This is a genomic window from Ruegeria sp. BHSB064, from assembly GCF_059613205.1.
On the sequence record NZ_JBXWSB010000025.1, the window covers coordinates 1 to 49,515 of the forward strand.

The following is a 49,515-nucleotide window of genomic DNA, read 5'->3' on the forward strand; positions in this document are numbered from 1 at the left end:
CGGCGAGGATGGTTTGCTACCAGCACCGCCGCACGACGCCACAGGGCATACGTGGCACCACGATGATGAAACGCTCTTCACCTTGACCAAATTTGGCCTGGCCGGACTGATGGAGAATGCGCCCGCAACTGGTATGCCGGTCTATGAAGGAGTGCTCAGCGATGAAGAAATCATTGCAGTGCTGTCCTTTATTAAATCAACCTGGCCTGATGACATTCGTGAGTATCACGACGAACTGAATGCCCAATCCGAATAGAGGAAAACTCAGATGATCAAACAAACTCTTCTTGGTTTGGCCGTAGCGATGGCTCCAATGCTTGCGGCTGCGCATTCAAAGTCCGAGGCAACGACACCGGCTGACGGCGCGACTGTCACGGACGTGCCGGAGCTTTCCATGCGGTTCGATGATCCGATGCGCATCATCTCGGTCACGCTGACCTCACCCGATGGCGACGTTAAAATTGAGCGCGAGATAGGTATGGACCCCGCTATGGAGTTCCGCGCTATGCCTTTGGAGGAGCTTGCACCCGGAAGCTATCGTTTCGACTGGCGCGGTATGGCTTCCGACGGTCACCCGATGCAGGGCAGCTTCTCTTTCACGGTAACTGAGTGACCGGACTGGCCCCCATTGACGGTGTTGTCGTCTTGGCCATTCTGGCGAAAGCACTTGGCTACGGTACGGCGCTGCTGGCGATGGGTAACGTCCTGTTCGCCGTCCTCTTTGCCACGCGCGCCGAAGTGTCTGTTTGGCGCCTTGCCAGGCACCTCGCGGTCGGTGCCGCGCTACTCGGTCTCGCCGTTCTGGTTTTGCGTTTCGGCATTAGGGCGGCGCGGATATCCGGGATGGGCTTTGAGGGCGCGACGGACCCAATGATGCTTGGCTTTGTCTGGGACAGTCCACTTGGCACCGCCGCGATTTGGCGAGGAGTGGGTGAACTCGCGATATTGGCAATTTTGCTCCCACGCGTCGGGCAGTGGATCGCTTTGGCGGGCAGCCTTGCCGTTGCGGTTTCCTTTGCTCAGGTGGGACACTCCCTCGGAGAGCCAAGGGGGCTTCTCGCAGTCTTACTGGTTCTGCATCTGCTGGCTGCCGCGTTTTGGGTTGGCGCTCTCCTGCCTTTGCGCAAAGCGGCGCTCACTCCAACCGGGGCCGATCTACTGCACCACTTTGGCAATGTCGCTGCTTACGGAGTTGCCGTCCTGATTGTTGCAGGCGCAGCGCTCGCGTGGCTGCTTTCGGGCTCCGTGACCGCTTTGTTCGGAACGGCCTATGGATTGGTGCTTCTGGTCAAGGTCGTGATCGTTTCTACCCTTCTTGGTCTCGCGGCGCTGAACAAGCTGAGATTTGTTCCGGCTCTCAGGGCTGAGACGCGTGGTGCGACACTTGCTCTACGACGTTCGATTTCAATTGAGATGTTGGCTGTTGTCCTGATCCTGTTTGCAACGGCAACGCTAACCAGTGTGACGACACCTCCCATCAATCTCTGACGGCTTATAGTCCGAAGCCGGAACTGCAAAGCCTTGTTACGAATGTCCGCTTTGGGCTGCCTCCAGTCATAGACACAGAAGTCAGCGAAGGTCGACAATGAGTCCGAAACCACAGGATGCTGCATGCTTCTCGAAAGACAGTGAAGCGCAGAATGCTGACTTTGCAAATTTACGAGAACGGCTCAAATGAAATTGCCTTTAACCAAGCAGCAACAAGTTGGGGGTGTCGTCTGGCAAACTTACCGTTCGCAGTATCCCAACAGAATCTCTGAGCGGAACCCGAAATTGCTTTAAGGTTGCGTAAACAACGTTGGTTCCTCACTTTGAGAAAACGTAATCCATAGCAAGATTGAAAGAGAATTAAATGAAACGCCTGTTTCCATCTCTTCCCGAGAACGCAACGCTTGGAAGTGTTTATCAAGCCTTTCCAGACAAGCTTTCTCCGCTTTGTGCGTACGAAAGCTTGGTGATGAGGGGCGAGAGCGATCTCTCGGTTGCTGAACGTGAATTGATCGCAGCCTATGTCTCGGGCTTGAATGCTTGTGCGTATTGCCATGGAGCGCACATCGTGTTTGCCAAAGCCTATGGCATTGAAGTCGAGACAATTGAGGCGCTGATGGAAGACCGCGATACGGCACCCGTCGAGGACCACCTCAAACCCTTACTTGCATACGTCGAAAAGCTCACCGTCTCGCCATCCCGAATGACGGAAGCCGACGCAAATGCGGTCTACGCGGCAGGCTGGTCAGAGAGCGCGCTGTTCGATGCTATCCAGGTCTGCGGTGTCTTTAATCTCGTGAACCGCTTCATAGAAGGAACAGGTGTTCAAAGCCCTGGCACCGATCCAAGAGAAGCGGACGAAGCCACTTTAAACCGATACCGCAGTGACAGCTTCTATACCGATTTCGGACGAGAGAACGGCCTCGACATCCCTTGAATTGATGTTGTTCTAACGTTCGAACCGCTACGAAAAACTGGCCCAATTAAGCGGCAGAAGCGTCCTTACCTCCCGAGGTCAACCAATTGGTGGGTACCAGTCGGCACCCTCGGTTATCTTGGAAGATCCATGTTCAAACCTCGATGATCCCCCCTGCTTTTCGCAGTTAACCCATTGTCTGATAAGGTTTGGAGACTTGTGGGCTTTGTAAGGGGGGGGAGAGTTGCTTAAGTTTGGCGCTGAAACAACGAGATTACTAGAAACCGCGTATCAGGGAGCCGAATTGACACGGCGAAGACAGGCTTCATTTGATGCGCTGTGCCCGGCTCCCGGTGAGACTATTTTGGACATCGGCTGTGGCAACGGTCTGTTAACAGCGGAGTTGGCCCGCGCAGTTGGCTCGGATGGCTATGTCATCGGGATCGACCCAAGCGAGGATATGACAGCGGCCGCAAGAGAACGATGCAGCGACTACGCAAACGTGGAGTTTCGTGCTGGTGCTGCAAATAGCTTGCCCATTGAGGATGAGAGTGCTGACAAGGCCGTCTCGGTACAGGTCTTTGAGTACATCGAAGACGTAGAAGGTGCGTTGGCTGATACGCTGCGGTGCGTCAAACCCGGCGGGCGCCTCGTCATCAGCGATCTACACTTTGGCAGCTTGATTTGGTTCAGTGACCAACCTGACAGAATGCAAAAGATGCTGACTTCCTGGAACCAGCACTTTGTGAGTGGTTCCGTTCCGGAAAGACTGCCCGCACTGATAAAGGATCGGGGCGACCATGTGGAAGATGTCTTGTCGTTCACAATGACAGATCACCAGCTAAAGCCTGATGGCCTCGCAATCATGATGATGCACCTCATGAAGCAATACGCTGTTGCAAATGACCATGTTGATCCCACCGTAGCGCAATCGTGGTTTGACGAACAGCATAGCCTTGCAAAAGTTGGACGCTTCTTCTTTTCGATGACCCAATTTGTTGTCGTGGTGCGCAAAAAGGGGTGATTGAGCTAAGTAAATCGGCCTGGGTTCTTTCGCGGGCTTCATGAAAGTCTCGTATTGGTACTTACTCAATTGCGACAACACAGGTGCGTGGCTGTCAATTCCAGCTTGCAGCTGTATTTGGCGTGATCTAATCGCCCTGTTCGGCCGATTGTCACCAAGTGTTTTCAGAACCTTTCTGGATACAGACTCATCATGTTCTGAACGTCCAGCTCACTCGAAAACGCATCGGGATTACTCCAGATCACGTCATTAATATAGTCGCGTTCCGCGTGAAGATCGTTGGCTGTAGGCTGCGGCTTACGGGTTTCGGGGCAGGCTCTTTTGGTCCAACCGAACAGTCCACCAAATACGGTCCAGATGCTGGGTGACATTGTATGGGAAGCCATCTCATGGTCCTTTCCGAGTTGCCTGCGCTGTCGCAACAACAGTAACTGTTCACCTGTTTTTCTGGTATCCGGCACAAAATTGTGCTGTTCTACAAAAATGAAGAACGGGTTCCGAAATTGGTCGGATATTCGTGTGTTCCTCTCTGTCTTCAGAGAAGGATCGACACTTGCGGCCTCTAGAAAGTTAAAGGTCTCCCAACCAACGGTCGCCCGACGCATTGATGTTCTCGAAAGAGAAATAGGCTTGACGCTTTTTGAGCGCGGTACGCACGGGTTCAAACCGACCCCAGAAGCCCTTCGCCTTGTTCCCCTCGCCGAAGCCATCGAGGCTTCAGTCCTTGAATTCGCCGATTGCGCGAAGGAATTGACGTCGACACAACCCATCCGTATCACCGCTTATTCGGCAAACTTCTCCGCACGCATGATTGAAATCGTAAACGAGTTTTCCGCCGACAATCAGGATGTCGCATTCGAGTTTTTGTCCAGCGTTCGGGCGCTGGACCTGATGGCGGGCGAGGCCGACATTGCTTTGCGCCTTGCAAGAACCGATCCCGATCCTGACCTGATCTGTCGTAAGATCAGCACGGCCCGGTGGTCTTTGTTCGGCAGCAGAAATTACGCGGACAAATTTGGCTTACCGGGGTCAACGAATGATCTGGCCGGGCATCAGTTTGTTACCTTTCAGCGGGACGATGTACCGAATGTATTCCACGAATGGTTGACCAATCATGTGGAGCCGGGCCAGATCGTCATGTCTTTCACTGAACTGGAGCTAATGCATGCGGCGATCAGGTCAGGGCAAGGCCTTGGGATCAGCAATGTCAAGCTGGTGGAAACAGACATGTCTTTTATCCGATGTTTCGACGAAATCCCCGAACTTGCGGTGCCGCACCTAATGCTCATTTCGCCGGAAGCCTATCGTCGGCCAGAGGTTAGAGCCTTCGTTAAGTTCTTCGCACCTCGCTATGCGGCAATCTACAAGTAGTTATTTAGGCAAAAAGGATTGAGAACATGCGAACAAAATAGTTTGCATGTACGCCACGACCGCAGCAATAGAAGCCTTATGTAGCGAGCCCAAGGATACTCTTGAAGATGACAATGGGAGATCAAATTGATCGCCGCGCCCCAGTCGCTGCAAACCGCCTTAACTCCGACATGCCATCACGTGGTGCATGACCAGGTTAAGAACTTCAACATCGTTCTGGTTAAATGTCTGGTATCGGAATTTGACCGTTCCCCGGTCTGGCTTCGAACGTGATGGTGTAATTGCCTCAACCGTGACGCGCACGCTGATCGTGTCACCGGAATACACCGGAGCCAGCCACCGTACCTCGTCCATACCATGTCCACCCAGATTGGTGCCGGTAAGTACACCAGTGTCGCGGAACAACCTGAAAGTAAGCGCTATTGTTTGAAATCCACTGGCAATGAGACCGCCGAACATCGACTCTGCGGCAGCCACTTTGTTAACGTGGAAGGGCTGCGGGTCATGAACCAGTGCGAAGTCAATAATCGCTCCCTCGGTCAGCGTGACGCCACCGGTTTCGAAGGTTTCGCCAACCGACAAATCGTCGATGTATTTTCCGCTAGCCATGGCAAAAGTATAGTTTGATGCAGACTCAACCGTCAACGCGGAGCCAGGCTCGGCCGCCACTAATGTTGCATTGTCTTTCGACCATGGCAAAGATCGTAATGGAGAACTAAGTCAGTGGTCGTTGACCTATGCCGCGGCGACAAATAGGTGCGCTTCTTGCGGTACGTGCAATACGCCTTCTTTGTCATATCTAGACAAAGCGTCTGCAACCTCTTCCACGACCTTGTTGGTGACGTCAGCACCTGCATCCTTAAGATCGGTTTCGATTGGCAGCGCCATGATTTGCGCGCGAAGATCAATAAATCTTCGCTCAAGTACCAATGGCTCGTGACGAGCTATCTTGAAGCCTGCATCGACCAACAAGTTCGAAATGAGGTCCCCATCTCGAAACGAAAAAGGCGCTCTGGCTTTGACTGCGGCATCTGTTCCAACATGCCGTTCGAGAGCTTTTGCAAGCGCTCCATTGAAGGGCGACACTGCGCGCCAACATGTCAAAAATAGCTGACCGTCATTGCGTAAGATCCTATGAACTTCCTGCAAAGCGGCGGATTTGTCGGGGAAGAACTGAAGCCCCTGTTGTATGAAGGCATAGTCAAACGTAGCATTTTCGAAAGGTAACTCAGTTACATCTGCTGCATACCACTCGAGCACATGACGACAATCCGGCTGATTGGACTGCGCGACCTCAATCATGGTTTCGTTCAGATCTACGCCAACAACCCGGCCTTCGCCCGTCAGTTTCCTTGCAATCTCTCGCGTCAAAGCCCCGGTGCCGCATGCAATGTCGATAACACAAGTGCCGCTTCGAAGCTGAACCTTCTCCATGGTTGCTTCAGCCAATGGGCCGAACATCGCAGGCACACTATGGTTGTTGTACTTCTGCGCAGCTTCTTTGGTCAGCCGGAATTTGTCCGTCATCAAAAAATCCTCCTAGCAATGCGTCAAAAACGGACCACCCTCAGTGACCCAAAATCGTAGTCTCACGACGTTTCAACCGGCAGGCTCTCATCGGCGCTCCACTCAGCCCATGAACCATCATACAGGCGGGACTTTTCAAACCCCATTTGGCGCAACGCAAGGAGCCCACAAGAAGCAGCTATGCCACGGCCGCAATAGGCGATGACCTCATCGTCAGTTTGAATTCCTTTGTCCTGATAGTGCTTGAGGAGCTTGGAATGATCCGCCAACTTGAATGAACCACGTTCCCTTAGTTTAGCTGCACGTTCGGCAATGGGTATGTGTGCCAAATCCGGATCGATGTTCGATATCGCCGGTATGTTGACGGCACTGGGAATATGTCCCGAGCGACCTCCCCATGTGTGAACTCCGTCGCCTCGGAAGAGGTTGTTTGGTAGAAAGTCCACAATTCTGACTCCGGGCTTACCCATCGCATCCAAGACATCAGCTTTGCGGGCAATCCAATTGCTCTGCACTGTTGGTTCAAAGTCACCATGCTCAACGGTTAGATCGCCAGTTTCAGTGGTCCGACCTTCGAGTTTCCATTGCTGCAAGCCGCCGTCCAAGACCCGCACGTTGTTATGGCCATAGTGCGAAAGTGCCCACCAAAGACGCGCAGACGCCAACGGAAGCCCAGAGTCATCGTAGACCACGACATGACTGTCGTTGGAAACACCCAACTCTCGCATCTTTTCCCCAAAATCCTCTGGCCCGAGCATCATATCGGGAGTGTTCTGAGTGCTGTCTGCAAGCTCTGTCGACATGCCAACATACACTGCGCCAGGAATGTGCTCGGCCTGGAATTCGCTCCTATCATCATAGGCCACGCCCTTGCCGTTTTCCTCCCTAAACTTCCAGCGAACATCAATGATGCGTAGTTTCGGGTCAGTCAGGTTATCTGCCAACCAAGCCGTATCAATGAGCGGGCGAGTTTGGGTAGTCATACCTACGTTCTCCTCTAACCGGACGCGGGTCGAGCCGTATGCAATAATCCCCAAATTTGGTTTCGGAGTCCAATTTTGGAAAATCGATATTTGATGAAGCAACTATGGTTTGAACGGCTTTTAGATGATTTCATGAGGCTTCTGAAAGAAACGGATGCTGAAATCATGGCGCCTCGTACCGTCGATTTCCTTTGACTCGTTTATGGCTAGGCATGCTCATATAGCTAACTGACGGACAGGTTTGGTACAGATAGTGGAAGGTTTGGATGCTTGAAGATCGATACGGAAGCCCGCTAACGACCACATCACAAACTGCGCGAGACGCCTACGTTGAAGGCATCGACCGTTTTCTGGGTGCTTTTGATGATGTTGAAGAAGCCTACCGATCAGCAATGCGGGCAGATGATGGTTTTGCTATGCCGCATGTTGGGCTTGCGCGCTACCTTGTTACTGTCGGGCGTGGACAAGATGCAAAGCGTGAAATAGCCGTCGCAAAAGAACTTTCGCATGGCGTCAGCCCGCGCGAAGCCGCCCAGATCGACATTATCAGCGATCTCATTGAGGGGCGTGCACCGCAGGCCTACAGGCGCATCCGAGATCACGTCGCAGACCATCCGCGAGATATTTTGCTTGCTCAGACATGTACCAGCGTATTTGGCTTAATAGGGTTTTCAGGTCAGGCTGGACGCGAGGCAGAGCAGCTTGCGTACACAACCATGTTAAAGCCACACTATGGCGACGACTGGTGGTTTCTCTGCCAGCATGCATTTGCCCAGATGGAGGCCGGACAGATCGGCCCGGCCGCGGAAAACATTGAGCGCGCACTTGAGTTGAAGCCAGACAGCGCACACAGTGCACATGTCAGGGCCCATCTCTACTATGAGAATGGGGAGACGGACGCTGGCTACGCTTATCTTCGCGAGTTCTGGCAAGACTATCCCTTCACAGCGTATCTGCACTGCCATCTCAGCTGGCACGTCGCTCTGTGGGCGCTTGAGAGCGGCGATGTGGCAGGTATGTGGAAGCTGTTCGATGATTATGTTTCCCCCGACCGACCTCCTGCGCCGCCACTTAACGTTTTGACTGATAGTGTAGCAATTGTTCACCGCGCCTTTTTGGCTGGCGAGCAAATACCTCAGGAGCGTTGGCAACAACTCAGCGACTATGCTGTTCAGTTCTTTCCTTCACCTGGTTTGGCTTTTGCGGATGTTCACGCGGCTCTTGCGCATGCGATGGCTGGAAACAGAGAGCGTCTGGAAACAACCATTGACGGCGCAAAGGGACCCGCAGGCCCCACCGTTGCCTCAGTCGCAGGCGCATTCCGCGCGCTTGCGGATGGAAATGCGGATGAAGCGATTGAGAAATTCGTAAGTGTCATGTCTGAGCACGAACGCCTTGGCGGCAGCCGGGCGCAACGCGACATTATTGAGTTTTCATTGGCGCATGCGCTGGCAATTTCGGGACAATCGAATGAAGCTCGACGCATTCTCAACATGCATCGACCGCATACCTCTCACGACCATGCAGTTGCCACGCTAGAAGGATAGGGTGCCCGCATTTTTGACGCCCGCAATGTGCGCAAATTACACGTTTTCAACGCCAGTTAGAACAGAAGCTGTCGCACGACGTTACCAGGCCCCGAAAGTATTGGTTGGCGGAAAAGACCAACCTGACTGCCGACATCAGCTTTCTCAAAAGACCGTCTTAGGTGTGCGAGCGGTGTTTGTGGTCTTGTCGGTGGGCTAGTGTGGAGGGATTGGACGACGCGTCACTCACGCGGCCAACAAGTTGATCAGTCGCCAAGAAGAGTGCTTCGATCAAATGGAGTTCAAATAAGATGGGTCTATGCCTTGGATCGGCTTTGATGTCGCTAGTATCGAGAAACAGCCCATTGTGGTAATCTCCTACCTTTAATTAGGGGGTTATTGTGATGGAATACTATGATCTAGGTAGCTACAGCCGAAGGATCACAACCTCGTCGGACGAAGCCCAGCTTTGGTTTGATCGTGGTTTGGCTTGGACTTACGCGTACAACCACGAAGAAGCGATAGTATGCTTTCAGAATGCCGTGGCTGCGGATCCAAATTGCGCAATGGCGCACTGGGGTATCGCGTATTGCATTGGGCCGAACTACAACAAGCCCTGGGAAACATTCGAAGAAGACGAGAAGCCTGACTGTATCGCCTTGGCAAAAGCGTCAATCGAGGCTGCTGCGTCATTAAAGGACAAACTGACGCCTGTTGAACGCGCGCTCATCGAAGCCATTCCAGCGCGTTATCCATCCTCATCGGATATTGAGGATTTCAGCCCCTGGAATGATGCCTTCGCTGATGCGATGCGAAAGGTTCACTCCGAATTCGATCAGGACCTGGACGTGTCTGCGATTCTGGCCGAGTCGCTCATGAACCGCACACCTTGGCAGCTTTGGGATTTGCCGACCGGAAAGCCCGCCGAAGGGGCCGATACACTTGAAGCCATAGCAGTCCTCGAAACTGCATTTGATACACTCCCCGGAGCATGGGAACACGCAGGGCTCCTGCACATGTACATTCACCTGATGGAAATGTCGCCCCACCCCGAACGGGCACTGCGTCACGGCGATGTGCTCAGCACGCTGGTGCCCGAGGCCGGGCATTTGTTGCACATGCCGACCCATATCGACGTGTTGTGCGGAGACTACATGAACGTGGCACTGCGCAATCACAAAGCCATATTGGCAGATCGAAAGTTCATGGAACGCGAAGGCCCTGACAACTTCTATTCCGTTTACAGGTGTCACAACTACCACTTCAAAATCTACGGAGCGATGTTTTTAGGGCAACCATCGGCAGCACTGGAAGCTGCTGATGAGCTTGTCGAAACTTTACCTTCAGAGACACTTCGGCCAATGGCTGATTGGTTCGAGGCGTTCATTCCTATGAAACAACATGTATTGATCAGGTTTGGACGCTGGCAGGCTATCCTTGATCAGGAGTTACCTGAAGATGCGGAGCTCTACAGCGTCACTATCGCCATGATGCGGTATGCAAGGACGGTTGCCTTGGCCAACCTACACAGGGTTGCCGAAGCCGAGAGTGAAAAAGCCAAGTTCTATGATGCTCTGGCCAGAGTTCCTGAGACCCGAATGCTGTTCAACAACACATGCCGGGACATTCTGAAGGTCGCTGAGCAAATGATGCTGGGTGAGTTGGCCTATCACGCAGGAGAGCACGAAACGGCCTTTGACCACCTGCGAAAGTCAGTCGAGATCGACGACAACTTGCCGTACGACGAGCCCTGGGGCTGGATGCAACCCACCCGTCATGCGCTGGGTGCTCTTCTTCTTGAGCAGGGCCAGATGGAGGAAGCCGAAGCTGTTTACCGTGCAGACCTTGGCCTGGATGCAACGCTTAGCCGGGCCTGTCAGCATCCGGGCAACGTCTGGAGCCTGCATGGCTTGCACGAATGTCTCGCCCGGCGCGGTGAAACGGTCGAAGCCACCCACATTAAGCTACAACTGGACAAAGCCACTGCCCGCGCCGAGGTGCCGATCAAGGCATCGTGTTATTGCAGGCAGAAGGCTTTGGCCGCAGAGTAGTCACTGATCAACAGCAATGGCTGGGGCATTTGCGAGGTCCGCTTCTGCCGTTGACCGGGACTTGTTTAACTTCGTTGATGGCAACCGTCTGGGCGACCACAAGACCGGCAATCATCGCTTGGATGCCGTTTTGCGGTAAATCAGCCGCATGGTAGCATAGCGTAAGATTTGCAGTCGGGGGGCAACATGGTCTTAACATTCGCACAAATGGAAACTCAGGAAATATCCAAAGCAAATCCAATTTCAGCAACTGACGCGCTGGCTGTACTGATCGAAGACCCCAACGCACTTGTGGTGGACGTAAGGGATAGCGCTGAAATTGCGGCCACAGGTATCAGCCCGAGAGCAATTCCGGCTCCTGGTCGCGCCGTCGCTTGGATGGCAGACCTTGAAAGTGAATACAGATCTCAAGAGTTACAGGATCGTGCAAGGCGAATTTTCACCACCTGTGGCGGCGCTCCTAGTTACCGAGGCGCGGCAGCGGCAAATGTATTGACTGCGATGGGTTTTCAAAACGTGCAGTTTATCGATGGAGGGATGGCGGCTCTGATCGCAGCTGGCTCCTCCACAAAGCAGCCTTAAAAAACGGCGAAACCAACGGTCTTAAGCAAACAGAGCAGAGGGGTAAATAGATACGTCTCAGCTTCCAGAGTTGTGTCTCGATACGACTTGCGACTGAGATTTAAGCCAGTTGACGAACACCTTAGCCTCGGGGCGCTGAAATTCTGCCTGCGTCTGGATGTAATAGACGCCGAAGAGAGGCTCAGAGAACAATTCAATCATCCGACCAGATGACAGATCGTCCTCGAAAAAAGCTCTGGCAGAATACGTGATACCGTCACCCCGGCGAACCGCAGTCATGATCAGGTTCCCCGGCATGTGATTTATGGTCAATGGCTCGAGAGGTACGACCCCATGATAGGTGAACCAGTCGGCCGCCTCGTTTGTGCCCAGTTCCTGCAACCAGGGCAGCTTTGTCAGAGAGGCCGGGTCACGCAGATCTTGGCCTTCCACCAGTGAAGGCGCTCCGATCACGACCATGTCGGTGACAAGGACAGTATCCTCTTCTTTTTTCGGCATGCGTCTGTCGTGATACCGAATGGCGACATCGATGCCGCCTGGTCTTATCTGAACCAGTTCCGAAGTTGGGTTCAGCATCAAAGTGATATCTGGGTGTTCACGTTGAAACTCTGCCATTCTCGGCAACAGCCACTCCACCGCGAATGCTGGTGACATTGTCACTTGAACGGGACGCTGCGCTGTGTGTTCTGCCAGTCGTTCGACACCCCTTCCAATGATTTCAAAGCCGATACCCAGTTCACGCGCAAGAATGATGCCTGGCTCTGTCAATTCAATGCTGCGCCCACGTTTAGCAACAAGAGCTACACCCAAGTGCCTTTCCAACGATTTCACCTGCTGGCTGACAGCCGCTTGGGTCACGTTCAAGCGTTCAGCCGCTACAGTGTAACTCCCAGCCTTCGCAACCGCTGAGAAGGCGCGCAAAGCGTTCATTGGGGGAAGGTGCAACCAATCCATACTGTAGTTTTTCTAAAGTTTTGTTAGACTATTTGAGTCGCATGATATCGACATTCTTGACATTGTTCACAGTGAAATCTGCGCTGCTATTATAAAATATTGGAGCGGATGCTTTAGTGCTGATGTCAACCTAGCCGCATGCCAGGAGATCTTGATACGATGGAAAAACTTCAAGGTGGATGTTACTGTGGTGCTGTTCGATACCAGATTGCGACACCACCTGTCTGGTCGGGACATTGCCATTGTCGTTCATGCCAAATGGCCCTTGGCGGTGCCTTTGTAACTTGGGCTAAAGTGGCAGCGGAAGACTTCGTAGTTATCAAAGGCGAAATCCAACACATTGAGAAAACTCCGGGTATTCGCCGCGGGTTTTGTCGGGACTGTGGAACGACGTTGACCTATGCCGCCCTAAATGAAGTAGAGGGCCAAGACTGGAGCGCTGACGCTTGGTTTTCTGCTGTAACGTTGGACGACCCATCGATTGCACAACCCATGGCCCACATCTTCGTGTCACATCAGCAGCCATGGATAAAACTCGACGACGGGCTGCCGACGTTTCCTGAATTCTAGATAACTTTCCGAGCGAACAGAGGAGAAAGCGATGAACGCTGCTTATTCATATGCCTGCAAGGATTGCGAGGGCATGGAGGCCTGCCCAGGGAAAGTGATCGCAGCGACCAAAGATGAAGTATGGAAACTCATGGAGCTCCACGCGGTGGTCGCTCATGGAGAGGACCCCAGCTCGTGGGATGCCGACACTCGGGCATATCTGGAAACACTAATAAAGCCCGCTTGATCAAATAAATTAAGCTTCAAGTTCCTACGGATAATCGGCCAAAATTATCAACTTGGTTGCTTAACCGCGAAGGGCAGCATTCGTCTGCTACTGGGAAATTGCTGGGCCCATTTGTGAGTATCCGGGTTTGGACTGCGGCCTACCGCCAAGGCGCCTAGAAGCGCACGGCCATCACGAACCCAAATCGGAAACGTGTGAGATTAGTTTGCATCACAAACCATCCTGCTACAGCGAAACCTTGCTCCTATTCAGGCAAACCGGCTAGTCGCAATGACGCACAGTCTTTCTCCAGCCTTTTTCTGTCAGAGAAAAGTTGAGTATTCGCCCAGTCCGATATGGAAAACTGAGGGCGGTATTTCATCACATTCCGTGCTTCATCGCGAGCGGCCTCAAGGTTCTCCGTCTCTACATGGACGATTACGAGGTCGAGGTGACCAAAGCCTTCAACCCTTTGACCATATTCGGTGAATGCTTTCTTGGCTTCCTCGTATTGACCGTCGAGTCGAAGGGCTAAACCCAGAACGCCTGCATACCAACCTGGATAGTGAGGGTTCAGGGTAATGGCTTGTTGTGCGACTTGGATCGCTTCATTTGCCTGGCCATTGAAAGCTAGGGTGATTGACAGTCTGGCAGCCACGTCAGCGTGGTTTGGATTCAGCGCTAGTGCCTCGTTGAACTTCTCGATAGCCGAAACCAGCTTGCCATCGATTGCATCCGCAAAACCCGCAATAGCGTGAGCCTCTGGGTTGTAGCTGTCTATTTCCAGAGCCCGCTGAGCGCAGTCACGAGCCTCCGCTAGCGCGGCACGCCGGTCAGCAACAAATCCATGTCGTGCTTCGACAGTGCAAATGAATCCCAAAGTACAATACGGAGCCGAGTAACCCGGGTCGAGTGCAATTGCCTGTTGTGCAAATCGGCGAGCGTCGGCCTGAGCTTCCCTGGTAATTCTGCGCGAAGCCTCAACGGCCTTTAGTTGAGCGGTCCACGCGCCTAGGTTATTTGTGCCGGATCCTCTGAAACGAGCCATTTCTCCCGCCAACAGTTCGACTTGAAGCTCGGTTGCAATCCTAAGTGCGATTTCATCCTGAACTTCGAATACATCTTCAATGAGGCGATCATAGCGGTCTGCCCAAATATGCATGCCGGACTTTGCATCGATTAGCTGTGCTGTGATCCTCACCCGGTTACCGCTTTGACGGACACTTCCCTCAAGAACAAGATCGACACCCTGCTCCAGACCGACCTGTTTCACGTCAACGGAGCGACCTTTGTAGACGAATGTAGAGTTACGCGCGACGACTAGTAAATTCGGGAGTTTTGATAAAGTGGTGATGATCTCTTCGGTAATTCCATCTGCAAAAAACTCCTGATCCGGGTCAGAAGAAAGATTATCGAAAGGTAAGACGCCGATTAGCAGAGACTTTGTATGGCTAGCCGGAGTTACTCGCGGTGGGGCAGAACCTGGCGGCGACCATTGGAAAACTTCTATTGGTGACGGCGCGTTCTTAAACTGTCGCTCTCCAGCGCGATAAAATTGCTCAGCGAGGCGCTCGTCAAGGCTGCGATGGACGACATCTGAAATTAACACAGCCCCTTCGTTGGAAGCCTCTTGTAGACGTGCAGATAGATTGATGCCATCGCCGAAAATGTCATCTTCGTCGAATACGACATCTCCAAGATGCACACCCACTCGTAGTTTCAATGAGGACTGAGTCGACACCTGGCTTTGAAGATCAAGGGCGCATCGTACTGCATCAGATACCGAGTTAAACTCGACTATCCATCCATCACCCATCCTCTTAACGACATTACCTCGATGATCGCTAACCAAAGGATCAAATAACTCTCGACGTAGAACACGAAGTTCGCTGAGAGTCCTATTTTCATCTGCCTTAATCTGGCCTGAGTAGTTTACTACATCTGCCGAGAGTACTGCGGAAAGTCTGCGGTCTCCATTCATGTCTATTGGTAACGCAAATTACGCTGCTTGGAAAAGACAACATGATTTCCTGAACGTCGCGCATGTCCTAGTGAATGGCTTAGTGCAAAACTGAAAAGCGTGACTGTGAATGTCTGCTTCGGGCTGCGACCTGCCGAATGCACCCGTAACACACAGATAGCTCAGGAATGACCGCAGAGGGCTCGGAGCCGACCCGCGGGGATGCAGAGCCAAGGTCGTCATTTCCTCAAACTGAACGTCAGCTTGCATTCGTAGCTTACTTTGTGTTCGCACTCGCGGAGAAAGTCCGCTTCCCGCCGAGTTTTCAAAACCACTTTGCCGGGAACCGCAGTAACCCGACAAATGTGGAAAACAAGATTGAAGGGCATTCACGCAAAAAAAAGTAGACGCTGTTTCCTATAGATTCAGCTGCATAGAATTGAAAATTCAAATCTTATAGGTATCCCGTGAAAGCACTTGGCCGATAGCTGATCTATCGAAAGAATCTTCGGCGTTCTCGGTTTTTTTCCCAGGCACAGATGCTCCAGCAGGGTCGAGTTTATCCTTTGCAATCTCCTGTGCTTCTTTTGCACCTCGAATGAGGCTATCGCCAATCTTAGTCATCGTTCTCTGCAAAATTTTTTGTTCATATCTGATTACACTATTTGTCGTGCATGTCTTCTAAGCGAGATGCTGTTCTCTCATGGTTTCAAACTGTCGCGAGGGCGATTGGCCATTTTTTCTGAACTCTGTCAGGTGGCCAGGATTTACAGCACCCCTGACCACCCTGCCCTCACGCTTTTAATGCTCTATTCTTCACTGTCTTGAGAAAGCGAAGGCTCAAGCGCTTCGAGCAACATTCGCTCATGGCGAATTGGCATATCATCCACGCTCCAAGCGCGCCGACGGTCAAGCCAAACTTGTTCAAACAGCTCTTCTGTCAGAACAACAAAGGAAACTCTTCCTCCGTGCCTAAGCCAAGTCGGCCCCTTGGAAGCATGCTCGGTCAGACTAAATGCCGTATCTTGGAGCATCTCAACGTCAAAACGTCTGCCTTGGATTGGTGGTTATTTTGGTCGTTTCATTCGTTTTCCTTTCAATCCGCACAACAGCAGGCACGGAGAAATCCGTGTTGGGTGCGATTAAGTGGAAAACGATCAGGGCATGATCTCAGCTAGCATGACTTAATCCTGTCGGCAACGGCGATTGGTGGCACGAACCGGCCACACCTCAGGCTTGATTGGAAAGACCGCAACGCGGGACAATCCAGCCTCTGGTGATGAGAAATAGCATGTGCGCTTAACATCTAGTCCTCGGCCTTGGCGTCAGGATGTCCGAAAGCGCGCTTGACCTGTTTTGCGCTCTTATGTTTCCCAAGGCGGCTTCGCGCCGACCTCCGCGATCAGAAAGTCCATGAACACCCGCACTTTGGGGGATACCACGTTCGACTTGGGATAGATCAGCCACAAGACGTTGTCTTCACCAGCCTCAAAGTCTGGCAGAACCCGTTTCAACCGGCCCGATTTCAGATGATCATGCACGCTCCATAGGGCGTTCAAGGAAATCCCGGCCCCGGCCAGTGTGGCGCGGACCTGGCTTTGGCCGTCGTCGATAATCAATTGACCTTTGGTTGAAGCGGGATCGAAAACGGCTTTTTCGCCCTCCAATCCTGTCAGCGAGCGCGGTTGGCGGTTTTGGAACGCGATCAGGTGGTGATCCGTCAGGTCGGCAGGTGTTTCAGGTGTGCCGCAGGCCTCAAGATAAGCCGGCGCGGCGCAGAGAATGCGCCGATCATCGGCCAGTTTGCGGCCTTTCAGACTGGTATCGACAAGCGGCGCGTTTCTGAGCGCAAGGTCGTAGCTGCCCTCGATCAGATCGAACTGCACATCCGACAGGCGCAAGTCGAGAGTGAGGTCGGGGTGCTGTTCAAGGAATTTCGGCAGGATTGGTGCGATGTAGAGTTGTGCAAAACTGCTTGGCGCCGCGAAGCGCAGTGTACCCTTGATCGTTGTCGTCTGCTTGCCCAAGGCTGCTAGCGCTGCCTCTTCCTGTGCGATGATCTCGCGGGCGAAGGGTAGGAAATCGGCCCCTTCGACCGATAGCGCGACTTTGCGCGTTGTGCGGTGCAAAAGCTCGGAACTTAAAGCTTGCTCCAGCTTGGCCAGCTTTGCGCTGGAAACGGCTGGAGCCATACCCAATGAGCGCCCCGCCGCACTGATGTTCAACATTTCCGCCGCGCTGACAAACAGCCGGAGCGCGTCTGTATCAAGGCCCATTATATTCGATTCCAGAATTATCATTCCATGATCATGGTGTTTATCTGCAATTGGATCGAGGTTAAATGCCTTTCATCGACGCAACAGACTTCAGGCAGGAGGCGCAAATGACTCGGACAGCCACAGTCAACTACCATGTTCACAAGCCCCACCGGCAAGCCTTTGAGCTTGATGCAGGAGGTATCGCAGGTAACCTGATTTCCCCCGAACTGGCCCCAAAATCTGTTGAGCTTACAGACATCCGGGCGACGGCCACGTCAGTCACATTCGCGTCTGACGGCGTAGAGTTCACGTCGCTGACAACGCAGGTCCAGAACTTTTCGGGTGACAGCTGGAAACACGCCTATGATGCCGAGTTGACGGCGATGCTTCAGGAAAAGTTGGGCGCGCGCGAGGTTGTGGTTTTTGATCACACCGTTCGAGTGGATGACCCCGATACGACGCGAAAGCCCGCTCGCAACGTTCATAGTGACTACAGCAAGGACGGGGCCGAGCAGCGCCTTGTGGATTTGTTGGGGGCTCAGACCGCCGCTGAATGGGCGCGGGGCCGCTATGCCTTTGTCAATGTGTGGCGCCCGGTGGAGCATCCGATCAATATAGCACCCCTTGGGTTTGTTCGCCCGTCATCTGTTGATCCGTCTGATTGGCTGCTTCTGGACCTGATCTATCCGAACCGCAAAGGGCAAATCATGGGGTTGGCGGCAAACTCGAACCATGAGTGGATTTACCAGTCCAAGATGACGCCGGGCGAAGTGGCGGTTTTCAACATCTATGACAATCGGAGGCTGCCGTCGATTGCCCATAGCGCGCTCGATATGGTCGAAGATCCAAGCATCTCCACCATTCGCAAAAGCATCGAGAGCCGCACATTGGTGCGCTATTAAAAGAGCCCGTGATGTTGGAAAAAATGCAGCCTACAGAGTTTGCCCAGATCAACGCGGCCTACAACCGGGTGTTCCGTCCCGGGCGGTTGAGCATCGGCCTTGTGCTGCCGCTCGAAGCATACACAGTCGGCGCAGAGCCGAAACTGCGGGGACATCTAAAGGCGGCTCAGAGGGCAGAAGAACTTGGGTTTGCGTCACTTTGGCTGCGCGACGTCCCCTTCAATGTTCCAAGCTTTGGGGATCCCGGGCAGGTTTTTGATCCATTTGTCTATCTGGGTGCGCTGGCAACGGCGACGGACCGGATCGCGCTTGGAACGTCGAGTGTCATTCTTCCTTTACGCCACCCTGCTCATGTGGCCAAGGCGGCGGCGACCGCAGATGTACTCTCGGGCGGGCGGTTGCTGTTGGGCGTTGCGTCCGGTGATCGGCCTGAGGAGTACCCGTCGATGAACCAGAGCTATGACGATCGCGGGGCACGTTTCCGCGATAGCTTTGACTACATCCGCGCAGTCGCTTCGGCCTTTCCCACGCATGAGAACGCGCAGGGCGTATTGTCTGGAGGGATCGACCTGTTGCCAAAACCGCATGGAACGCGCCTGCCGATGCTCATTACCGGCGGTAGCCAGCAAACGCCCGATTGGGTGGCGCAGAACGGAGATGGTTGGATGACATATCCGCGCAATGCTGCGGCTCAGGGTCAAGTCATCGCGGATTACCGCAGACGTGTGACGGCGGCGGGTCAACCGGATAAGCCTGTCATGCAATCGCTCTATGTCGATGTTGTTGTCGACCCCGCTGCACCACCAACCCCAATCCATCTTGGGTTTCAGTCTGGCACCGAGTTCCTTCGCAGTTATCTGCACGAGATCGAGGCGCTCGGGGTCAATCACGTCGCACTGAACCTGAGGTTCAATCAAGCACCCATCGACACAACCCTCGAACATTTGGCGTATACCGTTCTGCCTGACTTTTCTTAAAGGAACAGACCAATGACCAAGACTATTCTCATTACAGGTTCAACCGACGGCATTGGCCTGCTGACCGCAAAGAAGCTGGCTGCCGATGGGCAAAAAGTGCTCCTCCATGGACGCAGTGCAACCAAATTGGAGAGCGCGGCTGCTTCCGTCGGAGGCGATGTCGAAACCTATGCCGCTGATCTCAGCGATCTCTCCGCGGTTCGAAAACTCGCCGAAAGCGTACGGGCCAGACATGACAAACTGGATGTGTTAATCAACAATGCAGGTGTGTTGAAAGCCCCGCAAACCGTGCTGGAAAATGGTCAGGACATCCGCTTTGTGGTGAACACGCTTGCACCATATCTTCTGACCAAACTGCTGCTGCCGGTCATTCCTGCCGACGGGCGTGTCGTGAACCTGTCATCGGCGGCTCAGGCACCGGTGAACCTCAAGGCCATGCAGGGCAATGTGCCTCTGGCGGATATGGAGGCCTACGCCCAAAGCAAGTTGGCGATCACCATCTGGACCCGCGAATGGGCCAAATCGCTTTCGAATGCACCTGTGATGGTCGCCGTAAACCCCGGATCTCTTTTGGCATCAAAGATGGTGAAAGAAGGCTTTGGCCTCGCAGGGAACGATATGAACATCGGCGCTGACATCTTGATTGACGCGGCCTTGGGCGCGCGGTTTGTAGAGGCGTCAGGTGCCTATTTCGACAATGACAGTGCGGCCTTCGCCGATCCGCATGCCGCAGCGCTCGACAAGGGGCATGCTGCGGATGTCATGACCACCATCAGAACCTTGATCAGCCAGACCGGCTGACCCAAGCGGCGCGATCGCGCCAAGCACTTCCACTTTTACCTCCTCCCGCCCCCTCGCGCGTATCGCGTCGAGGCCCAAGAAAGGACTGTCTAATGAAGTATGAGAATTTTCAAACATTTGATGTTGCTGTCGAAAACGGCGTCGCCACGATCACGTTTAACTTTGGCTCTGTGAACGTGCAAGGCCAGGAAATGCTGGCCGACCTCAACAGTCTTGCCATGCGGCTAGAGCGGGACCGCGACACCAAGGTCGTGATCTTTCAATCCGCCAATCCGGAAATCTGGGTCTGCCACTACGACACCGACCTGCTCAAGGACATGTCGACTGAGGCCGTATCTCGCGAGGACGCACAGCTTTTGGATCTGCAGGCGGTCTGCGAGCGGATTAGCACGGTGCCACAGGCCACCATCGCAAAGCTGGAAGGGTTTGCACGCGGCGGCGGTCACGAATTGGCGTTGGCGCTCGACATGCGCTTTGCGGCGCGAGGAAAGTACAAGTTCATGCAAATGGAGGTTGGCATGGGCATCCTACCCTGTGGCGGCGGCGCCTCGCGCATGGCGCGCCAGACCGGCCTTGGCAAAGCGCTTGAGATCATTCTGAGCGCACAAGACTATGACGCGGACGATGCAGAGCGTCTGGGTACCATCAACAAGGCGCTAGAGCCGGATGAGATCGGCCCGTATGTGACTGCGCTGGCCGAACGGATCGCGAAGTTCCCGGCCGAGTCGATCAATGCCTGCAAGCAGATGGTCTATGAATCCATCGACAAACCCATTGATAAGGCGCTGAAGGCCGAAGCCTACTGGCTCTATCAGGCCACCAGCAAAACCCCGGCTGTCAAACGGTTCGCCATCGCGGATGAACAAGGTTTGGAACATGACATCGAAAACCAGCGCAAATGGGGCGATCTGGTGATGCAGGTGCAGGACATCAACTAACCCCCGAGGAAAGGTTACGTCAGCGCCCGCTGGCATGATATCAGAAAAGGACTATCCCAATGAAAGCAATGGTTCTAAAGACTTATGGACCCGACGCACCGTTCGAGCTGACAGAAATGCCCGACCCGGTCGCAACACCCGGACATGTGGTGGTCAAAGTGGCCGCCGTCAGCGTCAACACCGTCGACACGATGATCCAAACCATGGGCGCGGAGCTGCCTCTATCCCCCGCATTGCCTGCCGTTTTGGGCATGGACTTTGCTGGCACAGTTGTCGCTTTGGGTGACGGTGTGACAGATTTAGAGGTGGGTGATGAGGTCTATGGCTGCGCCGGTGGATTGCTGGACCTGCCCGGCTCGCTGGCAGAGTACATCAACGCAGATGCGCGCCTGATTGCTCAAAAACCTAAAACTCTGAGCATGCGCGAAGCCGCGGCGCTGCCACTCGTCGGTATCACCGCCTACGAAGGGCTGACCCGTGCCGGTGTCGGCAAGGGGCAAACCGTACTGGTTCAGGGTGGCACCGGTGGCGTTGGTCATACCGCTGTCCAAATCGCCCGCCACCTGGGCGCAACGGTCTCCGCAACAGGTCGCGGTGCCGATCAGATGTCTCTGATCGAGGGGCTTGGCGCGCGGCCCTTGGATTTCACAACGCAAAAGGTCGAGGACTACGTGGTCGAGCACACTGGCGGTGCGGGCTTCGATGTGGTGTTTGACAGCGTCGGCGGGCCGAACATGACGAACTCGTTCGAAGCGGCCAAGCTGAATGGCCATGTCGCGTCGACGGTTGCAATGGTTGAGCTTGATTTGACGCCAGCGCATTTCAAAGGTCTGTCTCTGCATGTCGTCTTCATGCTGATCCCGATGATGCACAACGTCGGACGACAAACCCATGGCGATATCCTGAGGACGTTGGCAGACATGGTAGATGCGGGCGCGCTCAGACCCATTGTTGACGACCAGAAGTTTGGGTGGGTCGACGTCGGTGCCGCTTATGCGCACCTTACAAACGGAGCTGCGGTCGGGAAGGTCGTCATAGAACTGTGATCTGAGCCCGCGAAGAGTGGTGCGCAACGATAATCTTGCGCGCTAATTCAAAATGGGCTGCAAATGATGCAACCTACCGTTCGGCTAACTGATCCTAGTGCTAATAGCGGCACAGGTTACCTTGGGTACGTAGCAGACCTCGGAGTATGCAACACAGGTCCCTGCCCCTGGAAAGCTATCAGCGCAAACGAGGGCGGGCCAGAGCCGCCTGCGCAAAAACATGGTGGGCGCTCTGCGTTATTATATGTTTAGGCGGCATGGCAGCCACATAAACCGCGTCAATTCAGCGCCGGAAGCTGCTGGAACTTCCGAGCAATGAAATCCGTGAAGGCCCGGACCCGTGCGGGTGGTGTGCGTGAGGGCGAGCGGACGGCGTGGATGCCCCATTCGGGCACCACGATATGATCCGGCAGAACCGTCACCAGAGCGCCGGAAGCAAGGTGCTCGTCAATCTCCCACCGGCATTTGCGTGCAATGCCGACGCCGGTCAGAGCGGCCTCGGTCACGGCTTCGGCCAGATTGGTGGCGAAATTGCCGGATACTTTGACCTCTTCGATACCGCCATCCGGCCCGCGTGTAACCCAGTTGCGCAGATCCGAACGGATCAGGCAGTTGTGCTGTTTCAGTTCGGCAGGCACCTGAGGGGTGCCGAACCGTTCAAGATAGGCTGGGGCGGCAACCGCGATACGCGGACTTTCCCCGATACGTCGGGCTTTCAACGTTGATGGCGCCAGGTCTCCCAATCGGATGGCGAGATCAAAGCCATTGTCCACGATGTCAAACGGCGCATCGCTCAGATGCAAGTGCAGTGAGAGCTTCGGATAGAGACCTAGAAACTCGGCCACGAACGGGGCCAGATACTTGCGCCCGAACGAGGCTGACCCCGCCACGCGCAACGTGCCGCTGATCGCCTGCGGGTCGCTTTGCAGGTCGGACAAGGCGTCCTCAACATCCTGAAGGATGCGCTTGGCATGGATCAGAAACGCCTCTCCATCCCCGGATAGCGAGACAGACCGGGTAGTGCGGTGCAGTAACTGGGTGCCGACAGCGGCCTCAAGGTCCTGAATGCGCTGCGAGGCGGCGGTGCGCGACAGACCAAGTTCGGTGCCCGCTTTGCCGATCGCCTCCAACTGGGCAACACGCACAAACAGTTCCAGAGATTTCAAATCGAAGTCCATTATCCCGAATTAGGGAATTGTGAAGCCGTAAACAAGAGGATTATCCGCACTGACCGGAGCCCTACCTTACGCCAATCCATCCCCCACGCGGATGGGCATCTTGCACGGACAGGAGATATCATGACCATCCGAACGTTCCTCTCAACGCTGGTGCTTGGCGTTGGTTTCCTCGCCAATCCGGCCTTTTCTGAGGCCACCGTCGAGGTGGTCAAACGCGCTGATGTGGATTTCATCCACCTGAACCCAGCCCGAGGTGATGCCAGCCCGCAGGCCGGTGTGCTGTGGGGAAACATCCGTGAAGACAACGCCAGCGGAGCGCTGATCTCCTTCGCAAGTGGCTTTCGCTCGCCGCCGCATATCCACAACATCACCTATCGCGGCGTGGTGATCGAAGGCACGGTACATAATGATGATCCTGACGCCGCCGATCTATGGATGGGACCGGGTTCGTTCTGGATCCAGCCTGCGGGTGAGGTGCATGTCACCTCGGTCGGCTCGGGCGGTGGGTTTGCCTTTCTGGAAATCCTGTCCGGCCCCTATCTGGTGCAGCCCTCGGACGAAGCGTTCGACAACAACGAGCGCCCGATAAATGTCGAGGCCCGCAACCTTGTGTGGCTCGACCCTTCCGATTTGACATGGCTGCAGCATACCGGCGAAGGCGCTGCCCCCGAAGTCGCTTTCCTGTGGGGCACGCCCGAGGCCGGAGCATTGAACGGCACGTTTCTGCGTTTGCCCGCCGGATACTCTGCCGAATTGCAGACCGGGGTGGATGAGCTGAAAGCCGTGGTGATCCAGGGCGATATTGCGCATGAAGCCGGGGATTTGTCCGCACCTACTACGTTGGAGCCGGGCAGCTATTTCGGTTCGGATGGCGTGGTTGCCCACACCCTGTCCTGCGAAGGTGATGCGGGCTGCGTTCTCTATGTTCGAACAGTCGGCACCTATCAGGTCGCCGAGGCACAATGAATCAATCGGCACCGTCTGTTTGAAGCCCGAGATGGCCGACCCGCAGCATTCCGCCTTCGCGCGTGAAGAGCGCGCGAACCTGACCTTTATGGTCCGGGGCCGAGCGTCGGTGCTGGCCCTGATGGCGATCTGGGTGGCGGTGGCTCTGCCAACCGAACGGTCGGTGCTGTATCTTGGGGTCATTCTGACCTTTCTGCTGTCGGGCATCGTTCCGCTGCTGATCGCGCGCCGGGGCTATGGCAGCAGCCTGCCGTATGCGTTGTGCTTGTTTCTGGACGCAGGGCTGCTGAGTTACATCCTCATTGTACCGAACCCCTATGGTCTGGATGGCTGGTCGCCACAGATGAACCTGCGTGGACCGGGGTTTTTGTACCTTGGTATCTTCCTGGCCTATATGTCGCTCAGCTACCGGCCCGTTCTTGTCATCTGGGCCGGAGTCGCGGCCATTCTGTGTTGGAGCGTGGGGTATTTCTGGGTAATCCGCCGCCCCGACACGGTGTTGTTCCTGTCGCGTGATGTGTTGGACGCAGGGCTGGGGCTTGAGGCCGCTTTGGACCTGGTTTTGGACCCGGCAGCGGTGGGAGTGGCGCGCTGGGTGAATCAGATCGTCTTCCTGAGCGCTGTTACTCTGATCCTGACCCTTGCAGTCTGGCGGTCGCGCAATCTGGTGCGCCGACAGGTGGCCGTCGAACGGGAACGCGCGGCCCTGTCGCGTTACTTCTCTCCGAACATCGTGAATGAGCTGGCCCAAAACGCACAGGCGCTTGATCAACCCAAGCTACAACCGGTCGCCGTGTTGTTCGCAGATATGAAGGGCTTCACTGAAATCTCTGAACAGTTGGCCCCGGTTGAACTCTTGGACCTGCTGCGCGCGTTTCATGGGCGTCTGGCCCGCCAGGCGATTGCGCATGGCGGGACCATCGACAAGTATATCGGCGACGCGATCATGGTGCATTTTGGTACTCCAGACCCAAAGGCGGACGATGCGGCGCTGGCGCTGACCTGCGCAACCCGGATGATCGAAGACATCAATGACTGGAACCATGCCCGCGATGCCGCAGGGCAGGAACCGATCGGCGTCGGGATCGGTCTTCATTTCGGCGAGGTCGTCGTCGGCAATATCGGTGACGCGCAACGGCTGGAATACACGGTTCTGGGTGATACCGTGAACGTCGCCAACCGTCTGGAAGAGCTGACACGCAGGCTGAAAACAACTCTGGTCACCAGCGACGCTCTGATCCAAGCGGTCCGGGACACGGGGGTCGAGCCCGCGGATATCGCACCGGATTTGACGAGCGGAGAATTCGAACCGATCCGTGGGCGCGCGACCCCGGTCAGGGTTTGGTCTACCAGCCGTGCTGAGTAGACAAAATCGAACAAAAATCGAGCCCGTCACACAAGACGGTGGCGTTCTCAACGAGCCGTAGATGGGCGTCAAAAATCATTGAGTTCGACACCCACATGATCTCTTCGGTGCATGTCAATGATATAATCGCTCGCTACCAGCGCGTCGTCATTTTTGGGTCCAAAGAATGGTCACAGCAGCAAGCACCGCGAAGAGGTTCTTTACTACACAATTTGTAGTCTGCGTCGCACGCGTTTTGCGGTTCAGGATACCAATGACCATTCTACGTGCGACCGCGCGCAGTAACATTGAGGTTACTTGTCTGATGCCATCGAAAGTTGCAAGAATAGGCATCTAAAATAGAACTTAGAGCGGACCTTAGGAGCGTTACAACAACTTGCGTGTTGCCGTAACCTCTCGACTGTTCGGGCTCTTTGCAGTCATTCTCTGCGCGTTGAATGAAGGACTGCTTGTTAATTTTTCGGTTGGAAAATTGCGGATTCTGGAGTCTCAAAAATTCAAAACTCGAAGTAGCTGATTTTGTTGGAACCGCAGTCTCACCATTAAGGTGATCCGACACTGGTTTTTTCAGGCTTCGCCAAGGGACTCTAACTAAGGTTTGCCGATCCAGAGCCGTGATTAGGCGGAGGTTTGTTTTGGGCAATAGTCTAGAAGGTTGCGAACCAACCTAGGGAAATTCCTATATTCTTCGCCTTTGTCGTTTGCGCGATTTTGATCTCAGCATTCAATCGAATGTGCAGCGGCACCTAAGTGCAAGGTTTCGCGTAAGAAATCGAAAGGAAAATAGGCTTTATGGAAGCTTTTAATGTTTTACTAGTTATTGCCTTTGTATTGGGCTCAATCTTCGTTCTGATGAACCAAGCCAAAAAAGCCAGGGAAATCTATGGTTTTAACATGGTTTTTAATTGGACGTTCGTTTTGGTTGTCCTCAGCCTAGGAACACTATTGTTCGGAGCTGTAATGAGCGACCCGAACTATGAATCCTACGACCCCTCAAATGCTTTGGTCCTGAAGATTGCCACTGTCGCGCTGGTTGCCGGTGCTGGGTTTGTCAACGTTCGGCGGTCGACTGTCGGCTTCGGAATTTGGTTCACATTTTTGCAGTATGTCGCGGCGATAGGCATCATTGTGCCGATCTTCATCATCTTTAGTCAAATCCGCACAAAGGGCGTGTTGTCAAACATGACGCGCTAAAAGCAGCCCTGCCCTGCCTAACAAGTGTACAGTAGGGTTTTTCTGAACTTGCGAGCCGATAATTTCCGTTTTTTTGGGGACATTGCTTCAGCCAATAGCATTGAGGATCAACATAGTGAACAGCTTTATGAAAAGGAGCCGGTGCCGAATATTTGGCGCTCGGACGAAATTCGGCCTCGCGTTACTCTTATCATTCATTTTTCTAGCCGCTTGTAAGCCAAAGGAAATCTCATTGCGGTATATCGGTTCAGTGAAAGGCAGTAGCTCTTTTTTGGGAATGAGCATGGAGAACTGCGTGGTGCGATTTGCGCTGGAAAACGGCAATTCAGAAATCATTCACCACCTGGGCTTTGAGGTCACTGTAATGGACCCTTTGGCGGCACAGGAACCTAAGTACGATATTTTCAAGGATAAGTGGACAGGTGGTCCAGGTAACGCGTATTCCAGTTCGGATCATGTGCGCTACGCCGACCTGCCAAGCGGGAAAAGCACGTTGTCTGTGGAGTTCCCAAAACAAGCCTGCGAAGCCTCATTCGAGGTTCACCTAGAAGACATAAGCTGTCGGATGGGTGAGGAAAACTGCGCAGAAGCCGTTGTTTACCAGAAGTGAGGCTTTTGATTGAAGTACGCTTGGACAAGCGAGGATAACTATGAAAATCGTTAGTTTTATGGCCATTCCATCCGTAGCTTTAGTGCTTGCCGGGTGTTGGGGGGACCGCGACAAATCTGCTTTTGTTGATTTTTGCCTAAGCATGGGGGCAAGTTCCAAAGGGTTCTGCACATGTCAATACGAACTGGCCAAAACCGATCTTGATCAGGAAATTTTTGCCATAGTTATGGCCGGTGCAAAAGGAGACCAAGTCGAAGCGGAAAGGCTTCGAAAAAAGGCTGGATTCGAAGGATTTCTGGATATGGCAGCCTTATCTATGATTTTGCTGAACTTTGAAAGCAAGACAAAGAAACAATGCGGTAGTTGACGTTCTGCCAGGTTTTGAACAACTGAAGGTATTTTGCACTCTTCGCCGCCTTTTCAGCGGAGACAGGAATTAGAAGCACCTCACCATTGTCACGCCCAGAAACGAGCCAACAATCCCAGCGATTTCCCTTTGATTTAAATAACTTGACGGACCGATCATTTCGACGTCAAGATGAACAGCATTGGTGAGTGGCATTTGTTAAGTGCAAAATGAAAAGAATTACTTACATCGATAAAGAAAGAACAAGTAATCTTCTTGAGTTTTCTGAAAAGCTGTCCAATGCAGCAACTGTTGATCTCGCTTGGTCGCACTATTCCGACGCTTTGTCTCAACTCGGAGTAAAAAGTGCGGTTTATGGCTTTTTCCCAAAGACCGTTGGCCGTTCGATTGCATCCGAGGTTGTCGCGATGTCGTCTCATGTCGAAGAGTTCAACAAGCTGTACCTTGACGAAGGTTACATTGATCACGACCCATTTGATCAATATGCATTGACCGAAGATTACCGACCGATCTCGTGGCGAGATCCCCGGGCAAAAAAGTACCAGACCGAAAAATCGGATTTCTTTCTGAACTCCATGAAAGAGTTTGGAATGGCCTATGGAATTACTGTTCCTGTTCGGGATGCGTCGAACTGGAAACTGGGCGGGACAGGCGTTTGCTTTGACGCTGAAAGCGACAAAGAAGGAGACAAGATTGTTGCCCGTGCGACCCCGCTGATTGAAAGCATCGCCATGCTGTTTCATTCCCGGGTGCAAGAAGGCGATATGATGCGGCAGTTTTTTCCACTTTCTTCCCGCGAGAAGGAGTGTTTGCTGTGGGTTGCCGCTGGTTTGACCAACAAGGAAATCGCTTTCAAGCTGTCCGTTTCAGACAAAACAGTCGAACTGCACATCAAGAATGCGGCTAGGCGCTTGAATGCGCGCAACAGAGCGCATGCAGTATCGCGCGCGTTAAGCTACGGTGTCATTGAGCCGTAAGATTGAAGCTATGCACCCCGCTTCCTTTGCGCATCCCGTACAAGTGCTGCGAGACGATAGAACCCATGCGCCATTTTGGTGTATGGCGTCAGCAGGAAGAATGTCAGGACTGAACCCAGATGGATCGCGAGCAGCTGGGGCATTAGAGACGTTGAGCCAAGAGCATAGAGAGCAAGCCCGCTGAACCCGACAAAACCAAGCAGTAGGATAAACGCAACATCACCTCCCCAAGCCGATGGGTCTCCGAGATCTCGGTCAGATTTTTGCTTGAGAAGCACCATTGCGCCACACCCGAGCGTCAGAAGAAACCCGCCGGAAATCCCAAACAGTTTCGGCAACGACCAGAACCCATACGGCGCGTGCAGACCAAAACCGTAATGCATGACCGTCGCGACCGAGGTCGATGCAAAGCACAGCAGAAACCCATACATGATGGCGTGGTGAACGTGCCGTCGACCCTGACTAAACCGGTCTTCATCCTCGAAATTGCATCCCTCACCATGGCCTGCTGCCAAATCCTGCATCTTGCCCGCACGTTTGAAAGCAGCCGTCAGATCAGACATCCGGATCGGTTTGCCACCGACCTCGGCCCAATAGCGCCGGAGGCTGATGGCTATGGTGAACAGAGGTAGCAGGAACGCGGGCGCAAAGATCGCGACCATCGCGTTATGAGACAGGACGGCGTAGAACCCCTCGCCTCCGCTGGACCCGATAGCGCGGATGGCCCAAAACAGCAGGGCAAATCCAATCACAAGTGCCAAGGCGATAACTCCGCCATGCGTATGGAACCGGCGCGCCAGCGGCTGTGGCCATGCAAAGCTTTCCCAACTGTCCCGCCGCACTTCGGCCAAGGCCTTGGGCAGGTTCAGGTCGAACTCGTGAGGAGCTGTGTACTGGCACGCGTAATAGCAGCCCCTGCAATTGTGGCAAAGGTTGGCAAGTTGGGTAATGTTTCCGTCCGAGAACGCGCGTTCTGCGTGAAGTGACGGAAAGACCGAACAATACCCTTCGCAATACCGGCAGGCATTGCAGATTTCGGCCTGCCGACGGGCTTCCTGTATCAGTTCAGTTTGCATAAGCGGCGGCCTCACGTCCTGCGATGCGTCCAAAAACGGTTCCGATGGTCATCCCAAACCCTGCCAGATACCCCTGCCCCAAAATAGATCCGGCCATGGTTTCCCCTGCCGCCCAAAGATTTTTGATCTTGCCATTTGGGGTCGAGCACTGCGCTGTATCGTCGACTTTCAGCCCAAGATAGGTGAAGGTCACGCCCGTGCGCAGCGAGTAACCGTAGAAGGGCGGTTCGGTGATTGGACGGGCCCAGTTGGTCTTGGGCGGGGTCAAGCCCGAGGTCGCCACTCCGTCCAATTCAGTCGGATGAAAGCCGCTGGTATCGCCGCAGGCTGCGTTGAACTCGCCAACTGTTGCCGTCAGCTTATCTGCCGGAAGGCTCATTACCCTGGCCAGTTCTTCCAAACTGTCTGCCTTCAGCGGCGGAAAAACAGACGGCATGAATAAGTTCAGCGACTTCGCGTCAATGATAACATAGCCTACCTGGTCCGGTTGTGCCGCGACCAGACGACCCCAGATCGCATAGCGCTTGGGCCAAACGTCCTCACCTTCATCGTAAAACCGTTCGGCGTTCTTGTTCACGACGATAGAAAACGGAACACAGTCCAGTCGGGTAACGATGCCACCGTCAAACTTCGGCGCACGCCCATCAATGGCAACGGCGTGGCACTGTGTAGGATCCCCGACGCTTTCGACACCTTGATCCAGAAGATCGGCCAAAACAACGCCTCGGTTATACGGAGTCCCTCTGATCAGGAAGTTCTTTGCGGGCTCTCCCCATGCGCGGGTCAGCCAATCGGTGTCGGCCTGAAACCCGCCTGAGGCAACAATGACGGCCTTTGGAGTGATGCGATGAGACTGACCTTCATAGGTATAATCTACCCATTCGACCTTATCGGCATTCAGTTCCAAATGCGACACGGCGGCCTCATACAGCACGTCAACGCCCAGACTTGCCGCTGTCCGGTAGTACGCGTTCACCAGAGACTTACCGCCCCCCATAAAGAACGCATTGGTCCGCGCCAAAGATAAAGTTCCCGACAAAGATGGCTGAAAGCGAACCCCGTGCTCTTCCATCCAGGGCAAGCATTCCTCGGAGGTACGAATTGCGAGACGCGCCAGATGTTCGTCGGTTTTGCCGCCGGTGACTTTCAGCAGATCCGAGAGGTATTCGTCTTCGCTATACTCCTCGACCAATGGCCCCAAGGGTGCCTTGTGCATGCAGCGAAAGTTGCGGGTGTGGCGCGAGTTTCCGCCGCGATAAGGTTTTGGCGCCGTCTCAAGGATCAGAACGCGGGCGCCGGCCTCGGCGGCTGTCATTGCGGCGCAAAGGGCTGCGTTACCGCCCCCGATCACAACGATATCGTAAGCTTCCTTCTGGGTGGCCATATCCTGTCTACCTACTGATCTTCGTCGATTGAGCGGTCGCGGTTCTGCAACGCTCGGATTCGCATCCGCTGCGCAGCCTGAATATGCGCCCTCATCTCTGTCTCGGCCGCTGCGCCATCGCGGGCCTTTAAAGCGGCCATGATACGCCGGTGCTCTGCCACTGCTGCCACGGCACGGTCGCCATCCAGCAACTGTGATGGTCCGAGGATCAACAGCGCCTTTTGCAAAGAGAGCATGGATTTTGCCAAAAACCGGTTCTTGGACGCATCCAGAAGGGTTGCATGAAAGACCCTGTTGATTTGGGCCGCGTCAGGGCCAGTACCCGCTTCGGCCAGCCGATCGTTCAAGAGGTCCAGCTCGTCCAACTCGACATCTGACGCCGCACGGGCCGCCAGCCGCGCGGCGGTGCCTTCCAGCACGGCGCGCATTTCATACAGTTCCATAACTTCGGCGTAGTCCAAACTGCGAACAGTCGCGCCTTGCCGCGGAACGTGCGTGACCAGCCCGTCGGCCTCCAACTGCCGGATCGCCTCGCGCACCGGAGTACGGCTGACGCCCAACCGCTCGGACAAATCTATCTCGCGCAGGCGGTCGCCGGGCAGAAGAATGCCTTCGCGAATCTCTTCCAGCAGGCGCTGATACGTGGAATTGCCTTGAGGACCAGGCTGTAAGGCGGCGTCTTGGATTGTCATCGCGGGCTCTATTGCTTCCTTGCGTTCACTTGTATACATTTGGATACACAGCGAGTCAACGACAACGGAACCTGCATCTTGCGCATCCTGGCAAATCCACCTTCCCTCATGACCAAGCGGGCTGTAACGTTCGGCCTTGCGGTTCTGGGTACAGGTGCGTTTTGGATGCTAAGCCTGCCCCTGCCCTTCTTGTTTGGACCGATGAGTGCTTGTCTGATAGCAGCTTTGGCTCATGCCCCCATGGAAGGGTTTGGGCAGATTTCGGTGGCCGCACGAACGATACTGGGTGTTGCGGTTGGGGCCTCGATTACACCTGCCCTCTTTGCCCAACTGCCCAAAATGGCTTCTTCGATCCTGCTGGTTCCATTCTTTATCTTGCTCATCGCGTTGATCGGTGTTCCGTTTTTCCGCAAGGTTTGGGGTTTCGACGCGAAAACCGCGTTCTATGCCGCGATGCCTGGCGGTCTTCAGGACATGATCATCTTCGGCACCGAAGCTGGTGCCAACCCTCGCACCCTGTCGCTTATTCACGGAACGCGTGTCCTTATCATTGTAACCCTCGCCCCGATAATCCTGACGTTGTTCTACGACGCAGATCTGACGAACCCGATCGGACAGCCTGCACGTGACCTTCCGGTGCACGAACTGATGCTCATGGTGGTCGCAGCTTTGGTTGGATGGAAAGGTGGCGAGCGTATTGGGCTTTTCGGCGCATCCATCTTGGGGCCCATGATTTTGACGGCAGCGCTATCCCTGGGTGACTTCATTCATACCCGCCCACCTCGAGAAGCCATATTGGCCGCACAATTCTTCATTGGCTGTGCAATCGGAGTTAAATTTGTGGGGGTCACATGGACCGAACTGCGTCGTGTTGTGGCGGCCGGTGTTACTTACGTCTTCGTTCTTGCCATTCTGGCGGCAGTCTTCACAGCAATAGTTACAACGCTGGGGCTGGGGCACCCTGTCGAGGCCTTTTTGGCTTTCGCTCCCGGCGGCCAAGCCGAGATGACTGTTCTGGCTATCGTGTCAGGTGCCGATCTGGGCTTTGTTATTACCCACCACCTGACGCGGATCGTGTTGGTCATAATTGGCGCACCCATTGCCGCAAATCTCATTGTGAAATGGACAAAGCCCCGAGAATAACTCGGCAGAACACCTTTGAGCTTAGAATTGCGCGACTCATGCCACACCTTTCGAAACATCGACCACATTTTGGCGCGGGTCTATTTTGCGTAAATTTCGAACAAAGGCTGAATGACGCTTTTTTTACCGTCGGCTTGCGGTTTCTTGCTCAAAAAACATGTGCAAACTTGGCAAGGCTGAACTAGTTTTCTAAATGCGGCGATGCTTGCTGGATTGATGGGGATCGAAAACAGTGAAATCTGAACACCGCCTTTCCGCGCCTCCGCGCCATGAACTGCGCAACGTGCGGAACCAAGGCGTCGCGTTTCTTGCGCTGGCGTTTCTGTTCAGCATCTTCGTTAATTTGCTGATGCTGACCGGTCCTTTGTTCATGCTGCAAGTATATGACCGGGTTCTGAGCTCGCGTGCGGTCGAGACTCTGACCGCGCTTTTCTTGCTGGTGGCCATGCTTTACGCACTTATGGCGATGCTCGATTTTGCGCGGGGCCGCATCGTTGCGCGCTTTGGCGCACGTTTTCAATCGCAGTTGGACGAGCGTGTGTTCGAAGCCACGATGCGTCGATCCCTTGTTCCACAGGTGCGTTCTGCCCCCGCAACAGCGCTGCGCGATCTCGAATCCATTCGAAACCTGTGCTCTTCACCGGTTCTGCTGGCTGTCATGGACATTCCCTGGACGCCAGTTTTTTTGGGCGCGATTTTTCTGTTTCATCCACTGCTTGGCTGGTTGGCCGTGGTCAGCGGCGTCCTGCTTGTGGTAATCGCACTGCTCAATCAGGCAATGACCAGCCGGAAAGTGGCCGAAGCTCAATCGGCTACCGCGCGGGCCAACGCTTTTTCTGAACATGCCAGACAGGCGGCAGAGGTTGTGCGGTCGCAAGGGATGCAGGCAGACGTCACAAAACGGTGGTTGAACCAGCGCTCGGACGCTCTGCGTCAGTCTATTGCGGCCAGTGACTGGACTGGTAGTTTTACGTCTCTTACCAAATCGTTACGGCTGTTTCTTCAATCAGCCATGCTGGCATTGGGCGCGTGGCTTGTCCTGCAAAACGAAATGACTCCGGGTGCGATGATTGCCGGCTCAATCTTGCTGGGGCGTGCTCTGGCCCCTGTTGAGCAAGCCGTTGGTCAGTGGGGCGTTGTTGAGCGTGCCCGAACAGCGTGGGTCTCATTGAACCGATTCCTTGATCATACCCCACCGGAAGAAGAACGCATTCGACTGCCCGTGCCAAAAGCGCAACTTGAGGCTAAATCCCTGACTGTAATTCCACCGGGTGCCTCAACGCCGACATTGCGGAACGTGAACCTAAAGTTGGAGCCCGGCAAAGCCCTGGGCGTTATTGGGAAAAGCGGGTCAGGAAAGACAACATTGGCCAAGGCATTGTTGGGCCTTTGGCGGCCAGCGGCCGGAGAAATCAGGTTGGGCGGCGCCACTTTGGATCAATACAACCCCAACGATCTTGGCAGCCACATAGGTTATTTGCCGCAGCAGGTGACCCTGTTCAACGGAACAGTTGCCGAAAATATTGCCCGGATGTCCGAAACTCCGGATTCCGACGCAGTTGTGGCAGCTGCCAAGAAAGCCAACGCGCATGAACTGATCCTGTCTTTGGAAAAAGGATACGGCACTTTCCTGGAGGGCAATGACAGCCAGTTGTCTGGCGGTCAAAAACAACGGATCGCTCTTGCGCGCGCACTTTACGGAGACCCCGTTCTTCTAATTCTGGATGAGCCGAACTCGGCCCTGGATGCGGATGGGACCGACGCGCTGAACGCGGCGGTACGGGGCCTCAAGGCTGCTGGCAAGTCGACCATCATCATGACGCACCGGCCTCAGGCCATTTCAGAATGCGATGATCTGGCGGTTGTTGAAAAAGGACAGGTGGTCAAATCGGGCAGCCGCGATGAAGTCCTGAGCGCAATGGTGCAGAACGCTGGCGCAATTAAACGCAAGCTCAGCCCCGTAGGTGAATGATGGCGAAAAGATCGACTAAGAAACCAGCGCAGATCTGGAGCATGAGAATCCCTGCGTTTGTCGGATTCTCCGCGCTTGTCCTGCTGGTCGGCGGATTGGGGTACTGGGCCGTCAAGACACGATTGGCCGGAGCCATTGTGTCGTCAGGCGTGATCGAAGTGCAAAGCAACCGTCAGGTCGTTGAACACCCGGATGGCGGTGTCGTCGGCGAGATTTTTGTGCGCGACGGTGATATGGTTGCAGCTGGCGATATGCTGTTGCGCCTGGACGATACCTTCCTGTTCTCCGAAAAGACAATTGTCGAGGCACAGCTGTTCGAATTGTTGGCCAGGCGCGTCCGGTTGGAAGCAGAACGGGATGGTCTGACATCTGCTGAGCTCGCAAACCGACTGAGCGACGTACAACAGGAATTCGACATTGGTGCTGATCTGATTTCAGGGCAACAAAACCTATTCAACGCCAGACTTGAGACGCTGTCTCGGCAGGACGAACAACTCCGCAAGCAAGTCGTGCAGATCGAAAGCGAGATTGAAGGCACGCAAGCTCAACTGGTGTCGTTGCGGCGTCAGGTTGAGTTGATCGAAGATGAGCTTGAAGATCAGCAAAGCCTGCTGGATCGCGGTCTGACACAAACCAGCCGCGTGCTTGCCTTGCAACGGGAAGAGGCAAGCCTGAGCGGCGAGATTGGTCGGCTGGAGGCTGCTGTCGCGCGTCTGAGAGGTCAGATCGCCTCGACCGAGATCCAGATCGTTGAACTTACCGCAACCCGTCGCGAAGAAGCGATTAGCACTTTGCGGGATGTGCAGGCACAAGTCGCGGAATTGTCTGAACGCAGATTGTCCTTGTCCGAGCGCTTGACCCGCCTGGACATTCGCGCCCCTGTTACCGGCAGAGTGTATGGAAGTCAGGTGTTTGCTCTGCAGTCGGTCGTACAACCGGGCGAGCCCATGATGTATGTGGTTCCTCAGGATACGCCTTTGTTGGTGGCCGCACGCGTGGATGCAATCCATGTGGATCAGCTCCATGTTGGTCAGCCTGTGGCGTTGCGTTTCCCTGCATTCAATCAGCGTGAAACGCCCGAATTGGACGGGCAGGTTTACAATGTTTCGGCGGATACCTTCACTGATGAACAATCAGGGTTTACGTTCTATCGCGCAGAAGTCGAACTGAACGACGGCCAGATTGATCGCTTGAACGGTCAAGAGCTTTTGCCCGGCATGCCGGTGGAAGCGCTGATCAAAACAGATGAGCGTACACCGTTGTCTTATCTGGTCAAACCGATGGCCGACTATTTCAATCGTGCCTTCCGCGAGTAAGGCAGACGCCGCTAGTTCTGGATCACTGCGCTTTCCCACTCCGCCAGGAATCTGCGGCGTTTCAACCTGTCCAGAAACGTAAGCAGCGCGGGGTCCAACCCAATCGCTTCACGTTCGGTCTCTGTGTCATACGGTGCCAGAGGCGGTAGCGAAAAAGCGCCCGTGCCCCTGCCAGACTGGTTGTCGACAAGGTGACGAACAAAAGACGAAGCGGCTTCGGTCTCTGGAGTACCCTCGATGACCAATGCCGTACGCATCATGATGGTTTGAAAATCTGACGGTTGGATGATCTCCAGAACATCCTTACCACCCGCTCTGGCAGAGGCGTAGCTGCCCAGTACGTTATAGGCTACGGCAATCTCTCCGCTAACAAGATCATCAATCATGTTGGCAGAACAGCAATACAAGCGAACATCCAGCCCGCCCATGACCTCCATCAGACGCCAATAGGTTTCAGATGCGCGCGCATCCTGCGTGGCGAACAAATAACCCAGACCGGATTGCCGGATGTCATAGGTCCCTACCCGCCCAAAGAAATCTTCCGGTCGGGCCCGTAAAATTTCGATAAGCTGCTGGCGGGTCTCGGGTAAAGGGCCATCTTCGAAAGCGGCCCGATTGATCACGATCGTTGCAGGCTCGAACGTAAAGGCAAACAGGCTTTGGTGCCATTGCGCCCAAGCCGGCAACTGAATGCCGTCAATGGCCCGGCCAAATCCGTCATTTGCCAGTTTCAGCTGAAGGTCCATTGCACTGGAAATAACGATATCAAAGTCTTCAGGGGCCGCGCGGACAATTCGGTCAATATGAGCTGTGCCTGTCACCATGTAATCGACCGAAATACCGGGGTTATCTGCGACAAAAGCGGCAATCAACGGCTCGAACAAAAAGGTATCCGTGCTCGAGATCACGCGCAGACGTGTTTGGCCCGCTTCAGCATTAAAAACTTGCCGGTCTTCCCAAGTTTGAGCCAACCCAACCGCTGGCAATACGAAAAGAATCAGAGCGATAAGGTAACGCATGCGCCGCCCCCTTGCCGATTGGCCAATTCAAGCGTGCCGCCATGGGCTGTTGCAACATCCTGCACGATTGTCAGTCCCAACCCGGACCCGATGGTGCCGCTTGCGTTTTTGCCGCGCTCGAACCGGCGTGTCAGGGTATCAATTTCGTTTGGCGGGAACCCGGGTCCACGGTCTTTAACACGGATCTGAACATGCGGGCCTGAAGACACTTCAATGCGGACCGCACTGTCAGGCGGAGCATATTTCAGGGCATTGTCGATCATGTTGCGTACTGCATTCTGGATGAGGATGGGATCACCCGAGTACAGAACCTGAGGATCGCCATCCAAGGACAGGGACAGGTCCTTCATTTCGGCAATTGGTGTCAAACGTTGCACCAGATCATTGATCAGGGCGACAAGGTCGATCTCTTCCCGTTCCAGATGATCCGCTCGAAACGTGATCATCGCGTGATCCAGCAACTGCCCTGCGGCCCGAGAGCTTTCGTCAATGGCGCGCACCATCGAACGCAAAGCCTCGCGGTTCTCTTCCTTTTCCACCCTTTGTAACGTGGCATCAGCATAAGACCGGACCGTAGCCAGCGGCGTCCGCACGCGGTGGGCCGCCTCGGCGATGAAGTCTTCGGATTGGCTCAGGGACTGATCCAGCCGACCCATCAAAGAGTTCAGTGAGGCCACCAAAGGTGCCATTTCACGGGGCACGGGTTTCCTGAAGGGGCTAAGGTCCTGCGGCCCCCGGCGGGTGACAGAGGTCGTCAACCTGTTCAGCTGACCAATGGTCGAAGATGTGGCCCAAAAGGATAAGGCGGCCGCAAGGGCAAAAAAACCAATCCCGAGGACCGCCGCGTTGCGTGAGATCTGGTCCAGAGTTTCTGCCAGCGCATCCTGTGTTTGCCCCAGCACGATTTCGATAACAGTCTGTTTTTCTAATCCAACCAAAGTTCGGCTGGCGCTGACCTGACGGATGGTTTCACCTCGAATTGTGCTGGATTGAAACTGCCACCTGCTATCCCGCTGCGCCAACGGTGACAGGTCTTCGTACCCAGAAAGGAATTCACCGTCCTGAAAAATCGCATAAAACACCCGGTCGTCGGCAGGCGTGCTGAGCATTGCAAAAGCGGCGTAAGGAATATCAACCTCAAGCTCGCCTTCACGCAGGGCCGCCGCGTCAAGAATAGAGGTCACCGAAGCACCCAGAATATTGTCCTGCCCTTGTTGCGCGACCTGCGCAGCATAGTTGCGGACGGCAACAAACAGTAAAAACGCAAGAAGAGCAGCACCCCCGATGAGTGTCAGAACCAGTCTGTTCCGCAGTGATCCTGAGACATTCGGCTCAAGAGGCATGGTCCAGCCTGTATCCCAGACCGCGAAGTGTCGTGATCTTCAGGTCAGATGGCTCAAGATGTTTGCGCAGGCGGGCCACGTAGACCTCAATCGCATTGTCTGACACCATGTCGTCATAAGAAAACAGTCGATCTGTCAGTTTTTGCTTGGAAAACACCTGACCGGGCGCATTGATAAACAACTCCAGCAACCGCAGTTCCCGGTTGCGCAGGGAAACGGTCTGGTCGCCTACGGTCAGGTAGCCTGCCAGCGGATCGAACACGATGCCCCCCACTTCGATCCTTGTTCTTGCGTTCCCGGATTTTCGTCGCAAAACGGCCCGGCAGCGGGCTTCAAGTTCGGCATGGTCGAAGGGCTTTGTCACATAGTCATCCGCCCCCAGGTCCAAAGATCCGATTCGATCCGATACCTGACTGCGGGCCGTCAGAACTATGACAGGGGTATCCCGATTGCCCGCGCGATGCCGTTTCAGAAAGTCACGCCCATCCCCGTCCGGCAGCATGATATCCAGCAGGATCAGGTCATAGTCCTGGGTTTCTACAAAGCCTGTCGCGTCATCCAAATTTGCCGCGTGATCAACAACATGTCCGTCCAATCTCATCCGAGAACAGATCGCGTTAGCAAGGTCTGGATTGTCTTCAACAAGCAAGAATTTCATGAGGCCTTGGCACTATTTTCAGGCGTGACAGGTTGATGTCAGGTTGATGTGATTTTGTTCCATCCAATCTGAGCCGCGACGCGGCCGGTTGTCAAATGGGAGGACATCATGACGACATTCACACTGGGCCGCCGCGCCCTGATCGCAGCTGTGGCCGCAATTGGCCTGACAGGGCCGGCTTTAGCTGATGGCCATCAGGTTGTGGACAGCATCCACTTTCTGATTCCAGGCGGCGCAGGCGGTGGCTGGGACGGTACTGCACGTGGTACCGGCGAAGCGTTGACCAACGCCGGCTTGGTGGGCACGGCATCTTACGAGAACATGTCGGGTGGTGGCGGCGGCAAAGCCATCGGCTATCTGATCGAAAACGCAGACAGCAACCACGGCACGCTGATGGTGAATTCCACCCCCATCGTGATCCGTTCTTTGACCGGCGTGTTCCCGCATAACTTCCGCGACCTGACTTTGGTTTCGGGCACCATCGGTGACTATGCCGCGATCGTTGTGGGCAAAGACAGCCCCATCAACTCGATGGATGATCTGCTTGCCGCCTTTGACGCTGATCCGGGCGGAACAGCGATTGGTGGCGGTTCGGTTCCCGGCGGTATGGATCACTTGGTGGCAGCGATGGTGATGGAAGCCGCGGGCAAGGACGCACTAGGGGTGAAATACATCCCGTATGACGCGGGCGGTAAAGCAATGGCAGCCCTGCTGTCGGGTGAGATCGCAGCACTGTCCACTGGATTCTCAGAAGCCGTTGATCTGGCAAACGCTGGAGAGGTCAAGATCATTGGCGTGACATCGGAAGAACGCGTTGATGCGGCCCCGGATGCGATGACAATGAAGGAACAAGGCATCGACACCACTTTTGTGAACTGGCGTGGTTTCTTTGCGGCTCCCGGTCTGCCAGAAGACAAGCTCGCCGCCTATCAGGCCGCTATCGCCAAAATGTACGATACACCTGAATGGGAAGAGGTTCGTGCGCGTAACGGCTGGGTGAACATCCACAATTCTGGCGAGGACTTCCAGTCATTCCTGGAGCAGCAGGAACAGCAGATCGGCGATCTGATGAAAAAGCTGGGCTTCCTCTAAAATCACGACTGGCAGAGCGGGCACCCGCTCTGCCATCCCCAACATTAAGAAAAAAGGAGGGGGCCTTATGGCGCTGGATCGCTGGATCGCGCTCGTTCTTCTGGGTGTGTGTTTAACATATGGCTACGCCGCTTGGTTCACGATGGACGGCAGCCTTCCCCCTTTCATGCAGAGAAACCCGATCTGGCCAAGCACCTTCCCAAAAGTGCTGTCGGTTCTGGGTATCATCACCACCACGATCATTCTGCTGGGTTTTGAAAAAGCGGAACCCAAGGAAGCCGATATCGATTACCGGCGGTTGGGTGAGTACCACCTTGATCAAGCGCTCATGCTTCTCGCCCTGATGGTGATCTACGCGCTTTGCCTGCGCCCTGTTGGTTTTCTGATCTCGACCTCGGCTTTTCTGATCCTGGGATCCTTCATCCTGGGTGAACGTAAGTGGCACGTCATGTTGCCCGTCGCATTCATTGCAACCGGTGCCGTCTGGTATCTGGTCCAGGAAGTTCTTGGCATCTACATGCGCCCTCTGCCGGGCATTTTCGGAGGCTGACATGCTTGAAGGACTTCTGATCGGCCTGCAAACGGCATTCTCAATTCAGAACCTGCTGATGGTTATTGCAGGATGTCTGATCGGTACATTCATCGGAATGCTGCCGGGCCTGGGCCCGATGTCAATCATCGCCATCATGATCCCGGTTGCGATCTCCATGGGTGACCCTTCAGCCGCGCTGATCCTGTTGGCCGGTGTCTACTATGGCGCCATCTTCGGCGGCTCGACTTCTTCGATCCTGCTCAACGCGCCGGGGGTCGCCGGCACTGTGGCCTCCAGCTTTGACGGCTATCCAATGGCCCGACAGGGCAAAGCGGGCAAAGCCCTGACCATCGCAGCCATCGCAAGTTTTGCAGGTGGAACTTTGGGTGCGGTCCTTTTGATGGTTTTCGCCCCTGCGCTATCCTCCGTGGCCTTGCTTTTCCACTCCGCTGAATACTTCGCACTTATGGTCGTTGGCTTGTCTGCGATTGCAGCCTTTGCGGGCACGGGCCAGGTGGCCAAAGCGGTCATCATGACCCTGCTGGGTTTGATCATGGCCACAGTCGGCGAAGGTGCCTTGTTCAACCTGCCGCGTTTCACCATGGGTATCATGGATCTGCAATCAGGCTTTGGCTTCATCACACTCGCAATGGCAATGTTCGCCCTGCCCGAAGCGCTCTTTCTGGTTCTCAAGCCGAAGGATGTGAAAGGCGATGATGGAAAAATCAAAGACCTGCGGATTACCAAGTCAGAAGCAAAGGCTATCGCACCAGTCATCGGCCGCCAGTCCGTACAGGGGTTTTTCATCGGCGTTCTGCCCGGTGCTGGAGCAACTATTGCCAGCTTCCTGGGCTACGCGGTAGAACGCAACATCGCCCCCAAAGCCGAGCAGGAAGAGTTTGGCAAAGGGTCAATCAAGGGCCTGGCCGCGCCTGAAACCGCAAACAACGCCGCCTGTACCGGCTCGTTCGTGCCGCTTCTGACGCTGGGTATTCCCGGATCGGGAACAACGGCAATTTTGCTTGGCGCTTTGATCGCCCTGAACGTCACGCCCGGCCCGCGTCTGATGCTGGATGAACCGCAGATTTTCTGGGCCGTGATCATGTCGATGTTCATCGGCAACCTCGTTCTGCTGGTGCTGAACCTGCCGCTGATTCCATATATCGCCAAGGTCCTTTCGGTTCCGCGCAACTATCTGATCCCCTTCATTCTGTTCTTCACTCTGATGGGCGCCTATATCGGGCAAAACAATGCGACCGAGCTTTTGATCCTTGTTGGCTTCGGTGTCTGCGCCACAGCGTTGAAATTCGCCGATTATCCGCTGGCGCCGCTGCTGATCGGTTTCATCCTTGGTGGGATGATGGAGGACAACTTCGCCCGCTCGATGCAGCTCTATGACGGCATCGCCTTCATCTGGGAACGCCCGATGACTCTGGGTTTGCTGGTTATCGCGGTGCTATTGGTCCTTCTGCCTAGCTATCGTGCGCGCCGAGCACGTGCGCGGGCTGCCGGAGTTGCCGAAGGTGACTGAACCGCTGGCAGGAGTACGGGTTCTCGATCTGACAAATGTCCTTGCGGGCCCGTATTGCTGCTATCAGCTGGCGCTGATGGGTGCCGAAGTGATCAAGGTCGAACGCCCCGGCGGTGGCGACCTTGCCCGCGTTCTGGGCGCTGATCCCAACAGAAACAAAGCAGGCATGGGGATCAGCTTTCTGGCGCAAAATGCTGAAAAGAAATCGGTAACGCTCGATATGAAATCGGAAAAAGGCAAGGCGTTGCTGAAACGCCTTGTCGAAACCGCAGATGTTCTGGTCGAAAACTTTCGACCTGGTGTCATGGATCGGCTTGGCCTTGGCTACAACGTCCTGCGTGAGGTCAATCCAAACATGATCTACTGCGCCATCAGTGGCTTCGGCCAAGATGGCCCACGAAAGGATGATCCGGCTTACGATCAGATCGTTCAGGGCATCAGTGGCGTGATGTCGATCACCGGGGCAGCTGAAACTGCGCCCTATCGCGTTGGCTATCCTTTGGCGGATACGGTCGGCGGGATGACGGCCGCCTTTGCTGTGTCTGCTGCTCTGAACGCGAACCCGCGTGGAACTTTTCTGGATGTTGCGATGTCCGAAGCTGTTATTTCCACAATGGGCTGGGTCGTGTCGAATTTTCTGGTCGGCGGTGTCACACCCGCTGCGCATGGAAATGAAAACACAACGTCTGCCCCCTCGGGCACGTTTGCCACGCGCGACAGCCCGATCAATATCGCCGCCAACCGAGATGAACAGTGGCAGGCATTGGCAAGCCATCTGGTGCGGGACGATCTGCTAAACAACCCCGGCTACGCAACCCGCGAAGACCGCAAACAAAACCGTCATGCCTTGCGTGAAGCGCTGGAGCAAACTCTTCGAACCAGAAGCGCAACAGACTGGGTGCGGGAACTCAATGCTATTGGCGTACCGACCGGGCAGGTTCTGACTGTGCCCGAAGCTCTTGCAGACGAACAACTTTCTGGGCGTGGCCTGATCGGGTCTGTGCGGGTTCAAAGCGAAGATATGAAGCTTGCGGGAAGTCCCGTTGTCATGGACGGCGCGCGGCGCATGCCACAAAATGCACCACCTGAACTGGGGGCTGACAACAATGCGATCTGGTCTGAAATCGGGTTGTCCGACGCAGAAATTGATGCGTTGAACAAGGAGGGGGTCATATGAGCGATGTTTCCGATTGGTGGACGACATCCATTATCGACATGGAGCCCGGCCGGATCGATCTGCGCGGTAAGCCGATCCAGGACCTGATCGGAAATGTCAGTTTCTCGGAGATGATTTGGTTCATGGTGCGCGGGGATCGTCCCTCGGACGCGCAGGACCGATTGTTCGAAGCCGCGTTGGTCGCGGCGGTTGACCACGGCCCTCAGGCCCCTTCAATCGCCACGGCCCGCATGGCCGTAACCTGTGGCCTGCCCCTCAACAACGCGATGGCAAGTGCCGTAAACATGTTGGGGGACGTTCACGGCGGGGCTGGTGAGCAAGCCGTAGCTCTCTACCATTTCGTGGCGAAACATCCTGTGGGTTTGGAGCAGGCTCTGGACGACTGGATTGAAAGCGAAGGAAAGATACTACCGGGTTTTGGCCACCGGTTTCACACCCCAACGGATCCGCGTGCTCCGCGCCTGATGGCAATGGTGTCAAACGCCGTGAAGGACCAAGCGTGTGATGGCCGGTTCATGCGGATTGGACAAGCGATCGAGGCGGAATTGGCAAACCGGAAGGGAAAACCCGTTCCGATGAATATAGATGGCGCCACTGCCGTTATCTACGCCGAGCTTGGATTTGCGCCCCCGCTGGCGCGCGGTCTGTTCTGCCTGTCCCGATCAGTTGGCGTATTGGCCCATGCGTGGGAACAGATGCAGCAAGGGGGCCGTAACAAGGGCCCGACCCCGCCCGCCTATCGCTGGACCTATAAGCCTTCATAAACCGCCGCTACGCGGTTTTCAGATGTGGCCGACCAGCCAACAGGTCCGCTGCCGCGCGGGCAATCATCAACTCTTCATTCGTCGGGATCGCCATAACAACCACGCGCGATAAATTGGTCGAGATGATCCGGTCGTTGTCTGCATTTGCATCCGGATTCAGTTCGATACCCAGCCATCCCATTCCGGAACACACCCGTTCGCGCACCAGACGCGAGTTTTCTCCTATCCCGCCGGTGAACACCAGGGAATCGATACCGCCCAGGATAGCTGCCATCGCCCCAAGTTCCCGCCGAATACGGAAGGTGAAATAACTGATGGCCTGGCGGCTTTCGGGCGTGTCTGCCTTTTCCAATGTGCGCATATCATTCGATAAGCCTGAAAGGCCCAGCAACCCCGATTTCCGGAACAGAAGGTCCGAGATTTCATCGGCGTTCAGTCCCTCCTGATCCATCAGGTACAGGACGACGCCTGGATCAAGCTGACCGCATCGCGACCCCATCGGTAGCCCATCGAGGGCAGAGAACCCCATGGTCGAACCGACAGATCGTCCCCCAATCATTGCACACATCGACGCGCCATTCCCCAAATGAGCAACGACAACCCGCCCTTCGTGCAATAGCGGTGCAGTTTTTGCCATGTGATCCGAGATGTATTCATAGCTGAGGCCATGAAAACCATAGCGCCGGACACCCTTGTCGTAATACTCGCGCGGTAGGGCAAAAACGTCGTTTTCCCATGGGTGATTGCGGTGGAAAGCCGTGTCGAAACAGGCGATCTGAACGGCATTAGGAAACCGCTCCATAGCCGCCTTGGCCCCGGCCAGATTGTGGGGTTGATGCAAAGGCGCGAACGGTGACAGCTTGTCCAGCGCTTCAATCGAGGCGTTGGTCAACGGTAACGGCGCGTCGATGTCAGGGCCACCGTGGACGACACGATGCCCTACCGCAGTTACTTCGCTGTTTGGGAAAGCGCGAGAAAGCAGGTTCAATACCCAGTCCAGGGCTGCGGCGTGATCCCGGATTTCCCCTGCAGTACCGCTGGCGAGGACACTTCCATCGGAAGATTTCGCCTTAACCAGAGGTTCTTGCTCTCCGATCTGCTCAACCGCTCCAGTACAAACCATAATCGGATCGACTTCGGTCAGCTTAAACAGGCCAAACTTCATTGAAGATGATCCAGCGTTTAGTGTCACGACATGTGTCATGCATGTGCTCCGGAAGGCGAATTGGTATATGCGTCATGTAAAGCTGCGACGGCGCAGGACGCCAACCGGGCTTTGTCGTCGTCTGCCCGACTGGTCAGAATGATCGGTGCCTTGGCGCCCATGACCACTCCAGCCCCTTCTGCATTGGCAATATAGGTCAGCTGCTTTGAAATCATGTTGCCGGCATCCAGATTGGGCACCACCAAGATATCCGTTTTGCCTGCAACCTCGGATACAATACCCTTGGATCGTGCAGCAGCAAGACTGACCGCGTTGTCCATGGCAAGAGGGCCGTCAACCAGCCCGCCCGTGATCTGGCCGCGCTCCGCCATTTTCGACAGCAAGGCCGCATCCACAGAGGAACGGATTGCCGGGTTGACGGTTTCGATGGCCGACAGAATACCCGCCCTGGGATGCTCAATTCCCAGCGAAAGGGCCAGATCAATAGCGTTTTGGACAATGTCAATCTTGGTTTCCAGATCCGGTTCGATGTTGATCGCCGCATCCGTCACCAACAGCGGTCTGGGCTGTCCAGGCACGTCCATGACAAAGACATGAGTGAAACGTCGGCTCGTTCGCAAACCATTTTCACGCCTGAGAGCAGCCTTTAGCAATTCGTCCGTATGCAAGTGCCCTTTCATCAAGGCTTTTGCACGGCCCGAAGCCACAAGATCGACTGCAGTTTTGGCAGCGCTGAAATGATCGCTTTGAGGCACAATTTCAAAGCCGTCCAATGAGACCTCAAGTTCGCTGGCAGCAGCAGCAATTTTTTCAGGATCGCCGACGAAAATAGGGGTGATGATCGTCTCATGCGCGGCCAGTAGAGCGCCCCCCAAGGAGTTGTGCTCTTCCGGTGCCACGACAGCTGTGGGCATAGGTGGCAGCGGGCGCACCTTTTCCAGCATTGCGTCAAAATGCCGATGCCGTTTGACCACAAGACCGGGCAATTCCAGTTCGGCAAACACCAGCTCTTTGTCCGGCGCGATGACCACAGCCTGTCCGCGGACGATCACTGCGCCGTCGGACGGGCGCGTAACGATTGTCTCAAAGACGACCTCGCGGTTTAGTCGCTTTTCTATGACGGTGACCCTGGACAGCAGTTCGTCGCCTGCGTGCGCCCGCTCCACAAACTCAAAGTTCTGCGACTTATAGAGCGTCCCTGCCCCCGGCAGAACATTTCCCAAGACAGCAGAAAGTAGCGCTCCAACAAACATGGCAGGCGCAACCGCTTCGTTGATTTGGTCGCCGTCACCATCTTCACTGGCCAGATGAAGCGGGTTGTGGTTGCCGGAATTGTTTGCAAACACATAGAAATCGTCGACCGAGCATGTGCGAACCAGCTCGGCAGTATCGCCGACCTTAAGCTTGTCATAGGGCTTGTTGTGATACTGCATGAACTTTCGATTCTTGTTCGGTCGATGTGGCGGAGAAATGAACTCTCTTGCTGATACTCAGTTCAGCGATCAATGAAAACAATGCAATACCGCTGCCTAAGTTAGCCGCCACACTATTCCCACTATGCGACGGCTTGATGTCATTGCGCCCGGAAACTGGGCATAATGGAGACTACGAGCGTCTCTTTCCACCGCCGCCCTGCTTTCGCATTGTAAGACCGATCCGTTTTCTGGGCACATCCACCTGGACCACGCGAACTTTGACAACCTGCCCGGTTTTGACGACCTCATGCGGGTCTTTGACGAAACGATCTGCCAACTGGCTGACATGAACCAGCCCATCCTGATGCACACCCACATCCACAAATGCCCCAAACGCGGCCACGTTTGTCACGGTGCCCTCCAGAACCATGCCGGGCTTCAGGTCGGTGATCTCTTCGACGCCATCGGCAAAGGAAGCGGTGACAAAGCTGGGTCGAGGGTCTCGCCCGGGTTTTTCGAGTTCCGCAAAGATATCCCGAACCGTTGGCAGCCCGAACTCCTCGGTTACGAACTGTTCCGCCTGTAGCCCCTTCAAAGCGCCGTCGTGACCCATGATACGTCGAATATCACGTCCACAAGCGGCCACAACACGTCGGGCCACGTCATATGCTTCGGGATGAACCGAGGACGCATCCAGCGGTTCTGCACCGTCCCGGATACGCAAGAAGCCGGCGCATTGTTCAAACGCACGCGGGCCTAGCCGGGCGACGGACAACAGATCTTTGCGCGATTGAAACGGCCCGTTCAGATCACGATGGGTGACGATGGCTTCGGCCTGAGCGGCGCCGAGACCAGCAACACGCGACAGCAAAGGGGCTGAAGCGGTATTCAGATCGACTCCGACAGCGTTCACCACATCTTCAATCGCGGAATCCAATGACTGGGAAAGCCGGTGTTGATCCACGTCATGCTGATACTGCCCGACGCCAATTGATTTGGGTTCGATTTTGACAAGTTCTGCCAAAGGATCCTGCAACCGCCGCGCAATGGACACCGCACCCCGCAGAGAAACATCCAGATCCGGAAACTCGCGCGCAGCCAGTTCCGATGCGGAATAGACCGAAGCCCCTGCCTCGGACACCACTACCTTTGTCGGCGCTTTTACCGTCTTCGGCAGCAGGGAAAGTGTGTCTGCGACCAATCGCTCGGTTTCGCGGCTTGCGGTCCCGTTCCCGATGGCGATCAGTTCGATCTGGTGGGCCGAGATCAGATTGAGAATGGCCGCCTGCGCCCCCCGCAGATCGTTCTTTGGCTGAAACGGATAAAGCGTGTCGGTAGCCACCACTTTGCCGGTTGCGTCAACAACAGCCGCCTTCACACCGGTACGGATACCCGGATCAAGGCCCAACGTCGCCTTGGCCCCGGCCGGCGCTGCAAAAAGCAAGTCTTTGAGATTGCGTGAAAAGACCTGAATGGCCTCGTCCTGCGCGCGGCTTCGCAAATCCCCCATCAGCTCGACCATCATGGACAGCGAAAGCTTGACCCGCCATGTCCAGCCCGCGACCTTGCGCAGCCATGCATCCCCCGGCCCCTTGCCACGCGTCTGCAGATGCGCGGCAACAATTGTTTCGGCCCGCGCCGCGCCGAATTCCATTTCCGGCGCGATGTCCAGCGTGACAATCCCCTCTTTTAACGCGCGCAGCATCGCCAGCGCCCGATGCGATGGCACATCGGCCCAAGGCTCGGAATGGTCGAAGTAATCGCTGAACTTCGCGCCTTCCTTTTCCTTGCCGTCGATAACCTTGGAACTCAGCAGAGCCTCGCGCTGCATGAAGGTACGCAGTTCGCCCAACAGAACAGCGTTTTCCGTCAATCGCTCGGTCAGAATGTCCCGAGCCCCGTTCAAAGCATCGCGATGCGTCGGCACGGCCTCGGAAAGATATGCCTCGGCAAGCGTCTCGGGTTCTGCATTGCGGTCGGCCAAAATAGCATCCGCCAACGGCTCCAGCCCGTTTTCGCGCGCAATCATTGCCTTGGTGCGCCGCTTGGGCTTGTAGGGAAGGTAGATATCTTCCAATTGTGCTTTGGTCTCGGCCCGGGCGATTGATTTACTCAGATCCTCGGTCAGCTTCCCCTGATCCCGGATCGAGTTCAGGATGGTTTCGCGCCGTGCCTCAAGTTCGCGCAGATAGGTCAGCCGATCAGAAAGTAAGCGCAATTGCGTATCGTCCAACCCGCCGGTGGCTTCTTTCCGGTAACGGGCGACAAATGGCACGGTTGCGCCATCGTCCAGCAGTACAATCGCGGCCCCGACCTGTTCGGAACGGGCGTTGATCTCGGTAGCAATTGTGTGGGCGATACGGTCCAAGGGGGCCTCCTGAAAGGGCGGTGGAAGAGTTTCTTACCCACCCGTTTCAGCAAGTGAAAGACCCCAGCCCTGTCAAAATCACAATAAACCGGGCGGTTATTCGCGACGCTCAACCGAAGCTTCCAAAGTCG

The 49,515-nt window shown here is 55.0% G+C and carries 46 protein-coding genes; 29 read left to right on the forward strand and 17 right to left on the reverse strand.

Annotated features, from left to right (window positions below; genetic code table 11):
* From AC2FNU_RS08360 to AC2FNU_RS08385, 6 genes are all read left to right on the forward strand, one after another.
* On the forward strand, positions 1-256 hold a 256-nt coding region (locus tag AC2FNU_RS08360), incomplete at its 5' end, for a c-type cytochrome (protein ID WP_496787074.1).
* 12 nt (positions 257-268) lie between these two features.
* On the forward strand, positions 269-613 hold the full coding sequence (locus AC2FNU_RS08365; RefSeq protein ID WP_171672739.1) for a copper resistance CopC family protein: 345 nt from the start codon (positions 269-271) through the stop codon (positions 611-613).
* Positions 610-1,488, forward strand: coding sequence for a CopD family protein (locus AC2FNU_RS08370; protein ID WP_496787077.1), 879 nt, complete (start codon positions 610-612; stop codon positions 1,486-1,488). The genes AC2FNU_RS08365 and AC2FNU_RS08370 overlap by 4 nt, the downstream gene beginning before the upstream one ends.
* Positions 1,489-1,852: 364 nt before the next feature.
* Entirely contained in the window at positions 1,853-2,425 is a 573-nt protein-coding gene (locus AC2FNU_RS08375; RefSeq protein ID WP_496787079.1) for a carboxymuconolactone decarboxylase family protein, read from the forward strand.
* A gap of 283 nt (positions 2,426-2,708) precedes the next feature.
* Positions 2,709-3,428: a methyltransferase domain-containing protein gene (locus tag AC2FNU_RS08380; RefSeq protein ID WP_496787081.1), complete on the forward strand. Its 720-nt coding sequence runs from the start codon at positions 2,709-2,711 to the stop codon at positions 3,426-3,428.
* A gap of 357 nt (positions 3,429-3,785) precedes the next feature.
* Complete coding sequence (locus AC2FNU_RS08385; protein ID WP_496787082.1) at positions 3,786-4,799, forward strand: LysR family transcriptional regulator; 1,014 nt, start codon at positions 3,786-3,788, stop codon at positions 4,797-4,799.
* Between the two features lie 159 nt (positions 4,800-4,958).
* On the opposite strand, the gene AC2FNU_RS08390 is transcribed toward AC2FNU_RS08385, so the two are convergent.
* From AC2FNU_RS08390 to AC2FNU_RS08400, 3 genes are all read right to left on the reverse strand, one after another.
* The gene (locus AC2FNU_RS08390) at positions 4,959-5,408 is read right to left on the reverse strand and encodes a MaoC family dehydratase (protein WP_170644971.1); all 450 of its coding nucleotides are present in this window, start codon (positions 5,406-5,408) and stop codon (positions 4,959-4,961) included.
* A 126-nt stretch (positions 5,409-5,534) separates the two neighbouring features.
* On the reverse strand, positions 5,535-6,326 hold the full coding sequence (locus tag AC2FNU_RS08395; RefSeq protein WP_496787086.1) for a class I SAM-dependent methyltransferase: 792 nt from the start codon (positions 6,324-6,326) through the stop codon (positions 5,535-5,537).
* Positions 6,327-6,388: 62 nt separating this feature from the next.
* Positions 6,389-7,309, reverse strand: coding sequence for a sulfurtransferase (locus AC2FNU_RS08400; RefSeq protein ID WP_496787090.1), 921 nt, complete (start codon positions 7,307-7,309; stop codon positions 6,389-6,391).
* Positions 7,310-7,575: 266 nt separating this feature from the next.
* Here AC2FNU_RS08400 and AC2FNU_RS08405 point away from each other — a divergent pair, with 266 nt between their 5' ends.
* The 3 genes from AC2FNU_RS08405 (at position 7,576) to AC2FNU_RS08415 (ending at position 11,468) form a co-directional block, all read left to right on the forward strand.
* Positions 7,576-8,856, forward strand: a complete 1,281-nt coding sequence (locus tag AC2FNU_RS08405) for a tetratricopeptide repeat protein (protein WP_496787092.1) — start codon at positions 7,576-7,578, stop codon at positions 8,854-8,856.
* Positions 8,857-9,239: 383 nt separating this feature from the next.
* On the forward strand, positions 9,240-10,886 hold the full coding sequence (locus AC2FNU_RS08410) for a hypothetical protein (RefSeq protein ID WP_496787094.1): 1,647 nt from the start codon (positions 9,240-9,242) through the stop codon (positions 10,884-10,886).
* Positions 10,887-11,072: 186 nt separating this feature from the next.
* The gene (locus AC2FNU_RS08415; RefSeq protein ID WP_170805202.1) at positions 11,073-11,468 is read left to right on the forward strand and encodes a rhodanese-like domain-containing protein; all 396 of its coding nucleotides are present in this window, start codon (positions 11,073-11,075) and stop codon (positions 11,466-11,468) included.
* Positions 11,469-11,525: 57 nt separating this feature from the next.
* Here AC2FNU_RS08415 and AC2FNU_RS08420 read toward each other — a convergent pair whose 3' ends face one another.
* Entirely contained in the window at positions 11,526-12,398 is an 873-nt protein-coding gene (locus tag AC2FNU_RS08420) for a LysR family transcriptional regulator (RefSeq protein ID WP_496787102.1), read from the reverse strand.
* Between the two features lie 183 nt (positions 12,399-12,581).
* Here AC2FNU_RS08420 and AC2FNU_RS08425 point away from each other — a divergent pair, with 183 nt between their 5' ends.
* Entirely contained in the window at positions 12,582-12,992 is a 411-nt protein-coding gene (locus tag AC2FNU_RS08425; RefSeq protein ID WP_496787105.1) for a GFA family protein, read from the forward strand.
* A 470-nt stretch (positions 12,993-13,462) separates the two neighbouring features.
* Here AC2FNU_RS08425 and AC2FNU_RS08430 read toward each other — a convergent pair whose 3' ends face one another.
* From AC2FNU_RS08430 to AC2FNU_RS08440, 3 genes are all read right to left on the reverse strand, one after another.
* Positions 13,463-15,178, reverse strand: a complete 1,716-nt coding sequence (locus AC2FNU_RS08430) for an adenylate/guanylate cyclase domain-containing protein (protein WP_253282942.1) — start codon at positions 15,176-15,178, stop codon at positions 13,463-13,465.
* A 426-nt stretch (positions 15,179-15,604) separates the two neighbouring features.
* The gene (locus AC2FNU_RS08435; protein ID WP_496787111.1) at positions 15,605-15,781 is read right to left on the reverse strand and encodes a hypothetical protein; all 177 of its coding nucleotides are present in this window, start codon (positions 15,779-15,781) and stop codon (positions 15,605-15,607) included.
* Between the two features lie 740 nt (positions 15,782-16,521).
* Positions 16,522-17,457, reverse strand: a complete 936-nt coding sequence (locus tag AC2FNU_RS08440; protein ID WP_496787115.1) for a LysR family transcriptional regulator — start codon at positions 17,455-17,457, stop codon at positions 16,522-16,524.
* Positions 17,458-17,540: 83 nt separating this feature from the next.
* On the opposite strand from AC2FNU_RS08440, the gene AC2FNU_RS08445 reads away from it, so the two are divergent.
* The 5 genes from AC2FNU_RS08445 to AC2FNU_RS08465 all read left to right on the forward strand — a co-directional run bounded on the left by AC2FNU_RS08445 (position 17,541) and on the right by AC2FNU_RS08465 (position 22,079).
* Positions 17,541-18,317, forward strand: coding sequence for a CmcJ/NvfI family oxidoreductase (locus AC2FNU_RS08445; protein ID WP_496787120.1), 777 nt, complete (start codon positions 17,541-17,543; stop codon positions 18,315-18,317).
* An 11-nt stretch (positions 18,318-18,328) separates the two neighbouring features.
* Positions 18,329-19,294 carry an LLM class oxidoreductase gene (locus AC2FNU_RS08450; protein ID WP_496787125.1) on the forward strand — a complete coding sequence of 322 codons (966 nt, stop codon included), beginning with the start codon at positions 18,329-18,331 and terminating at the stop codon, positions 19,292-19,294.
* 12 nt (positions 19,295-19,306) lie between these two features.
* Positions 19,307-20,095, forward strand: coding sequence for an SDR family NAD(P)-dependent oxidoreductase (locus tag AC2FNU_RS08455; RefSeq protein WP_496787129.1), 789 nt, complete (start codon positions 19,307-19,309; stop codon positions 20,093-20,095).
* Positions 20,096-20,187: 92 nt separating this feature from the next.
* Positions 20,188-21,033 (forward strand): enoyl-CoA hydratase/isomerase family protein, encoded by an 846-nt coding sequence (locus AC2FNU_RS08460; protein ID WP_496787133.1) that lies wholly within the window; start codon positions 20,188-20,190, stop codon positions 21,031-21,033.
* 59 nt (positions 21,034-21,092) lie between these two features.
* Entirely contained in the window at positions 21,093-22,079 is a 987-nt protein-coding gene (locus tag AC2FNU_RS08465; protein WP_496787137.1) for a zinc-dependent alcohol dehydrogenase family protein, read from the forward strand.
* Between the two features lie 278 nt (positions 22,080-22,357).
* Here AC2FNU_RS08465 and AC2FNU_RS08470 read toward each other — a convergent pair whose 3' ends face one another.
* A complete protein-coding gene (locus AC2FNU_RS08470) occupies positions 22,358-23,257 on the reverse strand; it encodes a LysR family transcriptional regulator (RefSeq protein WP_496787140.1) in 900 nt (299 codons plus the stop codon).
* Positions 23,258-23,377: 120 nt separating this feature from the next.
* Between AC2FNU_RS08470 and AC2FNU_RS08475 the strand changes: the two genes are divergently transcribed.
* The 6 genes from AC2FNU_RS08475 to AC2FNU_RS08500 all read left to right on the forward strand — a co-directional run bounded on the left by AC2FNU_RS08475 (position 23,378) and on the right by AC2FNU_RS08500 (position 28,737).
* Positions 23,378-24,223 (forward strand): DUF4437 domain-containing protein, encoded by an 846-nt coding sequence (locus tag AC2FNU_RS08475; protein ID WP_496787144.1) that lies wholly within the window; start codon positions 23,378-23,380, stop codon positions 24,221-24,223.
* 31 nt (positions 24,224-24,254) lie between these two features.
* A complete protein-coding gene (locus AC2FNU_RS08480) occupies positions 24,255-25,589 on the forward strand; it encodes an adenylate/guanylate cyclase domain-containing protein (RefSeq protein WP_496787147.1) in 1,335 nt (444 codons plus the stop codon).
* A 792-nt stretch (positions 25,590-26,381) separates the two neighbouring features.
* Positions 26,382-26,783: a hypothetical protein gene (locus AC2FNU_RS08485; protein ID WP_496787148.1), complete on the forward strand. Its 402-nt coding sequence runs from the start codon at positions 26,382-26,384 to the stop codon at positions 26,781-26,783.
* Between the two features lie 277 nt (positions 26,784-27,060).
* Positions 27,061-27,393, forward strand: a complete 333-nt coding sequence (locus AC2FNU_RS08490; RefSeq protein ID WP_496787152.1) for a hypothetical protein — start codon at positions 27,061-27,063, stop codon at positions 27,391-27,393.
* A gap of 40 nt (positions 27,394-27,433) precedes the next feature.
* On the forward strand, positions 27,434-27,760 hold the full coding sequence (locus AC2FNU_RS08495) for a hypothetical protein (protein ID WP_496787154.1): 327 nt from the start codon (positions 27,434-27,436) through the stop codon (positions 27,758-27,760).
* A 188-nt stretch (positions 27,761-27,948) separates the two neighbouring features.
* Positions 27,949-28,737 carry a LuxR C-terminal-related transcriptional regulator gene (locus AC2FNU_RS08500; RefSeq protein ID WP_496787159.1) on the forward strand — a complete coding sequence of 263 codons (789 nt, stop codon included), beginning with the start codon at positions 27,949-27,951 and terminating at the stop codon, positions 28,735-28,737.
* Positions 28,738-28,745: 8 nt separating this feature from the next.
* Here AC2FNU_RS08500 and tcuB read toward each other — a convergent pair whose 3' ends face one another.
* From tcuB to AC2FNU_RS08515, 3 genes are read right to left on the reverse strand one after another with little or no spacing between them, the layout of a single operon-like run.
* Entirely contained in the window at positions 28,746-29,813 is a 1,068-nt protein-coding gene (gene tcuB / locus AC2FNU_RS08505; RefSeq protein ID WP_496787162.1) for a tricarballylate utilization 4Fe-4S protein TcuB, read from the reverse strand.
* Complete coding sequence (tcuA, locus tag AC2FNU_RS08510) at positions 29,803-31,197, reverse strand: FAD-dependent tricarballylate dehydrogenase TcuA (protein WP_496787164.1); 1,395 nt, start codon at positions 31,195-31,197, stop codon at positions 29,803-29,805. Before tcuA ends, tcuB begins: the two co-directional genes overlap by 11 nt.
* Before the next feature lie 11 nt (positions 31,198-31,208).
* A complete protein-coding gene (locus AC2FNU_RS08515) occupies positions 31,209-31,889 on the reverse strand; it encodes a GntR family transcriptional regulator (protein ID WP_496787167.1) in 681 nt (226 codons plus the stop codon).
* A 108-nt stretch (positions 31,890-31,997) separates the two neighbouring features.
* Here AC2FNU_RS08515 and AC2FNU_RS08520 point away from each other — a divergent pair, with 108 nt between their 5' ends.
* The 3 genes from AC2FNU_RS08520 to AC2FNU_RS08530 all read left to right on the forward strand — a co-directional run bounded on the left by AC2FNU_RS08520 (position 31,998) and on the right by AC2FNU_RS08530 (position 36,320).
* Positions 31,998-33,032: an AbrB family transcriptional regulator gene (locus AC2FNU_RS08520; RefSeq protein WP_496787169.1), complete on the forward strand. Its 1,035-nt coding sequence runs from the start codon at positions 31,998-32,000 to the stop codon at positions 33,030-33,032.
* A 232-nt stretch (positions 33,033-33,264) separates the two neighbouring features.
* Positions 33,265-35,004 (forward strand): type I secretion system permease/ATPase, encoded by a 1,740-nt coding sequence (locus tag AC2FNU_RS08525; RefSeq protein WP_496787171.1) that lies wholly within the window; start codon positions 33,265-33,267, stop codon positions 35,002-35,004.
* Positions 35,005-35,045: 41 nt separating this feature from the next.
* Positions 35,046-36,320, forward strand: coding sequence for an HlyD family type I secretion periplasmic adaptor subunit (locus AC2FNU_RS08530; protein WP_496787173.1), 1,275 nt, complete (start codon positions 35,046-35,048; stop codon positions 36,318-36,320).
* 11 nt (positions 36,321-36,331) lie between these two features.
* Here the strand turns inward: AC2FNU_RS08530 and AC2FNU_RS08535 are convergent, their stop codons facing one another.
* Genes AC2FNU_RS08535 through AC2FNU_RS08545 form a run of 3 tightly spaced genes read right to left on the reverse strand, consistent with a single transcriptional unit; the run spans position 36,332 to position 39,340 of the window.
* Complete coding sequence (locus tag AC2FNU_RS08535; RefSeq protein ID WP_496787175.1) at positions 36,332-37,339, reverse strand: ABC transporter substrate-binding protein; 1,008 nt, start codon at positions 37,337-37,339, stop codon at positions 36,332-36,334.
* The gene (locus AC2FNU_RS08540) at positions 37,318-38,682 is read right to left on the reverse strand and encodes a sensor histidine kinase (RefSeq protein ID WP_496787177.1); all 1,365 of its coding nucleotides are present in this window, start codon (positions 38,680-38,682) and stop codon (positions 37,318-37,320) included. Before AC2FNU_RS08540 ends, AC2FNU_RS08535 begins: the two co-directional genes overlap by 22 nt.
* The gene (locus AC2FNU_RS08545) at positions 38,672-39,340 is read right to left on the reverse strand and encodes a response regulator transcription factor (RefSeq protein ID WP_496787180.1); all 669 of its coding nucleotides are present in this window, start codon (positions 39,338-39,340) and stop codon (positions 38,672-38,674) included. The genes AC2FNU_RS08540 and AC2FNU_RS08545 overlap by 11 nt, the downstream gene beginning before the upstream one ends.
* Positions 39,341-39,448: 108 nt before the next feature.
* Between AC2FNU_RS08545 and AC2FNU_RS08550 the strand changes: the two genes are divergently transcribed.
* The 5 genes from AC2FNU_RS08550 (at position 39,449) to AC2FNU_RS08570 (ending at position 44,436) form a co-directional block, all read left to right on the forward strand.
* The gene (locus AC2FNU_RS08550) at positions 39,449-40,432 is read left to right on the forward strand and encodes a Bug family tripartite tricarboxylate transporter substrate binding protein (protein WP_496787182.1); all 984 of its coding nucleotides are present in this window, start codon (positions 39,449-39,451) and stop codon (positions 40,430-40,432) included.
* 67 nt (positions 40,433-40,499) lie between these two features.
* Entirely contained in the window at positions 40,500-40,982 is a 483-nt protein-coding gene (locus AC2FNU_RS08555; RefSeq protein ID WP_496787184.1) for a tripartite tricarboxylate transporter TctB family protein, read from the forward strand.
* Between the two features lies 1 nt (position 40,983).
* Positions 40,984-42,495, forward strand: coding sequence for a tripartite tricarboxylate transporter permease (locus tag AC2FNU_RS08560; protein ID WP_496787186.1), 1,512 nt, complete (start codon positions 40,984-40,986; stop codon positions 42,493-42,495).
* Positions 42,488-43,672, forward strand: coding sequence for a CaiB/BaiF CoA transferase family protein (locus tag AC2FNU_RS08565; protein WP_496787189.1), 1,185 nt, complete (start codon positions 42,488-42,490; stop codon positions 43,670-43,672). The genes AC2FNU_RS08560 and AC2FNU_RS08565 overlap by 8 nt, the downstream gene beginning before the upstream one ends.
* Positions 43,669-44,436 (forward strand): citryl-CoA lyase, encoded by a 768-nt coding sequence (locus AC2FNU_RS08570; RefSeq protein WP_496787191.1) that lies wholly within the window; start codon positions 43,669-43,671, stop codon positions 44,434-44,436. The genes AC2FNU_RS08565 and AC2FNU_RS08570 overlap by 4 nt, the downstream gene beginning before the upstream one ends.
* A gap of 7 nt (positions 44,437-44,443) precedes the next feature.
* Here the strand turns inward: AC2FNU_RS08570 and AC2FNU_RS08575 are convergent, their stop codons facing one another.
* From AC2FNU_RS08575 to AC2FNU_RS08585, 3 genes are all read right to left on the reverse strand, one after another.
* Entirely contained in the window at positions 44,444-45,640 is a 1,197-nt protein-coding gene (locus tag AC2FNU_RS08575) for an acetate/propionate family kinase (RefSeq protein WP_496787193.1), read from the reverse strand.
* Positions 45,637-47,034 (reverse strand): bifunctional enoyl-CoA hydratase/phosphate acetyltransferase, encoded by a 1,398-nt coding sequence (locus AC2FNU_RS08580; protein ID WP_496787195.1) that lies wholly within the window; start codon positions 47,032-47,034, stop codon positions 45,637-45,639. The genes AC2FNU_RS08575 and AC2FNU_RS08580 overlap by 4 nt, the downstream gene beginning before the upstream one ends.
* A gap of 172 nt (positions 47,035-47,206) precedes the next feature.
* On the reverse strand, positions 47,207-49,384 hold the full coding sequence (locus tag AC2FNU_RS08585; protein ID WP_496787197.1) for a Tex family protein: 2,178 nt from the start codon (positions 49,382-49,384) through the stop codon (positions 47,207-47,209).
* Between the last annotated feature and the right edge of the window lie 131 nt (positions 49,385-49,515).

What these genes read in the sequence shown, in the direction of transcription:
- AC2FNU_RS08365 (WP_171672739.1), top strand. Translation starts at nt 269, where the DNA reads ATGATCAAACAAACTCTTCTTGGTTTGGCCGTAGCGATGGCTCCAATG.
- AC2FNU_RS08375 (WP_496787079.1), top strand. Translation starts at nt 1,853, where the DNA reads ATGAAACGCCTGTTTCCATCTCTTCCCGAGAACGCAACGCTTGGAAGT.
- AC2FNU_RS08385 (WP_496787082.1), top strand. Translation starts at nt 3,786, where the DNA reads ATGCTGGGTGACATTGTATGGGAAGCCATCTCATGGTCCTTTCCGAGT.
- AC2FNU_RS08390 (WP_170644971.1), bottom strand. Translation starts at nt 5,408, where the DNA reads ATGGCTAGCGGAAAATACATCGACGATTTGTCGGTTGGCGAAACCTTC.
- AC2FNU_RS08395 (WP_496787086.1), bottom strand. Translation starts at nt 6,326, where the DNA reads ATGACGGACAAATTCCGGCTGACCAAAGAAGCTGCGCAGAAGTACAAC.
- AC2FNU_RS08400 (WP_496787090.1), bottom strand. Translation starts at nt 7,309, where the DNA reads ATGACTACCCAAACTCGCCCGCTCATTGATACGGCTTGGTTGGCAGAT.
- AC2FNU_RS08405 (WP_496787092.1), top strand. Translation starts at nt 7,576, where the DNA reads ATGCTTGAAGATCGATACGGAAGCCCGCTAACGACCACATCACAAACT.
- AC2FNU_RS08410 (WP_496787094.1), top strand. Translation starts at nt 9,240, where the DNA reads ATGGAATACTATGATCTAGGTAGCTACAGCCGAAGGATCACAACCTCG.
- AC2FNU_RS08415 (WP_170805202.1), top strand. Translation starts at nt 11,073, where the DNA reads ATGGTCTTAACATTCGCACAAATGGAAACTCAGGAAATATCCAAAGCA.
- AC2FNU_RS08420 (WP_496787102.1), bottom strand. Translation starts at nt 12,398, where the DNA reads ATGAACGCTTTGCGCGCCTTCTCAGCGGTTGCGAAGGCTGGGAGTTAC.
- AC2FNU_RS08425 (WP_496787105.1), top strand. Translation starts at nt 12,582, where the DNA reads ATGGAAAAACTTCAAGGTGGATGTTACTGTGGTGCTGTTCGATACCAG.
- AC2FNU_RS08430 (WP_253282942.1), bottom strand. Translation starts at nt 15,178, where the DNA reads ATGAATGGAGACCGCAGACTTTCCGCAGTACTCTCGGCAGATGTAGTA.
- AC2FNU_RS08435 (WP_496787111.1), bottom strand. Translation starts at nt 15,781, where the DNA reads ATGACTAAGATTGGCGATAGCCTCATTCGAGGTGCAAAAGAAGCACAG.
- AC2FNU_RS08440 (WP_496787115.1), bottom strand. Translation starts at nt 17,457, where the DNA reads ATGATAATTCTGGAATCGAATATAATGGGCCTTGATACAGACGCGCTC.
- AC2FNU_RS08445 (WP_496787120.1), top strand. Translation starts at nt 17,541, where the DNA reads ATGACTCGGACAGCCACAGTCAACTACCATGTTCACAAGCCCCACCGG.
- AC2FNU_RS08450 (WP_496787125.1), top strand. Translation starts at nt 18,329, where the DNA reads ATGTTGGAAAAAATGCAGCCTACAGAGTTTGCCCAGATCAACGCGGCC.
- AC2FNU_RS08455 (WP_496787129.1), top strand. Translation starts at nt 19,307, where the DNA reads ATGACCAAGACTATTCTCATTACAGGTTCAACCGACGGCATTGGCCTG.
- AC2FNU_RS08460 (WP_496787133.1), top strand. Translation starts at nt 20,188, where the DNA reads ATGAAGTATGAGAATTTTCAAACATTTGATGTTGCTGTCGAAAACGGC.
- AC2FNU_RS08465 (WP_496787137.1), top strand. Translation starts at nt 21,093, where the DNA reads ATGAAAGCAATGGTTCTAAAGACTTATGGACCCGACGCACCGTTCGAG.
- AC2FNU_RS08470 (WP_496787140.1), bottom strand. Translation starts at nt 23,257, where the DNA reads ATGGACTTCGATTTGAAATCTCTGGAACTGTTTGTGCGTGTTGCCCAG.
- AC2FNU_RS08475 (WP_496787144.1), top strand. Translation starts at nt 23,378, where the DNA reads ATGACCATCCGAACGTTCCTCTCAACGCTGGTGCTTGGCGTTGGTTTC.
- AC2FNU_RS08480 (WP_496787147.1), top strand. Translation starts at nt 24,255, where the DNA reads ATGGCCGACCCGCAGCATTCCGCCTTCGCGCGTGAAGAGCGCGCGAAC.
- AC2FNU_RS08485 (WP_496787148.1), top strand. Translation starts at nt 26,382, where the DNA reads ATGGAAGCTTTTAATGTTTTACTAGTTATTGCCTTTGTATTGGGCTCA.
- AC2FNU_RS08490 (WP_496787152.1), top strand. Translation starts at nt 27,061, where the DNA reads ATGAGCATGGAGAACTGCGTGGTGCGATTTGCGCTGGAAAACGGCAAT.
- AC2FNU_RS08495 (WP_496787154.1), top strand. Translation starts at nt 27,434, where the DNA reads ATGAAAATCGTTAGTTTTATGGCCATTCCATCCGTAGCTTTAGTGCTT.
- tcuB (WP_496787162.1), bottom strand. Translation starts at nt 29,813, where the DNA reads ATGCAAACTGAACTGATACAGGAAGCCCGTCGGCAGGCCGAAATCTGC.
- tcuA (WP_496787164.1), bottom strand. Translation starts at nt 31,197, where the DNA reads ATGGCCACCCAGAAGGAAGCTTACGATATCGTTGTGATCGGGGGCGGT.
- AC2FNU_RS08515 (WP_496787167.1), bottom strand. Translation starts at nt 31,889, where the DNA reads ATGACAATCCAAGACGCCGCCTTACAGCCTGGTCCTCAAGGCAATTCC.
- AC2FNU_RS08520 (WP_496787169.1), top strand. Translation starts at nt 31,998, where the DNA reads ATGACCAAGCGGGCTGTAACGTTCGGCCTTGCGGTTCTGGGTACAGGT.
- AC2FNU_RS08530 (WP_496787173.1), top strand. Translation starts at nt 35,046, where the DNA reads ATGAGAATCCCTGCGTTTGTCGGATTCTCCGCGCTTGTCCTGCTGGTC.
- AC2FNU_RS08535 (WP_496787175.1), bottom strand. Translation starts at nt 37,339, where the DNA reads ATGCGTTACCTTATCGCTCTGATTCTTTTCGTATTGCCAGCGGTTGGG.
- AC2FNU_RS08540 (WP_496787177.1), bottom strand. Translation starts at nt 38,682, where the DNA reads ATGCCTCTTGAGCCGAATGTCTCAGGATCACTGCGGAACAGACTGGTT.
- AC2FNU_RS08545 (WP_496787180.1), bottom strand. Translation starts at nt 39,340, where the DNA reads ATGAAATTCTTGCTTGTTGAAGACAATCCAGACCTTGCTAACGCGATC.
- AC2FNU_RS08550 (WP_496787182.1), top strand. Translation starts at nt 39,449, where the DNA reads ATGACGACATTCACACTGGGCCGCCGCGCCCTGATCGCAGCTGTGGCC.
- AC2FNU_RS08555 (WP_496787184.1), top strand. Translation starts at nt 40,500, where the DNA reads ATGGCGCTGGATCGCTGGATCGCGCTCGTTCTTCTGGGTGTGTGTTTA.
- AC2FNU_RS08560 (WP_496787186.1), top strand. Translation starts at nt 40,984, where the DNA reads ATGCTTGAAGGACTTCTGATCGGCCTGCAAACGGCATTCTCAATTCAG.
- AC2FNU_RS08570 (WP_496787191.1), top strand. Translation starts at nt 43,669, where the DNA reads ATGAGCGATGTTTCCGATTGGTGGACGACATCCATTATCGACATGGAG.
- AC2FNU_RS08575 (WP_496787193.1), bottom strand. Translation starts at nt 45,640, where the DNA reads ATGACACATGTCGTGACACTAAACGCTGGATCATCTTCAATGAAGTTT.
- AC2FNU_RS08580 (WP_496787195.1), bottom strand. Translation starts at nt 47,034, where the DNA reads ATGCAGTATCACAACAAGCCCTATGACAAGCTTAAGGTCGGCGATACT.